At 51.7% G+C, this 57,671-nt stretch carries 31 protein-coding genes (1 of these 31 cut by a window edge); 28 read left to right on the forward strand and 3 right to left on the reverse strand.

From position 1 onward, the window contains the following. The 15 genes from HFP08_RS09585 to HFP08_RS09655 form a co-directional block, all read left to right on the forward strand. Nucleotides 1-1,051, forward strand: partial view of a glycoside hydrolase family 53 protein gene (locus tag HFP08_RS09585; RefSeq protein ID WP_168120369.1) — the 3' portion only. The gene continues 605 nt to the left of window position 1, outside the view; 1,051 of the gene's 1,656 nt are visible here — the last part of the coding sequence; the start codon falls outside the window, past its left edge; it ends in the stop codon at nucleotides 1,049-1,051. Between the two features lie 563 nt (nucleotides 1,052-1,614). Further along, nucleotides 1,615-2,193: a TetR/AcrR family transcriptional regulator gene (locus HFP08_RS09590; RefSeq protein WP_168120370.1), complete on the forward strand. Its 579-nt coding sequence runs from the start codon at nucleotides 1,615-1,617 to the stop codon at nucleotides 2,191-2,193. 61 nt (nucleotides 2,194-2,254) lie between these two features. Beyond that, the gene (locus tag HFP08_RS09595) at nucleotides 2,255-2,896 is read left to right on the forward strand and encodes a peroxiredoxin-like family protein (RefSeq protein WP_168120371.1); all 642 of its coding nucleotides are present in this window, start codon (nucleotides 2,255-2,257) and stop codon (nucleotides 2,894-2,896) included. 391 nt (nucleotides 2,897-3,287) lie between these two features. Then, nucleotides 3,288-4,073: a response regulator transcription factor gene (locus tag HFP08_RS09600; RefSeq protein ID WP_168120372.1), complete on the forward strand. Its 786-nt coding sequence runs from the start codon at nucleotides 3,288-3,290 to the stop codon at nucleotides 4,071-4,073. Between the two features lie 29 nt (nucleotides 4,074-4,102). Further along, a complete protein-coding gene (locus HFP08_RS09605; protein ID WP_168120373.1) occupies nucleotides 4,103-5,797 on the forward strand; it encodes a sensor histidine kinase in 1,695 nt (564 codons plus the stop codon). Between the two features lie 168 nt (nucleotides 5,798-5,965). Beyond that, on the forward strand, nucleotides 5,966-7,216 hold the full coding sequence (locus HFP08_RS09610) for an alpha-L-fucosidase (protein WP_168120374.1): 1,251 nt from the start codon (nucleotides 5,966-5,968) through the stop codon (nucleotides 7,214-7,216). A 191-nt stretch (nucleotides 7,217-7,407) separates the two neighbouring features. Continuing rightward, nucleotides 7,408-8,367: an ABC transporter permease gene (locus HFP08_RS09615; RefSeq protein ID WP_168120375.1), complete on the forward strand. Its 960-nt coding sequence runs from the start codon at nucleotides 7,408-7,410 to the stop codon at nucleotides 8,365-8,367. A gap of 19 nt (nucleotides 8,368-8,386) precedes the next feature. After that, nucleotides 8,387-9,286, forward strand: a complete 900-nt coding sequence (locus tag HFP08_RS09620; protein WP_168120376.1) for a carbohydrate ABC transporter permease — start codon at nucleotides 8,387-8,389, stop codon at nucleotides 9,284-9,286. A gap of 77 nt (nucleotides 9,287-9,363) precedes the next feature. Beyond that, nucleotides 9,364-11,304 (forward strand): type 2 periplasmic-binding domain-containing protein, encoded by a 1,941-nt coding sequence (locus HFP08_RS09625; RefSeq protein ID WP_168120377.1) that lies wholly within the window; start codon nucleotides 9,364-9,366, stop codon nucleotides 11,302-11,304. Between the two features lie 70 nt (nucleotides 11,305-11,374). Then, on the forward strand, nucleotides 11,375-12,745 hold the full coding sequence (locus HFP08_RS09630; RefSeq protein ID WP_168120378.1) for a 3-keto-alpha-glucoside-1,2-lyase-like domain-containing protein: 1,371 nt from the start codon (nucleotides 11,375-11,377) through the stop codon (nucleotides 12,743-12,745). Nucleotides 12,746-12,765: 20 nt separating this feature from the next. Beyond that, complete coding sequence (locus HFP08_RS09635) at nucleotides 12,766-16,824, forward strand: carbohydrate-binding protein (protein ID WP_168120379.1); 4,059 nt, start codon at nucleotides 12,766-12,768, stop codon at nucleotides 16,822-16,824. 105 nt (nucleotides 16,825-16,929) lie between these two features. Beyond that, on the forward strand, nucleotides 16,930-18,879 hold the full coding sequence (locus HFP08_RS09640) for a DUF8034 domain-containing protein (RefSeq protein WP_168120380.1): 1,950 nt from the start codon (nucleotides 16,930-16,932) through the stop codon (nucleotides 18,877-18,879). Nucleotides 18,880-18,987: 108 nt separating this feature from the next. Then, nucleotides 18,988-20,190, forward strand: a complete 1,203-nt coding sequence (locus HFP08_RS09645; protein ID WP_168120381.1) for a Gfo/Idh/MocA family protein — start codon at nucleotides 18,988-18,990, stop codon at nucleotides 20,188-20,190. After that, on the forward strand, nucleotides 20,187-21,176 hold the full coding sequence (locus HFP08_RS09650) for an aldo/keto reductase (protein WP_168120382.1): 990 nt from the start codon (nucleotides 20,187-20,189) through the stop codon (nucleotides 21,174-21,176). Before HFP08_RS09645 ends, HFP08_RS09650 begins: the two co-directional genes overlap by 4 nt. A 477-nt stretch (nucleotides 21,177-21,653) precedes the next feature. Then, on the forward strand, nucleotides 21,654-22,040 hold the full coding sequence (locus HFP08_RS09655; RefSeq protein ID WP_277345840.1) for a VOC family protein: 387 nt from the start codon (nucleotides 21,654-21,656) through the stop codon (nucleotides 22,038-22,040). A gap of 22 nt (nucleotides 22,041-22,062) precedes the next feature. Here the strand turns inward: HFP08_RS09655 and HFP08_RS09660 are convergent, their stop codons facing one another. Further along, nucleotides 22,063-22,893 (reverse strand): helix-turn-helix domain-containing protein, encoded by an 831-nt coding sequence (locus HFP08_RS09660; RefSeq protein WP_168120383.1) that lies wholly within the window; start codon nucleotides 22,891-22,893, stop codon nucleotides 22,063-22,065. Between the two features lie 159 nt (nucleotides 22,894-23,052). Here HFP08_RS09660 and HFP08_RS09665 point away from each other — a divergent pair, with 159 nt between their 5' ends. The 8 genes from HFP08_RS09665 to HFP08_RS09700 all read left to right on the forward strand — a co-directional run bounded on the left by HFP08_RS09665 (nucleotide 23,053) and on the right by HFP08_RS09700 (nucleotide 42,222). Continuing rightward, nucleotides 23,053-23,769: a hypothetical protein gene (locus tag HFP08_RS09665; protein ID WP_168120384.1), complete on the forward strand. Its 717-nt coding sequence runs from the start codon at nucleotides 23,053-23,055 to the stop codon at nucleotides 23,767-23,769. Continuing rightward, a complete protein-coding gene (locus tag HFP08_RS09670; protein ID WP_168120385.1) occupies nucleotides 23,763-25,616 on the forward strand; it encodes an FAD-dependent oxidoreductase in 1,854 nt (617 codons plus the stop codon). Before HFP08_RS09665 ends, HFP08_RS09670 begins: the two co-directional genes overlap by 7 nt. A gap of 256 nt (nucleotides 25,617-25,872) precedes the next feature. Then, nucleotides 25,873-33,315, forward strand: coding sequence for an S-layer homology domain-containing protein (locus HFP08_RS09675; RefSeq protein ID WP_168120386.1), 7,443 nt, complete (start codon nucleotides 25,873-25,875; stop codon nucleotides 33,313-33,315). A 53-nt stretch (nucleotides 33,316-33,368) separates the two neighbouring features. Then, nucleotides 33,369-33,827: a DUF2269 family protein gene (locus HFP08_RS09680; RefSeq protein ID WP_168120387.1), complete on the forward strand. Its 459-nt coding sequence runs from the start codon at nucleotides 33,369-33,371 to the stop codon at nucleotides 33,825-33,827. Between the two features lie 51 nt (nucleotides 33,828-33,878). Then, entirely contained in the window at nucleotides 33,879-34,628 is a 750-nt protein-coding gene (locus HFP08_RS09685; RefSeq protein WP_206109216.1) for an SDR family NAD(P)-dependent oxidoreductase, read from the forward strand. Nucleotides 34,629-34,662: 34 nt separating this feature from the next. Continuing rightward, on the forward strand, nucleotides 34,663-38,289 hold the full coding sequence (locus tag HFP08_RS09690; RefSeq protein ID WP_168120389.1) for a glycoside hydrolase family 9 protein: 3,627 nt from the start codon (nucleotides 34,663-34,665) through the stop codon (nucleotides 38,287-38,289). Nucleotides 38,290-38,329: 40 nt separating this feature from the next. Beyond that, nucleotides 38,330-38,995, forward strand: a complete 666-nt coding sequence (locus HFP08_RS09695; RefSeq protein ID WP_168120390.1) for a response regulator transcription factor — start codon at nucleotides 38,330-38,332, stop codon at nucleotides 38,993-38,995. Between the two features lie 68 nt (nucleotides 38,996-39,063). After that, the gene (locus tag HFP08_RS09700; protein ID WP_168120391.1) at nucleotides 39,064-42,222 is read left to right on the forward strand and encodes an ATP-binding protein; all 3,159 of its coding nucleotides are present in this window, start codon (nucleotides 39,064-39,066) and stop codon (nucleotides 42,220-42,222) included. Between the two features lie 393 nt (nucleotides 42,223-42,615). Here HFP08_RS09700 and HFP08_RS09705 read toward each other — a convergent pair whose 3' ends face one another. Further along, entirely contained in the window at nucleotides 42,616-44,511 is a 1,896-nt protein-coding gene (locus tag HFP08_RS09705) for a chitobiase/beta-hexosaminidase C-terminal domain-containing protein (RefSeq protein WP_168120392.1), read from the reverse strand. Nucleotides 44,512-44,843: 332 nt separating this feature from the next. On the opposite strand from HFP08_RS09705, the gene HFP08_RS09710 reads away from it, so the two are divergent. The 5 genes from HFP08_RS09710 to HFP08_RS09730 all read left to right on the forward strand — a co-directional run bounded on the left by HFP08_RS09710 (nucleotide 44,844) and on the right by HFP08_RS09730 (nucleotide 55,033). Continuing rightward, a complete protein-coding gene (locus tag HFP08_RS09710) occupies nucleotides 44,844-45,872 on the forward strand; it encodes an ABC transporter ATP-binding protein (RefSeq protein WP_168120393.1) in 1,029 nt (342 codons plus the stop codon). Next, nucleotides 45,865-46,656, forward strand: coding sequence for an ABC transporter permease (locus HFP08_RS09715; RefSeq protein WP_240941244.1), 792 nt, complete (start codon nucleotides 45,865-45,867; stop codon nucleotides 46,654-46,656). Before HFP08_RS09710 ends, HFP08_RS09715 begins: the two co-directional genes overlap by 8 nt. Before the next feature lie 4 nt (nucleotides 46,657-46,660). Continuing rightward, nucleotides 46,661-47,467: an ABC transporter permease gene (locus HFP08_RS09720; RefSeq protein ID WP_240941250.1), complete on the forward strand. Its 807-nt coding sequence runs from the start codon at nucleotides 46,661-46,663 to the stop codon at nucleotides 47,465-47,467. 212 nt (nucleotides 47,468-47,679) lie between these two features. Continuing rightward, complete coding sequence (locus tag HFP08_RS09725; protein WP_168120395.1) at nucleotides 47,680-48,618, forward strand: hypothetical protein; 939 nt, start codon at nucleotides 47,680-47,682, stop codon at nucleotides 48,616-48,618. A gap of 112 nt (nucleotides 48,619-48,730) precedes the next feature. Then, nucleotides 48,731-55,033, forward strand: a complete 6,303-nt coding sequence (locus tag HFP08_RS09730; protein WP_168120396.1) for an S-layer homology domain-containing protein — start codon at nucleotides 48,731-48,733, stop codon at nucleotides 55,031-55,033. 67 nt (nucleotides 55,034-55,100) lie between these two features. Here the strand turns inward: HFP08_RS09730 and HFP08_RS09735 are convergent, their stop codons facing one another. Then, the gene (locus tag HFP08_RS09735) at nucleotides 55,101-57,596 is read right to left on the reverse strand and encodes a winged helix-turn-helix domain-containing protein (RefSeq protein WP_168120397.1); all 2,496 of its coding nucleotides are present in this window, start codon (nucleotides 57,594-57,596) and stop codon (nucleotides 55,101-55,103) included. Nucleotides 57,597-57,671 lie beyond the last annotated feature (75 nt).

The raw sequence follows: 57,671 nt of genomic DNA on the forward strand, positions 1-57,671 counted from the left end.
CGAATTGCTCGAGAGTGCCATCGACGGCGTGAGGGATTCGGCGGCGTCAAGCACCCGGGTTATTCTTCATCTTGATCATGGCGGCGATAACGCGCTCTATCTGTGGTGGTTCGGCAATCTGCTTGCCGCCGATCCGAATTTGGACTTTGATATTATTGGTCTCTCCTTCTACCCGATGTGGCATGGAACGATGGATGAATTGCAATACAATCTGAATGATATCAGCAAGAGGTACGACAAGGACGTCATGATCGTGGAGACCGCTTATGCTTATACCCTGAGCGACGGCGATGGAGCGGGCAACGTATTCATAAGCGGCGACGAGAACATCGCGGGATATCCCGCGACACCGCAAGGGCAATTCGACTTCATGAACGATCTGGAGTCCATTATCCTCAATGTCCCCGACAGTCGCGGCCTCGGTTATTTCTACTGGGAGCCAACATGGCTGCCGGTGGAGGATGCCGTGTGGGGGACGGCGGCAGGTGTGGCGTATGCCAATGATTCCGTCACTCCGACCAATACATGGGATAATCTGACCTTGTTCGATTTCGACGGGGACGCTCTCTCCTCGATGAATCTGCTGAACGAGCCTGCGTCGAATCTCCTGACTAATTCCAGTTTCGAGTCAGACGGTTACACGAATACCCCGTCCGGCTGGAGCGTGTGGCTTCCAAGCGGCATTTCCGCGACAACGATTAAGACGGAGAGCAGCAACGCCTTCGACGGCGATTACAAGCTGACATTCTGGAATTCGTCGAGCTACAGCGCCTCGATCTACAAGACCTTCACGGGCCTTGAGAACGGCACTTATTCGTTCAGCGTATGGGCCATGACCAACGGGGATCAGACGACGCTGCAGCTCTATGCGAAGAATTACGGAGGCTCGGAGCTCGATACGACGATCGAAACGAGCGATGTGAACTGGAATCTGTTCACCATTGACAATATCGAGGTCACCAACGGCACTTGCGAGATCGGCATCTATACAGTTGCCGGGGCGAATGACTGGCTCAATCTCGATAAGGCGATGTTCAGAAAAGTGGAATAACGCTTCTTGGGAGAAAGGTCCATGTCGCAACTATTGCGATTATGGGCCTTTTTTCAACCATATAGCGTACTATGTCAACTAATTTTTGACCGACTATAGAGCAACCCAAACACACCTAACCGATTATTTTTACAAAATATGGTTACAAACTGATGAAAAGCTGCAGGTCGAACATCACATGAAGACCTCGAAATGCTGAAATGTCTAGAAAAGTGGCTTTGATGGAGACAGGCGGAACGCTAACGAAGATTGATAACGTTAAGAGCATAAAAAGGCATCTTATTCAAATCTAACGAAGATCTATCATCTTATTTCAAGGTTTCGGGCTGCGATCATGCTCGCTATTGATGAAATAACGATACCAATTTTCGTTAGATTCACGCAGGCCTGAGATTCAGGCGTTTAGCGTTATGAGTCTTCGTTAGGATCCCATGGTCGGAGAGAACCAAATGCCATTAAGGAAACGGAATGAACGACAGGCTACTTCGCTTACGACTCTGTCAAGTCAGATTTCTATGAATTTGTGCGTTGACAAGCTACCTACCAGATGGTAGATTCATATTATGAAAAATTCAACGACTACGTATGATGACATTCTGGCTTGCGCTCGTAATTTAATCGTGACCGGCGGTTATAACGGCTTCAGCTATGCCGACATCGCGGAGGTGGTCGGGATTCGCAAGGCGAGCATTCATCACCATTTTCCAACCAAGGTCGATTTGGTCCGAACGCTGGTTGCCCGGTATCGGAAAGAAGGAGAAGTTGGATTGGCGAATCTCAACCTTCAGGTACACGATTCGCTGGAATTGCTTCGTGCCTACGTTGGTTATTGGGAAGCCTGCATTGCGGACGCGAGCGATCCGTTCTGCATCTGCGCTCTGTTGGCAAGCGAACTACCCGTTTTGCCCGAGAAAGTTGGCCTGGAGGTCCGTGCACATTTTCGCTCCCTGTCGGCATGGTTAACATCTGTATTGGAGCAAGGCGTTAGCCGAGGTCAACTCCGGCTGACGAGCTCCGCTCATGCCGAGGCCGAATCGTTCATGGCAACGGTTCACGGAGCGATGCTTTCGGCGCGGGCTTACGGCGATCCGAAGATGTTCGGCTTCGTGACAGAACCGCTTTTGCAGCGACTGGCTTTATGATTCTCTTGTAAGGAGAGCAGCGTCGGCAATGGGTGCATTTTATTTCAAGGAGGAGCAAACGATGTCATTAGCTCAAGAACTAACGAAAAACAAACAGGAATTTACAGCGCATACCCCTATGGAAATTCAAATGGCCATGTTCCGTCAAATCCGGGAGCAGCAGGAAGCAGGAATGGTGTACGGCCGACAGGAGGGGCAGAAGGCAAAGGATTTTACACTCAAGAATGCTCTGGGAGAAACGGTCAACCTTTATGATGAGCTGTCCAAAGGGCCTGTTGTCCTGACCTTCTACCGTGGAGGCTGGTGCCCGTTCTGCAACAGTCAGTTGAAGGCCTATCAGCGGCTTCTGCCTGATATTCAAGCTCTCGGGGGTCAGCTGATTGCGGTCAGCCCGCAAAGCCCGGACAACACGCTTTCCCATCAAGAAAAAGCGGAGTTGACGTTCCAGGTACTTAGCGACAGCCATGGTCTCGTGGCCGCTATCTATAACATTCTTTACGATGTCCCTGACTACATACAAGATATTATGAAACCAATGGGAATGGACCTGGCAGAATACAATGCCACTGATCGCTGGATTCTACCGATTCCATCTACCTTTATGATTGACGAATCCGGCATCATCCGTTCCGCTTATGTGAATCCGGACTTTATGCAGCGTTTGGATCCGGAGAGCATCCTGCATGAATTGAGAAAGCTATAAATATTGCATCGAGAAATAAACAAGCGGACATAGAGAACGCTATTCGTGAATAAAAAGGATCTCAGTCCACTATAAGTGCGTGTTCAAAAAGTTCGGTTTTCAGCATCGAGAAGATTGGATGAAGGTAGAAACTGAGGAGCGGAGCGTAGTTGAAGCTACGTGAGCACCGGAAGTTTCGTCTGAATTCAATATTCGATGTCGAATATGCTCCTTGGCATACTTCGTGATGGAAAGTGGACTTTTTGAACAACCTCTATAAGTGGGAAATGAGATCCTTTTGTATGTGAATAGAGATATTCTTTGGATGCAAAGACAACGCGCCCTCCTTGTCAGCCTCTGCAAAATCTGCTATGAATGTAAGAAGAAACGTTCGGACGGAGGGAATAAGCGGATGCATAAGCTGATTATTGTCGATGATAATTTACGCGATCGCAAAGGAATTGCCGGTTTGTTGCCGTGGAAGTCATTAGGATGCGAGGTAGCGGGCATTTTCTCGAATGGAATGGAGGCGCTTTCAGCGACGAAGGCTTTGCGGCCCGACATTGTATTGACCGATGTGCAAATGCCGCTCATGGACGGGATCGAATTGGGACAAAGAGTGAAGAAGGAATTCCCGGCTGTGCAATTGATCTTTATGAGCAATTATGACGATTTCACGTTTACCCGCGGCGCTTTGCAGCTCGAGGCGGCGGATTATGTGTTAAAGCCGATTCGCAAGGATGAGCTGAATGAGGTTGTGGCCAAGGTAATCGGCAAGCTCGTCCGCGAGCAAACCTTGCGCCGGGAGAGAGAGTCCTTGCTGATGCAATACCGGGAATCCCGGGCCCTGGAGCAAGCAGGCGAGGAGAGCACCTATCATGAAGACATCGTCGACCGGATCAAAGAAATTGTGGAATCGCGCTATGCCGAGACGATTACGGTACAGGAAATTGCCGAAGCCGTGTATCTAAGCGTCAGTCATGTGAACAAGCTGTTCAAAGAAAAGACCGGGAGCAACATATTCGAATATTTGACGGAATACCGAATGGAGAAAGCGAAGGAAATGCTGCGCAAGCCGGATAGTCTGATCTATCGGGTTGCCGAAGAGTCGGGCTATGTGAACAAATCGCATTTTTGTCTGGTGTTCAAGAAGCATACCGGCTTCTCGCCATCCCAGTACAAAAGGCTATTCCACTAATCCTGGCAGGCGCAAGGGGGGCAAGGGTCATGAAACGACTGTTCGCTCGAATAAGCGGGCTCTATAGCGGGCTATATTATCGACAGAAGCTGTTCGCGGCGATACTCGTGCTCATGCTCCCGCCATTGCTATTGCTCTCCATGATTTCTTTGGGCATCTACATGTTTGAGAAGAAACAGGCGCTGTTAGCGTCGTACAACGAACAATTTGGCAATGAAGCGTCGCTCTTGGATCAGAAGTTCTACTCCAGCATTGAAAAATCGATTTACGTGACGAACAATCTGCAAATTTTGTTGCTGCTGAAGCAGAATTACAGCTCCGATCTGCTCGCCTATATGGATAATCTCGATAATGTGCGCCCGCTGCTTGATGCGCTTCGCTCGGATGACACGCACAATCAGATTCATCTGTACAGCTTCAATCAGACGATTTACAGCACGGACGGCATCAGGAAAATCGACGATTTGGATCCGGCTGTACGCCGGCTAGTGCTGAATGCAAGCAACGACTATCCCGTGCGGATGTTAAAGTCCTCGCAAGAGACCGGTCATCTGGAGGTTCGCATTTACGGGACAATTATGGACATCAACAAACCGCTTGCCATTACCGAGGTCGTCTTCCCGGTGGAGGAAACGTTCAGTTCCTTAAGGGAGATGCTGCCCTCGGACAGCCGAATAGTCTATCGCATGAAGGACGGGACGAGCTATACGATCGGAAGCAAAGGGGATTTCGGCGATGCCTATCTCGTGGAGCTGCCGTTAAAGTCCGCGCAGGACGAGCTGCTGCTCTATGTCGGCAAAACCTCAGTTTGGCTTCATCTTGCGCCGATTGTACTCCTTCCCTTCATCATGCTGGCCGGATTATTGCTGACCATCTTCGTCTCCATTCGACTTGTGTCCACCTTGCTGACCAAACGGCTTGTACGCTTGACGGGCATGATTCGCGGGGAAGTGGACAGCCTCGGTTCGGACGATCAGCTTAAGCAGGTGCTGGGTCATGATGAGCTTGGCCAGCTTGATCGCAGCTTTCATCGATTGGTTGTCCATATTCGACGTCATTACGAAGAATCTGCACAGAAGGAAGTGGAACGCCGGCTGCTGGAGGCCGAGTTGCTGCAAAATCATATTAATCCGCATGTGCTGTACAACACGCTTTCGGGAATCAAGTGGGTTTACCAGGACGAGAGGCTTCACCAGCTTATCGACGATATGGTGGAATTCTATCGCTTGTTCCTGAGTCGCGGCGAAGTGGAAGTGACGCTTGCGCAGGAGCTTGCGATGCTAGAGAAATATATGAAGATGCATCAATTCTCCTATGCGCTGGATTTCAACTATGCGATCACGACGGAGCCGGAATTGAACGAGGCGTACCTGTTGCGCAACCTGTTGCAGCCGATTGTAGAAAACGCTCTCCTACATGGCATTCATCAGCTTGATTCAGGAGGAAGAGTGACGATCGCGGCGAGGAGAGAGGCTGCGCAAGTCATGATCGAAATTTGCGACAATGGGGGAGGAATCGATCCGTCAGGGAAGCCTGTGCCCTCAACTTCCGTCTCTGAGCTGACGTTGAAATCCAAGCCGTCCGGCAGCGGATACGCGCTGTCGAATATCGAGCGCCGCATCAAGCTGTATTACGGCGAGCCGTTCGGCCTCTATTTGGAAAGCTCCCCGCCTACGGGAACCAAGGCGACAATGATTTTGCCTTTTCGTCGACAAATCGACTAGCTGTTGTGTGCAATATAGCTTCATGCTCCGTTTCAAAAAACAAAATTCCGTTAGGCAATCCTTCAATTCGACTCTTGTCAGGGTCAACGCAACCTATGAAAATAGGGTAAGCGTCCAAGCTGCCGCTTGTGCGGCGGACAGAAAAGACGCAAGGAAGGGATGAAGAGGATGTCTAAAGAGGGGATTGCGAAACCAACCGCCGACCAATTGGCATGGCAAGACCTGGAGCTCGGCATGTTTTGTCATTTCGGCATGAACACCTTTACCGGCAAGGAATGGGGCGACGGCGGCGAATCGCCGCAAGCGTTCGCGCCGTCGCAGTTTGATGCGCGGCAATGGGTCCGCGTCGCGAAGCGTGCGGGATTCCGTTATTTGATTTTGACCGCCAAGCATCATGACGGATTCTGTCTGTGGCCGACCAAAACAACGGATCACTCCGTGGCTTCCAGCTCTTGGCGCAACGGCAAGGGAGATGTCGTTGGGGAGGTTGCGGAGGCCTGCCGGGAAGAGGGAATTCTGTTCGGGCTATATTTGTCCCCATGGGATCGGCATGAGCCGAAATACGCGGATAAAGCGGCTTATGACGATTTGTATGCCGAGCAATTAACCGAGCTGCTGACGTCTTACGGTCCGCTGGTCGAGGTTTGGTTCGACGGAGCCGGCTCCGAGGGACGGGAGTATGATTGGAGGCGCATCATCGGGCTGGTCGAGAAATATCAGCCTCATGCGATGCGCTTCAATATGGGCGTTCCGACGATTCGCTGGGTGGGCAATGAGGATGGAATTGCCCCGTATCCATGCTGGAATCGCGCGGAATCGGCAAGAGCAAGCATGTTCACGCCGGATATGCTGACCTGGCTGCCCGAGACGCCGCTCTGGGTTCCCGCGGAGTGCGATGTTCCGATTCGGCCGAAAAGCTGGTTCTGGCGCGAGGGAGAGGAATCGATCATCTTCTCGCGGGAGGAGCTCTTGCATATTTATTACAGCTCGGTCGGCCATGGCTGTAATTTGCTGATGAATTTGGCCCCGGATAACAGGGGGCTCATTCCTGATGCGGACGCGGATGCGGCGATTGGTTTCCTCGACGAGGTTCGCCGGCGATTCGCCAAGCCGCTCGCGACGGTTTCGGGAGAGGGGCAACTGCATGAGATTCAATTCGCCAAGGAGACAGCCGTCGATCATATCGTGCTCATGGAGCGGATTGAGCATGGGGAGCTTGTGCGGTCGTACACGCTGGAGGCTGTGCTTGAGGATGGATCCCTGAGCATGCTTGTGGAGGGCAGCGCGATCGGGCATAAGAAAATCGACCGCTTCCCGGCTGTGAAGGCCGCAGCGCTGCGGCTTCGTATTACGGATTGCGTCGGGAATCCCGACCTTCGCGAGATGTCGGCTTATTTTGCGGGAATCGATAACAATTAATTGCATAGCTTATTGCGGAAGAGGCTGTTTCCGGGACTGTGATCAGGTCCCCGTTACAGCCTCATTTTTGTATAAAAAACAAAATACCGTTAGGCCATCCTCAATATCGTCTCTTGTTTATGCAAGCGCATACAACGAAAATGGAAGGAGAGATTGAACGACATGATAAGCAAGGAAGCGGGGAAATATCTATGAAAACGATTGCAGAAAAGAAAAGGCCGCTCGGACAATCGGCTGCCGGAGCTGGCCGGCATTGGCGCTGGCGACAAATCAAGCAGGATAAATATACGTATCTATTGCTCAGTCCGGCGATTGTCATCGTGCTGATCTTCTCGTACTTCACCTTGCCGGGATTGATCGTGGCCTTCAAGGATTATGACGTGTTCAAGGGCTTCTTCGGCAGTCCGTGGGCGGGGCTCAAGTATATCCGCGAGGTGTTCGAGCTGCCGATGATGACAAGCGCGATCGGCAATACGCTGCTGATTAGCGTATTGATGATTCTAATCAGCTTCCCGGCGCCCATCCTGCTGGCGCTGCTGCTGAATGAATTGCGGCAGCAATTGTTCAAGCGGTTTGTGCAGACGCTGCTTTATTTGCCGCATTTTCTGAGCTGGATATCCGTAGTCGGCATCGCATACGCCTTCTATGCCGTGTACGGTCCGCTAAACGACATTCTCCTCTGGACGGGTCTGCAGGCGAAGCGGGAGCTGTTTCTGTCTAATCCGCATTTCTTTATCCCGAATATTCTGCTTTTATCCTTGTGGAAGGAAACGGGATGGAGTACGATCATTTTTCTCGCGGCAATTTCCTCCGTCGATCCGCAGCTTTACGAAGCCGCCCATCTGGATGGAGCGGGCAAGCTGAAGCAGGCTATTCATGTGACGCTGCCCACGATACTGCCGGTCATTATGATTATGCTTATCTTTCAACTTGGTCATCTGTTCCAAAGCAATTTTGAATTGATCTACGGTCTGCAAAATCCATATGTGAATACCGAGGTCATTTCAACTGTCATTTACAAGCAGGGGATTCAACAAGGCGCATATGCGTTAACCACCGCGCTCGGATTTATCGAAGGACTTGTCGCATTGCTGCTGACCATCGGAACGAATGCCGTCTCGAAGCGATTGACGGACAGCGGGATATGGTAAGGCCTGGAGGGAGACGAACATGAAGAATCAACACGCAGGATATCGTATTTTCACCATTTGCAATTATCTATTTATCGGTTTGCTCGCCTTGGCGGCGTTGTATCCCTACTTGAATACGCTCGCCGTTGCGCTGAATGACGGCAACGACAGCATGCTTGGCGGCATTACCGTCTATCCGCGAATGCCGACGCTTGGCAATTTCGCGACGCTGCTGAAGGATTCCACGATCATTCAGGCGATGATTGTATCTGTCTCGCAAACGGTATTGGGCACGTTGTTCGCGCTGATTGTCCAATTCTCCGCCGGGTATGCGCTGACCAAGCGCAGACTTGTGGGGCGCAACGCCATTTTGCTTTTTTTCATCGTCCCGATGTTTTTGAACGGGGGGTTGATTCCCACCTATTTGTTATATTCGAAGCTTCATTTGCTGAACAACTTTTTAGTGTACATTTTGCCGAGCGCCTTTTCCTTCTTCAATGTCATTATTATTCGAACCTACCTGTATACGATACCGGCAAGTCTGGAGGAATCGGCCAAGATTGACGGAGCCAGCGAGCTTTCTATTCTTTGGCGAATTATTCTGCCTTTGTCGCGTCCGATTCTGGCCACGATTGCGTTGTGGACTGCCGTTACACACTGGAATGATTGGACGTCCACCTTGTATTTCGTTACTTCGGGCGACCTGCAGACGTTGCAGTTCAAGCTGATGCAGATGATCAAGGAGAGCCAGATGATCGCACAGCTGATTCAGGAAGCGCAGCAGCGGGGGGAAACGAATCTGAACCATATCGTACATGTTACGCCGGAAGCGATTCGCGCGGCTCAGGTTGTTATTACGACGATTCCGATTATCCTCGTGTATCCGTTTCTGCAGAAGCATTTTATTAAAGGCGTGATGATCGGCTCGGTGAAAGAATAAGAGCGGGTACAGATTCCCAAGTTGGAATTTTGCCATAAATGATTTCTCTACATTCAAAAGGGAGGTTCAACAAGCGTATGGGAAAAGCGAAAGGAATTTGGAATGTTCTCCTCGTTGTATCGCTGGTTCTGGTCCTGTTCACGGGCTGTACCAAGAACAACAATGCGGAGAACGTGAACGCGGATGATCCGCAGGGAACGCAGCAGACGACCAAGCAGCCGGAAACAGATTCAACGACTCCGGACGGCTTCAGCCCGATTCCGGAAGATGTGCAGGACAGCTCGGAATTGCCCGACTGGACCGGCAAAACATTAAGCTTGAAGGTGTGGTTCGACCATGGGACGGGAGGAACTTACGCCGGAGCCCGCAAGTACAAGGATGATGTTGTAACCAAGGAAATTGAACGGGTAACCGGCGTCCATATCGATCTCGAGCATTCGTATGACAACGGCGGCAACACTACCGGCGCAGTCAAGCTGGGAATGATTGCGGCTACGAATGATTGGCCGGATCTGATTATTAACGGCAATGAAATGAAAACGCTTGTAGAAAATGACAAAATTTATGATCTGACGGATCTTATTCCGCAGTACATGCCGAATGTGATGAACAAAATTCCGCAGTCGCTCGACTCTGTGTGGAGCAAGCCGTACATCAGTATGGACGGAAAAGCTTATGCGGTTCCCGCAGGCATATACAATAATGCTCTGCCCGTACTTTATCCGGATATTGATGCGAGCAAATACCCGCAGCCAAGCCCTTATGGAAACATTTGGGTGCGCGACGACGTTCTGAAGATGCTCTATCCCGACGCCAAATCCCAGCAAGAGATTCAGGATTTGTACGTCACGAATGGCAAGTTCACGGAGGACGACATTCTCGATGTTCCAATCCAATCCGAGGAGGATTTCATTCAGTTCCTCTACAATGTTCAAGAGCTTCATCTCAAGGAAGGCAATCAGGAAATAGCGCCGATCTATACCTTCTCGGGGCAGGACAACTGGAGTCTCATGACCGGGCTGTTCACCATGCTGAACGGCAGCTACTCGAGCGGCGGCAACAATAACTATTTCACCTATTGGGACAAACAAACGAAGCAGGTGGAATGGATGTTCAAGCAGCCTGAGTTCAAGGATTTGGTCAAGGAGATGAATGTGCTGCTTCGCGACGGCGTAGCCTCCAAGGAAGCGATGGTCGATCCGTACAACGTATTCCAGCAAAAGCTGAACAACGGGCTCTACGCCGTTTCTTACATTCAACCGGACAATACGGCTCTGGAGAAAGCGGGAAAAGCTTACCGCTACCGCAAGGTTTATCTGGACATACCGTTCAACAAAGACCGCTTCATATTGCCGACAGCATTCCCGGATACCGGAACCCGAATTCAAATTGTCAAAGGTTCTGTCAGCGAAGAGGATCTGCCTCAGGTGCTTCGTTGGATTGACTTCCTGGAATCCGACGCCGGCGAGAAGCTGTGGTACTGGGGACCGAAGAGCGCGGGACTGTTCACCGAGCAAGACGGTATGCGGGTCTATAAGGACAAAGCGTTGGAAGACCAGATGGTCTATTTGAAGCCGGGAACGGCGGCGCAGCAATATGGCCTGGAAATCGGGGACAAGTCTAACGATGACCGGTCGAAAAGCGATTTCATTACGTTTATGGGCCAAGGTCGGTTCGATCCGATTAATTGGTATCCCGACAAGCAATTAAGCGCCAAGGATGCCGACACCTATTTCGATATGAGTCGAACTGGCATTTATCCAACCGACGATACGACAGCGCCCAAAATTTATTCGTATGTGACTCAGGTGCCGGAGGCCGACGAGGCCTGGAAGAAGCGGGCGGATTTCGAGAATGCGCTGACCAAAACGCTGGTTGCCAAGGATGATGCTGAATTCGAAAAGCTGTGGAACGACTTCCTGTCCACCGCAGAGAAGGACGGTTATACCGACGGCTTGAAGGATAAAATCGACGCGGCTTTCCGCGAAACGAACGCACAGTATATGGACAATATCTAAACTCTGAGAAGAACCGGTGCGCTCCTCGCGCCGGTTCCCTCTAACTCTATTACGAAGGGAAGGGAAATTAATGAAAAAACCAGCTCTGCCCATGAAGCTGTCGAGGTTGGGCATGATTCTGCTTGCGAGTCTGATGGCGATGTTGGCTGGAGTGAACGGCCTCCCGGCTGCATACGCTTCGTTTACGCCGCAAAACTGGACCGTGACGACTTACGATGCTCAGGGGATTGAAACAGAGGGCGGCGTCACGCAGAACGGCAGCACAACTACGCTGACTACGAACGGTTGGAATGTGTGGGGAGCAGCCGACGGCTTCACGCTGGTGTCGCAGCCGGTAGAATCGCTGTATGGGGAATGCAGCACCGTGACAATTTCGGCAACGCTCAACTCGGTAGACGATATAGAGAATGTGAATGCGGCCGCCGGTTTAATGTTTCGCGGCAGCCAAGCGGCGGATTCGAAAAACGTGATGCTGCGGATGCAAAACGGCTCTTTATTGCTGACGTACCGAACGGAAGATGGCGGGAGCACGGCCTATAAGCGCGGCGCTAGCTTGAGCTTCCCCGTCGAAATGAAGCTGGTGCGTCAAGGCAATGCCTTTACCGGTTATTACAAGAAGGATGGCGCTTGGGTATTGTCCAATTACGTCAACATCGACATGGGGACGACGATAGAGGCGGGAATCGCCGGATATTCCGCAGTCGCAAATCCAATTACTGCCGAATTTCAGGACATTGTTATCGACGGAGAGAGCAACTACACACCGCCCGATGGCGACTACACGGATACGGAGCCGGTAGCTGCGGATACCTTGCTGCGCGAGAGGTTCGAGGACGGTTCGGTGAGCAATGAGCCCGAGGCTGTGAACAATCCGGTATGGCGAGGCGTTACAAGCGCATGCATCAATCAGGATGCGGACGGCAATCGCTCCTGGCAGCGCAACGGGGCGAACGGATTGGCCTTCGCCGGCGACAAGACGTGGACGGACTACGAAGTGAGCATGGATGTGCAATTCGATCCATCGGGAAGCGGCGGGAATCTCGCCGAATTGCTGGTTCGCGCGCGGGATACGAAGCTGTACGGCAACTTCTATTACGCTGTCGGCTGTATGAACGGGACAGAGCTGGTGCTTGAGAAGTCGTTCGCCGGTTCCGCCAGTACGTTGAAAAAAGTAAGTATAGACAATGTGCTGGACGGCGAGTGGCATACCATCAAGGCCAAGGTTCTGGACAATACAATTGAGGTGTATCTGGACGGTCAATTGATGATTCAGGCGACGGACAGCACTCTGCCGAATCTCGTAGGTTCTGTGGGCATCCGCACCGAGGACAGCAAGGTGAAGCTGGACAATCTCATTGTGACGAAGCTGGACGATCCGCTCGGCGGCGATTATGACAATGAAGCTGGCGGCGATTTCGATCAGCCCGCTCCGATGGAATGAGGATGAAAGGGGAGAGGAAGATGACGGGTTTCGGTAAATGGGGTCAGCCGGTGTGGCGATTCATGATATTGCTGCTTATTGTCGCCAGCGCCAATGGTTACGAATTCGGAACAGCGCCTGCCGCCTATGCGGACACTTCCGCAAGAGATGCATACAGCGTCATTAACGGGGGTTCGGCGGATCAACTCAGCGGCGGGAAGATCAAGGCGAGCGGCACGTCTCTGACGAGTATTAATGCAGGAGATTGGGCGAAATACGAAGCGGTCGATTTCGGCGCTTCCGGCGCGCTCGATGCCGTGTTCAGCGTAGCGGTGCCGAATGTTGCTGAAGGCAATTTCATCGAAATTCGCACAGACAGCCCGGCTGGAGCCTTAATCGGCAAATTGCGGTTAATGGGCACGGCCGACAATTATAGTCATGCGGAGCAGGAGGCAGCGGCGCTTTCGTCCACGGTCAACGGCGTTCACGATGTATATTTGGTGTTTGTTGCCGACCCGGCCAGCGGCTCTCTGCAATTCTGCAATTTGCAGTGGTTTCAATTTCATACTTCCTATACGGTTACGGATACGACTGCTCCGGTGACGGAGGCTTCGCTGGACGGACTGTACAACGGAGCTTATTATACGTCGGAAGTCACGGTCACTTTATCGGCGCATGACGATTATCGCGGCGTCGCCTCAACTGTATACAGCATTGACGGGGGAACAAGCTGGCAAGCTTACAGCGATCCTGTCGTGTTCGATGAACAAGGCAGCTACACGCTGGAATACCGCTCGACCGATAATGCCGGCAATGTAGAAACGGCGCATAGCTTGACGCTCGAGCTGCAAAATCTCGGTACAAGATCGGCGTTCGCCACCATTGAAGCCGAGACGGCGGATTACTTGTCGGGCAGTAAAATCCGTGTGCTTAATGAAGCGGTAGGCTCGATCTACGTCGGGGACTATGCGGAATACAAAGGCGTCGACTTCGAAGATGAGGGCGCGAAGGATGTTGTCTTTCGCATAGCCGTTCCGTATGAAGCGGAAGGAAATCGAATTGATGTGCATTTGGACAGTCCGGACGGTGAACTGATCGGATCGCTGCGCCTTCAACCGACAGCAGCGGACTACAGCACGTATGCCGAAGAAGCGGTGACGGTGGAATCGGTCGCCGGGGTGCATGATGTGTATCTGGTATTCGAAGGAACGCAGTACGGACATATCGGCAATCTCGACTGGCTGATATTCAACAGGACATACAGCCGTACAGATACAACGCCGCCAGTGACGCAGGCCGCTGTAGACGGCAGCTTCAACGGAAGCTACTATACCTCCGCGGTGACGGTAACGCTCTCGGTATACGATGATTATCGAGGCGTGCAGGGAACGGAATACAGTCTGGACGACGGAGCAACCTGGCATTCGTACAGTGAGCCTCTGTCCTTCCGCCAAGAAGGAAGCTACGCGCTGCAATACCGTTCGACGGATCAAGCGGGCAACGTAGAGGCAACGCATCAGCTTGCGTTCGAGCTGGGAGACTTGCCGCTGCCGACCTTCTTCTGGACCTCTTCGGAGATGCAGCCTGGCGAGATTGCGATGTTGATTGGCGAGCATTTGGACACGGTGACGGCGATTAAGCTATACCGCTTGCCGGACAGCTTGGCCAATCCACAGGCGCCTGCCTATATCCTGCATCCGCAGCCCGATGAGCTGACGGATGCCGACGACAATCCGCGCGTGACCGCAGCGCAGTGGGATGAAGAAGAGGCTGTCTCAATCACGCCGCTGCAGCAGTCGGATCAATCGCTGAAATTCCTGATTCCGTCAGGAGAGGAAGGGGGCGTCTATGCGATAAAGCCGGTGATGCCGGGCAGGGAAACGGACGTCGTGTATTTGAATGCGCCGGATATCGTTTGGGCTCAGGGCGATCAAGGTACGTTCGGAAGCCCGGGCGGCTGGGTCCGTCTTACGGGGCATAATCTGGATGACGGAGCCGCAAAGCCGCAGATTGCTTTGGAATCGGCAAGCACCGGGCAGGTGCTTGCGCTTGACGAAGCTGCGATTCGGATGATCGACGCTTACTCTGTCGAGGCCGATCTGCCTGGCAATTTGCCCCCAGGCGACTACAAGGTGTATGTGCATAACGGCAAGGGCGGGGCGACTGCGTGGAGCAAGGGCGCAACGCTTGCCATAGGGCAGAAGCCGGATTGGCCGCAGACGGAATTTAACGTGAAGGATTACGGCGCCAAGGGAGACGGCATCGCCGACGATACAGCGGCTGTACGCAAAGCGCTGCGGGCAGCGGGAGCAGCGGGAGGCGGCGTCGTTATGTTCCCAAGCGGACGCTATCACCTCACCAACACGATCGAGATTCCGACTCATACGACGGTTCGCGGAGCGTCGCAGGCATTAACCCAAGTGTTCTGGTCGCCGTATCGCTGGGATGCGGGCGAGTTGCCCGAGTCGCTTGTGAAGGGAACGCATGATTTTGCGATTGAGGACATTAGTCTGAAAGCGACGAGAGTCGGCAATTTCATTGTAGGCGATACGGATACGGGGGATGCCGGCAATGTGTTTATCCGCCGGGTTCGCATCATCGCCGACCCATTCGCCGGTCATCTCATCGAAAATACGGAGCAAGCTATCGATCACGAGATATGGACCCGGCTGAATGGCCGAATGGATGTGCTGAAGCTCGGCGGCAGGAATATCCAGGTGGTGGACAGTGTGCTGTACGGTCCCAATCGCTCTCTCGTATTGGTTAATCCCGAAGGGGCATTGGTGCGCGGGAACACCATTTATAACGGAGAATACGGCTGGTATTCGATTAGCGGTCCCGATGGTCTGCTGTTCGAGGATAACATCATTACAAGTGCGGATTTGACGGCAACGGGCGGCGGCATCAGCAAGCCGATTGATCATTTTACGCAAAATGTGTATTTCGGTCGGAATTCCTTCAAAAATACGGTCGGCAATGACCGTGAGGCGATGACCAACGACGGCGGCAGCGGCGCTTATATCGGTCCGGTCGGAGCTGTCGAAGGGACTACGCTGACACTACCCGACGGCGGCGCGGCTGCTACATGGACCGCGCATTCCTGGGGCGGAGGCGGAGGGGTATTCATTCTCTCCGGTACGGGCGCCGGTCAAATGCGCGCCATCGTCGACCATACCAAGGATGTGATTGAATTGGACAGTCCGTTCAAGGTTGCGCCCGACGAGACTTCGACTCTCTCTATTACATCGCTGCAGCGGGACGGCTTCTATATTGACAACAGCTTCGACAATAACGGAGCGTTCCAGTTCTATGGCGAGGCCGTCAATATGACGGTTGCCGGCAACAACTTCAAGCAAGCCAAGGGCTTCGAGGCTTGGGGACGGCTTGTATACGGCGGCAACCAGCCGGATTGGTACATTGATGTGACGGGCAATACCATTGAGGACGGAAATTATATGCATATGTACGGGGTAAACGATCAGTGGTCCGGCAACTCCGCGATTCGCATTACGAGTCAGGGCAATTATACGCTGCAGATCGGGGCGATGGTCAGGAATAATAGTTTGAAGGAAAACAGCATCATCAAGATCACCGGCGGCTCGCCGGCCGGCAGTCTGCGCGACGCGGTCGTAAGCGGGAATACGTTCACGGATTCGCAGAACGGTATTACAGTGAGCGGCGGCGTAACCGGCGTGATCCTCTATGACAACTCGTTTACCCGGGTGGAGAATGAGTTGAACATCTCTGCGGCGCTGATTGACAGCGGCAAGGTTATGCTGCTGGAGAATGATGGCGCCGGAACGGAGCCGCCCGAGACGGAACCACTGCAAACTGTTGCGGCTATGGGGCAAGCGGTGGACGAATGGGCTGCGGTCGACGATATCCATGAAGCGATCGCGGCTAATCTAAGCGTTCGATTGAGCATGATTCAGGCTTGTCTTGATCAGGACGATCAGACTGCAGCCTTAGCGTACATGGCTGATCTGTTAACCTACATTCAAGCTCCGTCCGTTCAACTGGCCGGATTGATTTCGGAGGCGGCGACAGATGCGCTTGCGCAGGCTGCAAGTGCTTTGATCCTGCTGTGGGGCGGAGAATGAGAGTGAGAGATAGATTGAGAGTCAGGTTGAGAGACAGCTTGAGAGACAGGAAGCAGGGACAGGGTGCGACTAATCATTGAGCAAGAAACCGGGAGGATCTGACACTTGAATATACATGGAAACATTTCTTTTCCAGCGCCGCCGCTATGGGCGGTGCTGGAACGCAAGCTGATCGATTTGATGAACGATGCCATTGAACCGCTGATGGAGCGATACGTGCGCGAGGATGGTACGATCCTCTGGCCGACAACTGAGGATCATACCGGCATCGACGCGCTGGACGACGCTTACGAAAGCTTCCATAACTGGCCGTTATTCTACGCGCTTGGCGGTCATGAGAAGTTTAAGAGGATCTCGTTCCGAGAGTTCGACGCCATTACGAAGCAATTCGCCGGCTATGACACCGGCTTCGGCCATGCGATGGTCGTGAAGGAATATGAGCAGGGATATGACTGGTTTCATCAAGGAGAAGGGTACTTGTTCTTCTACATGCTTGGGCTCGCCGATCCGAACGATGAGGCAACACGCGAGCGGGCTGTACGGTTCGCCGGCTTCTATAATAACGAGGATCCGGACGCTCCTAATTTCGATGCAGAGCTGAAGCTGATTCGCGCGCCGCATCCCGGCAGCATGGGACCGCGTTATGACAATTTCGATACGTATATTCCTTGGGGCTATAAGCGCTGGAAGCAGTTCTATGGACTTCCCTTCCAGGATGTGCCTGGATTTACGAAGGTTCAGGATGCCCATGACGAGCAGCTTGCTGTGCGGATGGGCGAGACGATGAAGGAGCGGATGTCTCGGGGCGATGCGGTGGTTAATCTCGCGGCGACCAGTATGATGACGAATGCTTATTTGTACACCGGCGAGGAGAAATATCGCATCTGGGTGAGAGAGTATGTCGAGGCCTGGATGAAGCGAGCGGCAGGCAACGACGGCATCGTGCCGGACAATGTCGGGCTGACAGGCGAGATCGGCGAGTACATGAATGGCAAGTGGTACGGCAGCTACTACGGATGGACATGGCCGCATGGCTGGCTGTGCGTCGGCAATGCCGTCACGATTGCGTCCGAGAATTTGACGCTGCTGGAGGGAAATCCGAATTATATGGACTTTCTGCGATCCCAGATTGATATGCTGGCGGAGCAAGCGATTGAGATGGACGGCACGCTCCACGCTCCGTACAAGCACGGAGATCCGGGGAATTACACGTACATGCTTTGGGATAAGGATGTGCTCGTTCAGGATCGGGGAGCAGGCGAAGATCAGATTCGACGAAGCGAAGGACAGCAGGAGGATACGCTGTTGTGGAAGGACGGCTGGTTCGAGTTCCGGCCGCTGGGCGCAATGGAGCTTGCGCATCTGTGCATGATGACAATGGAGAAGCAGGATTTCGAGCGGGCCAAGCGATTGCGAAACAACCATACCGACGAATGGCATCGTATAGTGGAGATTCCGGCGAAAGATCAAGGCGGGCACGAGGCTCCTTGGCTGGCTTATCAGCAAGGTGAATTCGAGCAATATCCCGAGCGGCTGCTGATGTACAATCTGGAGCAGGTCTATGGGAGGCTGGCCTATATGCGGGAGGACACGCAGGATCCGGCAACCTACACGGACGGTTACTTGCAGCGGCGTAATCCCGTTACGGTCGAAGGCTTGGTGCAGCTGACGATGGGCGGTCCGCTGCCGGTCTATAACGGCGGCATGCTGATGGTCAGGGTACGGTACTTCGATAAGCAGCAGAAGCGTCCGGGCCTGCCCAAGGATGTCGGCGCATTGATTGGCAAGATGAAGGATGACGGCCTTGAGCTCCAATTGGCTAATTTGAGTGCAACCGAAACGCGCGAAATGATCATTGGAGCCGGCGCGTACGGCGAGCATCAGTTCACAACGGTTGCGTATGAGCGCATGGAAGACGGCGAACTGAAGCGGATCGAAGCTTCAGTCGATCGCCCGCATCTAACCGTTCGATTGGAGCCTGGCGCACTAGTGAAGCTTGAACTGGGCATGCGCAGATTTGCGAATCAACCGTCTTACGCTTTCCCGGAGATGTGACAGGGAGACAAAAAGGCTGGCCGGTTGGCTAGGGTAGGGATCAACAATGGGGAAGAACGGAAGCATTGTGGAAGAACGGAAACTTCAGTCATTCAGGAGGGGCAAGCGTTGAAGATAGAAATCAGTAAGGAAGGGAATCAGGCTTCGGAAAACCTGATATTGGAAGAGTCGCGATCAGAAGAGCCGACTTCGAAAGAGGCGAACTTGGAAAACCTGACATCTGAGGAGCCGCTGTTAAAGGTGCTGTGTCTGGGAATCAGCGGAGGGAAGCTGTGGGCGGAGCGCACCGACGCTAGGGTGGCAGGCTTGGTCGATCTGTACGGGGAGTCAGCGTCAGCGGAGCAAAAGGTTCGCGAAGGCGAACGGGAAGTTGGATCGGGGATTGCGAAGGAGTCTGAATCGAGCGCAGACAACATCGGGGCTCTCGCGTTGTTCGCCGATGTGAGCGCAGCGCTCAAGGCGGTTCAGCCCGATTTGGTTTATATGACGATTCCGCCTTGGGCCAAGACGGATATGACGGCTGTACGCGAGACGATTGAAGCGGGATACGATCTGTATCTGGATAAGCTGCGGCCGGGAGATTGGCGGGAAGCCCATACGCTGCTGCAATGGGCGGAGCAGAGCGGCAGGCAAATCGGAATCGGCGAGGCGTATCGGTTCGACGGCCGCATCGCGCGCGTGAAGCAATTGATTGCCGAGGGAGGGCTGGGCAGGCTGGCAACCGTTGTCTGGCAATGCTATCGTACACCAATCAACGCCTTCTGGATGAAGGACTTCCATCATGTCATGCTCGAGGATCTGTCCTATCATCACTTTGGCGTGATGCATTATCTATTTGGATTGGAGCAGTTGGGTCGACTGTATGCGCAGTCTGTTCGGGCGGAATGGGCGCCCGAGCAGCCGCCTTGCGTCGTCTCCATTCAAGCGGGAGGCGATGAAGGCGGAAGCGACGGCGGCATGCTGCTCCAGTACTATGCAACCTGGGCTGCAAAGGGAAGAAGCGGTTCATTGCTGGGACACTTCCGGATAGAAGGCAGCGAAGGGATGATTGATTTTACAGACGATGGAATCATCTATGTGGATCAAGCAGGGGCAGTAACGGAATTGCAGCCGCTTGCGCCGTCCCCCTATGAACTGCGCAACGGAATTATAAACGAATATGTATGCGCCGTCAGAGAGAATCGAATGACAACGCTGGATATTCGCAAGGTTCATCCTTATCTTCAATTCATTCGCGCCGCGCTTGACTCAGTTGAACGGCAGCAAGCGGTAACGATAGCGGATTCACAATTAGGAATGGAAGGGAGATGACGGACATCGAGCATAGGGGAGCAAAGCAGGAACGTCCGTCCAATGACTTCAAACAGACCGTACGTCAATATAGGCTGCAAACGCCGGAGGGGACAATTCCCTACGGCGTAGGCTGCGCCTGGGTTCGCAGCTATGCGGATAAGCGCGGCCTGCGAGAGGGAGTTGCCGCTCTGCAAGGCGCATACAGCAGCGGCGCGCGTTATTTTGATACCTCCGAGGCGTATGGGGAAAGCGAGCAAGTGGTCGGCGAATTCGTTCGAACCATTCCAAGGCAGACGATCTTTCTGGCAACGAAATCGAGACTGCCCGATTTGAAGCCGGCGGAGGCTGCGGCGCATATTCGCCTTCAATTGGAGAGAAGCATAAGGCATCTGCAGACGGACTATCTGGACTTGTTCCAACTGCATGATGCTGCATCATGCTATGAAGCGGATGGCGTGTGGCCGGAGGTGCTGGATGTTCTGACGGATGCGCGCAAGCGGGGACTCATTCGTTATTTCGGCATGGCGATTCGCTCGCATGGCATGCTGGAGATGGCGATTCGGCACGGCGCCTACGCTTCGATCCTGACGTACGGCGATTTCACGCCGGTCAATCAGAGCGCGGGTCCGCTGATTCGCATGGCAGCGGACGCCGAAGTGGGCGCGGTCAATGGAAGCCCGCTCGGCAACGCTTGGCTGAACGGCCGCGATCCGCGGCAGCGTGATCCGGGGCGCGACTCCAAACAAATCAGAATGCAGCGCGAAGCAATCGCTTTTTATGATTTTTGCCAGAGTCAGGGGGTTCCCGTGCTGGCGGCGGTGCTGCAATACCCGCTGCGTAACCGGGATATCGATATGAATCTGACCGGTCCCGCCTCGGCGGCGCAGTGGCAAGAATCGATGGAGGCGCTGCGAATCAAGCTCCCGGCCTCGTTCTGGACGGATTGGAGCAGCCTTGGACGGCATTGGGCGGCGATGACGAAGCATACGGATGGCGAAGACTGAAGCGCAACGCGGAGCTTGATTCGTATAACGATGTGCTGTGCTTGCGCTTAGGAGGATTGACGGGTACAGCAATGGATTCCAGGGGGGCTTTCGAGCTCCTCTTTTTTTATTGTCTATCCGGCATTGCTTTGGATTAATGTATGCAACTCTCAAGGTAGCGCAGGAAGAAACCGGGCAGAACCTAACGAAAACGCATAGCGTTAATCTCATCCAACCGTCTGTTGTGTATTTCTAACGAATCCTAACGTTATTGCATCGCAGAAAGCAGTTTATTCACTAATATAGCAGCAAATAAGCATATAGATATTCGTTAGAGTTCCAATCATGCAGAAAATAGGCATATAACGATATGAGGATTCGTTAGAGATTCAGAATGTGAAGTCTGAGCTAACGGAATACCCATGTTATTGTATACAAACGGTGATACCGAATTTTTTGGATGAATGATTGACAAAGCCATTAATACAAGCTAATCTTTTGATTCCATTCTTAATGTTTCAAGACGGCAAGGCGGAAGAAGCGATGAACTTCTACACTTCGCTCATCGAGGATTCCGAAATCACAAGCATTATCCGGTATGGAGCGAATGAAGCCGGGAATGAAGGGACAGTGATGCAGGCTACTTTTCATTTGAAAGGACAAGAATTCATGTGCATCGACAGTCATGTCAAACATCAATTTACCTTCACACCATCATTCTCTATCTATGTCGCTTGTCAAACGGAGGAAGAAATCGGTGAGCTCTACGAGAAGCTTTTGGAGGACAGACAAGCTTTGATGCCACTGGGTAATTATGGGTTTAGCAGAAAGTTTGGATGGTTGAATGACCGCTATGGAGTTTCATGGCAGCTTAATCTGATTTAAATAATGGTTGTTTAGGAGATTGTCACTTCAACTTTGGGGACAATCTCTTTTTATCTTCGACCGGACGGTAATCGCCCGGTGTTTGCCGCGTCAAGCTATGAAAGGCTTTGTAGAAGTTGGCCATATTCGTAAAACCGCTGTCCATGGCGATATCGGTCACAGTCCGATCTGTCTCTTCCAGCAGTCGGATGGCGTGGCCGATTCGTTTGCGTTTCATATATTGCGCAGGTCCGATACCGTTCGACTTGGTGAATGCTTTGGAAAAGGCGGTGGGGCTCATATAGGCGATAGCTGCCAACTCCTTCAAACTGATCCGCCGAGTGAAATGTTCGTCAATGTGGGCCAGCGCCGCCTTCATCTGCGGATTGATCGCGAAGCGCGGTTCGATGACCAGGCCGAGCGCGCGAGCGGTTTCGGCAAGCAATTGCATCCCGCAAGCGGCAATGATAATCGAGCTGTAACCGTCCCGTTTGCGGTCTTCATGCTCGATTCTCTCCAGCATGCGAAGCAGATTTTCATCCGCCGGAATGATCCGGGAGGCACTTTGGCTTTGGAAAGGCCCCATGAATAGCGGCAGCAGCCCGGAATCATAAAGAAACGGAGGCTCCAGCTCCAATGTGAAAAACTCCAGATCTTCGCGGGACAAGATTCGTTCGAGTTGCCGCTCTTCCTCGTTGTTCAACAGTACAATATTATTCCGGTATACGGTGTGCAATTCCCCGGCAATTTTCCACTCGGCTGCGCCTTGCCTGATCCAGACCGCCTTGAAGCAATGCGAGACATGCGGCCTGTTCGATTTGTTCGAGTTATTGAACGATTGGCGTCGAATTTGGATGGCTCGATCGGCATTCATATAGGACATCTTCCCTTTTGGCAAAAAAGTAGAGGTTTAGGGCAAAATGAAGGAGGTCGAAATGACCTATTTCATTATACTTAAATTATAGCTTTACTATAGCACCGCCAAAATCAGTTTGCAAAAAAACAGACAGTTAAAAACAGGGAGGAAACTCGGATGTCTTACGATCTGGTCATAATTGGAGCGACAACGACCGCTCTGGCGCTGGCGCAAACCGTACAGGGAAGTCTAAAGACGCTTATAGTCAATGCTACAGAAATGGTGGCTTTCGATTTTGTGGGCAACTATAAGCAACCAGAGGTATACACGCAAGGAGCAGCCTATAACAAAAAGTTTCGCGATTTAGAGGCGGATGTGCTGCTGGGGACCGATGTGGTGTCCGTGACGAAGCGGGAGAACGGCAACGGTTATACGCTGGAGCTCTTGAGCGCAGGAGGTTTCTACACGATCGAAACAAAACGGGTGGTGGATACAACATTGGAACGGGAGGAGGGGCTGTCGGGGAAATCGCTGAATGCAATCATTATTCAGCAGAAGGGAGAACCGATGCCTTCTCTGCAGTGGCCGGGATTTGCGATCGTGACCGAACACCATGAACACAAGTACAGCACTGCAATTCTGAAGTTCGACTGCGCGCCGGACTGGACGGTGGCCGAGGCGCGGCATCGACTGATTGATGCATGGCTTGAACGTCCTGAACCGCTTCAGAGCTGGAAGATGGCCGCTATCGCCTTCTTCTTCGAGGAACGGACGACGCTCGGACAGCGGACGCGGGATGAGGGGTATATGGCATTGCCGGCAGCCAGCTTCGCCGAGCCGGAGGAGAGCCTCGCTGCGGGGATTGTACTTGGAAGGAGTCTGGTCGCATGTTGAACTATCGTCGAATACAGGATGGCGGACTGACGGAAACTCGGGTTAATCATGTGCAGTTTGAGGAGCAAGTCGATGTACTGATTATTGGATTAGGTACAGCGGGCGCAATCGCCGCCATAGCGGCCGCCGCTCAAGGAGCGAATGTGCTGGGGGTGGACCGACTGCCGGGTATTGGCGGAATGGGGACGATGGGGTATGTCTCCGGCTACTATTACGGGCTGCCAGGCGGGCTGCATGTTGATATTGACGAGGAAGCGCAGCGTATGGGCAGAGAGCATTTTCTGGATCGGGTCGAAGCGAAAAAATATATGATGGAAAACCGGATCACGGAGCATGGGGCGCGATTGTCGCTGGATACCAAGATAACAGGAGTGTTTATGGAGCAGGACAAAGTCACGGGGGTGTCGCTGTTCTCGCAGGGACGTCAGTGGAATGTGGCCTGCCATATGCTCATCGACGCAACTGCCGATTCGGTTGTTTGTATGCTGGCAGGCTGTGACACCAGTCTGGGTCGGGAATCCGACGGCAAAACGCGGCCGTTCACCAGCGTCAAGGTATGGCTGCACCCTAACGGAACGATTACGCGAACCAATCATGACAGCGGTTATGTCAATCAGTACGATCCCTTCGAGCTGTCTCAGGGCATTCTGCAGGCACATGCCAGCCAGCTCTTGGAGGAGTTCAGCGACGAGTCGAAACGCGTCATGTTTTTTGCCCCGTTCATCGGTATTCGCGAGGGGCGTATTATTGAAGCGGAGCAGATGATTACGATGCAGGATGTGGTCGCAGGCCGGCGGGAAGCCGAGACGTTGTTCTACGGTTACTGTGATTTCGACAAACACGGCAAAGACAATGTGCTGGAGACGGAGGAACTGCAGGATCTGTATGTGGCGGCCAATCTCAGCACGGCGTGTTTCTCGGTGCCTGTCACGCTGCGTTCCCTTACGCCGAAAGGCATCAAAGGAATGCTTGCAGCCGGCCGGCATATCGGGATGGATCACGATGTGGCGAGTTTGCTTCGCATGCAGCGGGATATGCAGAAATGCGGCGAAAGCGCGGGCGTCATCGCGGCATTGGCGGCAAAGCGGGGGGCAGAAGCCAGCGAAGTGCCGTACGGCGAGGCGCAGGCCATCCTGACAGCAAGCGGTTGTCTGACGGAGGAGCATGATCGCGGCATCATGTTCGACGATTCGTTCCGTCGCGAGTCGATTGAGTGGATGAGCGATCCGGCCGACATCCGAGCAGCGCTTGGCACAGATATGCCGGGTGTGGCCATCTACTCCTGCAAGCTGCTCGGAGAGCGCATCGCGCCGCAGTTGAAGGAGTGGCTGACCGAGCCGGAGGGGATGCTTCGTTACGGCGCGGCTATCGGCCTCGGCATTGCCGGCAATCCGGCGGGCGCGCCGACGCTGCGGGAGATGGTTGCAGAGCGGGACGCCTATTATTTCAAAGACTGCCGCCGCACGAACCAGTTCCGCAGCGCGATTGCGATCTATTTGCTGGGCAAGCTTGGCGATGCAGACAGCCTGGAGCTGCTGACGTCAATTGTGTGCGACAAGCAGGAATACGACCGGGAGCTGTATCACGAGATTAAGGAGACCAGCTACAAGCTGAATACAAGCAAAAATTTCAACGAGCTGTATTTCCAGATCGTGTCGCATGCGGCGGTCGCTTTAATCCGAATTGCCGAGGCGCATCCGGAGCTCGCGGTCGAAATCAAGCGTAGTCTGCGGGCCGCATTCGCCGATGAGCGTCATCTGCTGAACACGACGACTCTGCCGAAATTGACGTACGAATACGAAACCGTAGAAAATGTCCGCAAGTACGTTTTGCATTTCTGCGGGTAAAGAAGCGGTAAATATAAAGGTCCATGTCGCAGCAACGCGATGATGGACCTTTTTGGCATGCGCACTTCCAATACAGCATTCTATTGGTTCGGTGATACTGCTCCTCAATTGTCATGAAAGTCATAAAGACAATTCATGACGGAGTCACGACATGATTGGGTAGCAGGGTCCTGATGCGAAAGTCTTATGCATGAGAAAATGTGGAAAGTGTTGAGAAACGATCGGCACAGAATGAGAAGGTGAAGGAGGTAAGAGAATGGGCAAAAGCAAACCATTCAGATTTGTCGCTGTCTTCTTATTATTGGCTCTCTTGTTGAATAGCAATGTCGGTCCTTCGTTCATCGCAGCCGCGGAATCACTTGACGACAAGTCGTCACCTGTAAGCGACGAAAATCTCGAAGAGGCTCCGATAAAGCAAGTGCAGAGTGCAGCATCCATTCAATTGGACGGCGAAGTTGGGCTGCGCTGGGCTCGCCCAGCTTACAATGAGATCGAGGTTAAATGGAGCGCGCTGCAAATTTATGATGAGGAAACGAGGCAGTACGTTCCCGCCCCGGATATTGATCATTATTCACTGGAATGGAAAACGGGGGACACTTGGACGGTGCTGAAGGAAACAAGTGATGATTTTTATTACTTGCACACCGGTCTTCCCGAAGCGAGTTTCTCGTATTACAGACTATTTGTGTACGACAAGGATGGGAATAAATCTGATCCGTATCCGTTAAGGACGGCAACCGATCATAAGGAAACGAAGATTCTATTCTCGCTGGATCATGAAGATTTCAATGATTTTGCAATCAGCGAGGATGGGGAAGTTCTTGTATTCATGACGGAAGCGCAAGAGCTGCCAGGTGCAGTGGAAGGAGAGACTGGTCTCTATGCCTATCAATTATCTGATGGAAATCTTGTGCGAATCGATCAGGCTGTTCCCCCGACAGCAGACAGTACGGAATCAACGCTGGCTGTCAGTGGAAACGGTCGCTATATTCTCTACGAGAGAATGAATCAGGATGGTCAGTATGAGTTGTGCCGTTATGATGCGGTTGCGCATTTGAGGGATATTCTTACAACTCAGAGCAAAAAAAATGAAAATGTAGCAATCAGCCGTGACGGCAGCAAGATTGTGTTTGATTCAAACTTTGCTTATAGCACTGAAGATACCAACGAAGTTAAAGACGTTTATCTGTACGATGCTGCGCTTCCGGAGGCGAACAGGCTGAAACGAATCAGCGTAGCTTGGAATGGAGAGCAAGGAAGCGAGCAAAGCAAGCATGGCGCAATCAGCGCAGATGGTCATTATATCGCATTCGTCACGACTTCAACGGAGCTGATTCCTCCGGAGGTTGAGGACAACTCCATGAGCAATCTCTACCTCTATGATACGAATAGCGGCGCAATGCAATATATTCCTGTTGAGGAAGTCTGGAATAACGAACGATATCCGATCGATGTGACCTGGCCTAACTTATCCGAGGATGGCCGCTATATCTCTTACCGCATGTTCGTAAATGCGCGAGGTCTTCGAGCAGGCTTGCTAGACCTCAGTTCCGGTCAAGTGGAGCAAGTGTGGCAGACGAGGGGAAGCTCCCTTATTAGCTTGGATGTGCCGAAGCTAACGACGAACGGTCGTTACGTATACTTGGGCTTCTATAATTACGATCCCGGCACTTCACAAGAGCCCTATCGAACAAGAGGAGAACTGCTGTTTGATACGACACAGACCAATCAATATCGCTATTTGGGGAAGCTGCTTGATGCAAGTGAAGCTAGACTAACAGGCGATGGCAGCCGGGGTGTATATGAATTCTGGAACGCCCCGTACGAGGAGTATGAGGGCGATCCCGGCAGACCGGAAGGCGCTCAATTGGTCTATGTCTGCCTGGAGCGCTGTCAGGAGCAAGAGCCTCCTCCGAAAGATAAGATCACGAAAGCAAGTCTGGAGCTTCCAAGTCAAGTAAATGGCGATGTTCCTATAGGCGGGAACATAATCATCCGCTCGCTTGCCGAGCAAGGTCTTGAACTCAAGGCGGACATTGTATATGAAAGTGTTGGTCAGACGGGTACGCAATCGGCATCTGTTTCGCTCATTGCTGATGCTGCCGAACCGCGAGCGTATCGCGCGGATTGGACAGTGCCGGAAGACGCCGTTCGAATTGTATCGGCTCGAGTAGAATTGGCAGGTCAGCCCACTGAGGGGAAGGAAGCAATCATTGCTCCAATCGAAGTTGCGGGAGCTTTGAAGGTAAGCTTGACAACAGCAGCTCCCGAGCTGCTTCAAGGCGCGAAGGTGCATCTGTGGAGCGGCGGGCAGCGAGCCGGCAATGCCGCCGTATTCCCGGAATCTCTTGAAGCGGTTATTCCAGTTGCCGGCGCGGAGGACTACCAGATCCGTATTACGGACGCCTCGGGAAATCTGTTGTCGGAGAGAGGGGGCATTGTCGTAAAGCCCGGGGAACAAAGCGAGCTGCCTATCGCTGTCAATCCTTCGGCGAAGCTTGGGGTATCTGTCGTTGATGAGGGCGGCACAGCATTAGCCAATATTCGGCTCGAAATTCGCAAGAGGGAAGGCGAGCTAATCTACAGCGGGAAAACCTTGCCGGGAGGAAGTCTGGACATTCCATTCCAATTCTCGATGGGGGACGAAATTGAAGTGCGCGCCGTCGTATCTTCGCCTTACCAATCGCCGCCACCTGCAATCTATACGCTGGCAGCGGGCTATCAGCAGAAAGAGATCAAGCTCGTCAATCTGGATTACGCCATCGTTGGCGGCATCGCTTCCTTACAGGATAAACCTGTAACCGGAGTGATCGTTCAAGCATTGACAAAGTATGGCAAAGTAGCTGCTCAAAGCGTCACCGATTCGGAAGGGCGCTATCAGCTTCGCGTTCCGGCGGGGGATTACGACCTGTTCGCGGACCGGAAGGCGCAGCCCTTGTATGCCCTGCCCAAGCTTATTCCAATAACGCTGCAGGAATCGGAAACCAAGTCTATCCATTTGGCGCTTACTGCACAAGGCTTCGGAATGATAGATTTGGATGTCCAGATGAAGAACATCGATGGAAGCTTGACACCCATCGCCATCACGGACTGGAGAAGCGCCATTCACTATGGCCTTACTGTCAAAATTCTGAATGAATCCGGGGGAGCCCGGGCGAACAGCGTCAACGAAAAAGGAATTCCCGTGTATGGGACGCCTGGCGATGCTTTCGAAATTTGCGCCAACGGCATTGAAGCGGGGCTCGCCTCTTCTTGCGACACGGTCGTGCTTGATACCAAGAGAGAAGCGACGGCAGCGCTTAGATTGGAAGAGGTCGCGCAGATCACCGGCTCTATTTCCGGGACGGAGACCGTTCAATCAATGCAGATCATGTGGCGCGGCGACAGCAGCGAGCATTGGTCCGCGATGCGTAATCAAACCCTTCCTAAGTCAGGGGCATTCACTGAGTCCCTCTCGAAAGCGGGTTTTTACCAGCTTAAATTTTATAATCAGCATTTCATTGAAATATACAGAACAGAATTCGAGGTCTCGCAAGGTCAGCGAATCACTCTGCCTCCAATCCATCTATCAGGGAATACGCGATTGTTCGCGGGACAGCCAGGCAACGGATATTCGTTAGGAGATTTGAGAGCATCGCTTGGCGAAGCCGTTACTTTAAGAGCGGAGTATCAGTTGAATGGATCGCAGGCCATTACGAATACGCAGCTTGTCATTGAAGTTGCAGCCGGTTCTTCATTGTTGACCAACAGCGTCACCTTGAACAAAGCTCCTGTAGAAGTGACGGAGGAAGGCGGGGGCAGCTATGCCATTATGCTTGGCGACTTGGCTCCCGGTGCAAAGGGCATTGTATCCTACCGCGTAACCATCGATAACCATATGGAGGAACAATCGCTGCAGCAGCTTTCCGCTCGCTATCAGGTAGATGAAGACTCGGATGTCGTAGAGGAAACGATCGGAGCAGCCTATATCCATGCAGGCGATGTGACGCTGGAAGCGCCTAAGTTGGTGAAGCAGAAGACATTGACGGTGAGCGGCCGAGCCCCGGCGGGCAAGCAGGTATTGATCTATGCGAGCATGTCGCTTATTGGCAGCGCTCAAGCTACCCAAGGCGGGCTATGGACAGCGAAGGTTACATTGCCGGATAAACCGGAAGGCTTGATTTGGGAGGAACTGCCGAGCTATCGCTTGACGGCGAAGGTACAGACTGCATCCGGCTACGCAGAATCACGATCCCAGCTGGTTGAGATCGATTCGGAAGCGCCGGCCATTACGAACATGTCAATTGAACAAGATGGCGGACGGGCGGCTGTCTTCCATCCTGAAGAGGGAGTTTCCCGGTTCCCCTTTGTTGTTGTTCCCGGCCAATCCATCTTTGTCAAACTTAGCATGTCGAATTCGAATCGAATATCCAATCCCGTTGTCTCATTCGGACAATTATCTGCTCCATTGACAGAGGAATCTCCAGGTCAATTCGAAGCGGTGATTCCGGCGAGCTATGAGATGGGATCAGGCATATTCGTCAGCTACGACACGACTCCGACCTCGATGCCGATAAGCGTTGAAGCGCCTGCTTCCGAAGAGTGGGAAGCGCAGCAATCGCATCTTGCCGCCAACTGGGGAGAGATCAAGGAGAGCGTTGCAGATGCCGGTACGGAAGGGCCTGATCCGCAAGCCGCGTACACACCGACATTCAGTGTTGTATATCCCGACGAGGATGCAATTGAAGCGAACGTGCGGATGAGCGTCAAATATGAGAAGCGGTCGGAATATTCAGGCCCCTATGTGGGCTTCGAGCCGACCTGGGATTATAACACGGGGACGCTCGTCGTGAAGGGCAGCATCGCACGAAGCGCTTTAACGCCGCAACTGCTCAAGGAATGGAAGGTTCTTGCTCTGCAAGCCGACCCCGAGCCGGGACCGGGACCTGAGCTGTCTACGGATTATCTGGGCATTACCTTCTCCGTCGCGTTCCCGAAAGCGGAGTCGTTCAACAAAGCGTTCGGCTACTTCGGCACCTTGAAGAGCTATGTATCGGATACGATGGATTTCCTGGATTATGCCGATCAGCTCCTGCAGTTTCAGGATTACGTCATTCAGAATGAATGCTATGCGCCCAATGTCAATTATTACGTGAAGCAGACGGAGAGTTTATTCGATATGGCCAGCGCGGGTTTGGTGGTCAAAAATACGATTACCGGCATTGGACTGGTGGCGGGAGTCGCTTTATCCAAGCTGCCGACATGGGCTACAGCCTCCGCAGCTGCCTATATGACCGCGATTAATGATGCTGTGATGAGTAATTGGAAATCGAACCTGGACGACTTGAAGAAGGAGTTCGAGGCAGACAAGAAGTGGCGGGATGATATGGCCGCCGCGGGCGCTATTGACCGCTGCAAGAAGAGGAAAGACAAGGAAGAAGATGAGCCGCAGAATAAGGTTGCTGACCCGGTATGGATTTGGGATCCAAGCGGATATGTCTACGAGGCGCTGCCAAGCAATCGGCTTGAAGGGGTTAAGGCGACATTGCTGCAAGAGAATCTGGGCGATCAGGCGGTTTGGAGCGAGTGGGATGCGGATTGGTTCGGACAGCAAAATCCTTTGATCACCGATTCATTAGGCAAATACGGCTGGGATGTGCCGGAGGGTCGCTGGCGAGTTCTCTATACGAAGGAAGGCTACCAGACCGCGCAAAGCGCTGATCTGGAGGTGCTGCCTCCGCATTTCGATGTGAATATCGGGATGATCTCCTTGCAGCCGCCGATACCGACAATCGGGCGTGCGGTTGAAGGTCGAGCAATTGGAATGGTATTCAGCAAATACATGCTTGCGAATTCCGTTACGGCCTCGGGAATCATCGTTGAGAACGCCAAAGGGGATGCGGTCGGCGGAAGGGTCGAGGCTGTGGATGCGCAGACGGATGAACATGGACAACTGCTCGCAAGAAGCTTCCGTTTCATTCCGGATCAAGCATTCCGTGCCGGTGAGATATACCGCATGCGAATATTGTCACATGTGCAGAGCTATGCCCATGTCGGTATGGGGCAGGAAGCGGCAATGGACATGACCGTGCTTCCCGCAGGCACAATGCTTGATCAGGCGGCAGCCGATCTCCGCTTAACGTCAGGGTCTAGTCAATTGCTTGCGAAATGGACGCCTCGGGCTACGGGAGATGGCCGCATGTACCGGTTGACGGCTTCGCCTCAAGGAATTTCAACATGCGGGTCAATTGAAATTGAGGTTGGCATTGACCGAAGCAGCGCGTCCTTCGAGGGACTTTGTCCGGGAACTTCTTATCATTTGACTCTCACAACCGTGGACGGAAACGGGAATGAATCTGCGGGAATAACGGAGGCGTTCGCTACCAAAGCAGTCGCAACGCCGATAGTAGACTTGACGCCGCCTGGCGAGGTCAACAAACCAAGGGCTGCGTGGGAGGGAGATCAACTCCTTATCCGTTGGACGGATCCAATCGATGATGATTTCCACCATGTTCAGCTGGCCTATCGCGTGAAAGGCGCTTCCGAATATAGCGAAGGGCTCTTGGTGGCGAAAGGCAAACAGGAAGCCCGTTTGCTCCAGCTTAATGCATCCAAAGAGTATGAAATCAAATTGCGAACCTTCGATATTCGACTTAACGGCTCGCAAGGCCTCTCATTTATGGATCAGGCAGAGGATAATGGCGGCGGCAAGGGTGGAGGCGGGAATACAAATTCAGATCCACAATTGGCGGAGATTACATTGACCTCCGCGGCGAAGGAGTCAGCTTTGTTCAATCAAGCTCTCACCCTGAAATGGCCTGCCAATACATTCAAGGCTTCTGGAGAACTCCAAGTGAAGCGGTATGATCTTGGCGCGGCAATGATTCCCCCCGGTATGACACCGATGAGCGAGGCATTCACTCTTCAATCCGAGCTAACGCCGCTGAAGCGAATCTCCTTGAAAGCGATAGTGGATGGGAGCTTGTTGAAGAAGGCAGATCTTCGCAAGGCAGGTCTCTACCGGCAGAATGAGGATAACCCTGGCAAGTGGGTCTATGTAGGCGGAATTGTTAACCCATCGAAGTTAACGGTTCGTGCGGACATATCCGAGTGGGGGACGTATGCCTTATTCCTGAGAGAGTCTGACTTCTCCGATATGGTGAACCATTGGAGTCGCCAAGAGGTGGAGGTGCTTGCGAGCAGGGGACTCTTGCAGGGAACTTCGCCCCGTCGATTCGAACCCGAACGCGAACTGACAAGAGCGGAAGCTGTAACGCTTATCTTGTCTATCCTTCGCGCTGCTGGGAAGCTATCGGAAGCGGACGCGCATGAAAGCATGGGGAGCGGGACTTTCGCGGATGTGAAGAGCGGATCCTGGTATGAGGAAGCAGTCGAGCTCGCGGCAAGTCTCAGGATTGTTCAGGGCTCGCAGGGGCGTTTCCGGCCGGGCGAACCAGTCACTCGGGAAGAGCTTGCATTGATTCTGTATCGAACCTTCCCAAGTGCCGGAACAATCGCTTCTTCCAAAGCATTGGAATCCTTTCAAGATGCGGATTCTGTGTCCGAATGGGCAATATCCGCGATGCAGGCTGCCGTCGAGGAAGGCTTGCTGAAGGGATTGTCGCCGACGATGCTTGCCCCTAGAGCGAAGCTGAAGCGAGGTGAGGCCGCAGTTATTCTGTACCGAATGCTTGATCGCATGGGGCTCATCACAGAGTGAAGCCATGCAAACAAATGTTGAACCATGATTATGAAACAAGGGAGTGTTAGGGAATGGAATGGCTTGTTGTGATTCATGTGGTTTCTGCTTTTCTGGGTATCGGTCCGACCTATTTCGGCCATGTGTTGTTCAGGAGAAGCGCGCAGACGAATCAGCTTAAGCAGTCGCTCGCGCTTATGCAGACTTTGAATTATTTCCCGAAAATCGGGGGATCGATTGCCGTTGTCTCAGGTGTGTTGCTGGTCGCGCTTATGGAGTGGAGATTCGTGGATCCGTGGATCCTGCTGTCGCTTATTCTGTATGTGATCATTCAGATTATCGTAGTAGGCATGCTTAGTCCTGAGGCGGCGAAGCTAGATCAGCTTCTGAAGCAAGAGGAAACGGGGGGATCAGATCCTGCACGAACCGTAACCAGGACAAAGATGCTAGCTCGTATCAATCGCTTGTATGAAGCAGCTTCGTTATTAGGCATTGTGCTCCTAATTCTAATGGTAATGAAACCCTACTTTTAAATGTTGGGGACTTTCTCAACTCTCAATTTTAATTTAATGGAGGAATGGCAAATGAATTTATTAGGAAAAGTAGCTTTTATATCGGGGGGTGCTCGAGGAATCGGGGCATCCACAGCATTGAAGTTAGCCGAGCAAGGCGCAAAAATTGCAGTGAATTATGTTCAGCAAAGCGAAAAGGCAGAGGAAATCGTCGAACGAATTCGTCGCGGGGGAGGCGAGGCGGAGCTTGTAAGAGCGGATGTCCGGGATTCCGAACAGGTAGCTGCTGCCGTCGCTCATGTTGAAGCGACACTTGGCGAAATCGATATTCTTGTTTGCAATGCGAATATGCCCTTTGTTATGAAGCCTCTTAGCGAAATGAGCTGGGAGGAGTTTGCGGAGAAGCTGAATAGCGAAATGAAGGCTTCCTTCACGTTGACGCAAGCGGTGCTTCCTGCGATGATCGCTCGGAAATATGGAAGAATGATTTATATATCGAGTAATGCTGCGGACTCTCCAATGCCTTATATGGCTGCGCATGGCTCAGCCAAGTCCGCCCTCAATGCGTATGCGAAGTATGTAGCGCTGGAATATGCTCCTCTTGGCATTACAGCGAATGTGGTATCGCCGGGACTGGTCCAGACCGAGGCATCTGCTCATACCCCTGAATCGATTAAGCAGCAGGTTGCGGCAATGACACCTCTCCAGCGTGTAGCTGTGCCGGATGATATATCAGGTATGATTGCCTTCCTTGCAAGTGAAGAAAGCCGGTTCCTAACGGGCACGTACACAAGGGTAAATGGCGGATTGGCCATGAATTAAGCTGAATTAAGGTGATGTAAAGGGGAGTTATACGTTGAATAAGAAAAGTCTGCAAGTCTTTCTTCCACTGCTGTTGCTAATTAATCTATTCCTTGGAGCTGTTCCCGCTGCACAGGCTCAGACATCTGGTCCTCCTGTCAGTTTGCAAAAATATATGATGATCGATCAGTTCGGCTATAGACCGGAAGACGACAAAGTTGCCGTGTTGGTAGATCCGCAATCGGGCTATAACAGTGCAGATGCATATATGCCTGGTCCGACTCTTGAAGTAAGAAGAGTTGGCGATGATGATACTGTGTTTACAGGAGAGCCAGTCCTATGGAATAACGGCTCCACACAGTCCTCCTCGGGGGATCGCGGCTGGTGGTTCGACTTCTCTTCTGTAACAGCAGAAGGAGAATATTATCTCTGGGATCCACAGAACAATTCCAAGTCCTTCGATTTCGCAATTAACAAGAATGTGTATAAGGACGTATTAAAGGCTGCGATCAAGACGTTCTATTATCAGAGAATTGGGACACCGCATTTGCCGGAGCATGCAGGCGCTGCCTATGCGGATGGAGCAGCTTTCCTCGGCCCTCATCAAGATTCGGAGGCTAGAAATGTATTCGATCGGAACAACCCCGCTACGGAAAGAGATCTATCCGGCGGCTGGATGGATGCAGGCGATTTCAATAAATATGTGACCTACACAGCGCAGCCCGTCAATGAGCTTCTATCCGCATATGAGCAGAACCCGGATATCTTCACGGATGATTACGATATCCCGGAATCCGGAAACGGCATTCCGGATGTATTGGATGAAGTGAAGTGGGAACTCGATTGGCTAATAAAGATGCAGGAGAACGATGGGGGCGTTCTCTTAAAAGTAGGGGTGCCGAGCAGCGGCCAAATAGGTGAATTCGCGAATCCGCCGAGCGCCATTACGAGCTATCGCTATTACTTGCCCAAGGCGTCTTCTTCGACGATTGTAACGGCTCTTAATTTTGCTCATGCAGCACTTGTTTACAGGGAGTTTCCTTCCTTAAAGAGCTATGCCGATGATTTGCAGCAACGGGCTGTTCAGGCATGGGACTGGTACCAGGCGAATCCTAAATCCGATGATGCAGACAAAGGAGAGATTGAAGCCGGAGACGCGGATATGTCGCTGCAGAGCCAAGCGCAGATCGCAACGATTGCTTCTGTGTACTTATATGCCTTAACAGGCGAGGACAGATTTCATTCCGAATTCAAAAATAATTACAAATCGACATGGCCGCTAAGTGATGGTTACTGGGGTATGTATTATGGGGAACAAGCGGATGGTGTCATGTTCTATACGACGCTTCCGAATGCTGATCCGGCAGTGAGATCCTATATATTGGAAAGACGGGATGTGCAGGATTTCGACGAGGCTTTCCATGACGATGATGATTTGTATCGAGCCTTCGTGCCTGATTTCTCCTATCATTGGGGCAGTCTCCAGGTTCGAGCCCGTCTGGGCGCAACTGCTTATGACTTCGTTCAATATGAGATTAATCCGAGCAAGAAGGAGAACTACGACAAACGCGCTAAGAACATCCTGCATTACTTTCATGGCGTAAATCCGAATGGCTTCACGTATCTGACGAATATGAGCGAGTATGGAGCAGAGCATTCCATTTCTCAAATCTACCATAGCTGGTTTGCGGATGGCTCGCAGTGGGATCTCGCGCCTCCCGGCTTCGTGCCAGGCGGGCCGAGCACACAATATAGCGGAACTTCAGCTCCTCCATTGGGTCAACCCATGCAGAAGATGTATAAGGATTGGAATGGCATCTCATGGGAGTGGCCGAATAACGTCGACGCGTCATGGGAGATTACAGAGAATGGCATCTATTATCAAGCCGCTTATGCGAAGCTCCTAGCCAAGTTTGTGACGGCTCCGCCTCTGCCGACGGAGGCGCCGTCCGCACCGGCTAATGTGTCAGCACAAGCAACAGGCACAACCTCGATTGCTCTGCAATGGAGCAAGTCAGACTTTGCTTCCAGCTATGATATTGAAGTGGATGGTGTCGTCCAGAATAACGGCCCAAGCATTGCCTATACTCACGAAGGGCTGGAGCAAGGTTCAACCCATGTCTATCGTGTCCGGGCGAAGAATAATGTTGGCATGAGCTCTTGGAGCAATCCTGTCAGCGCGGTTACCGATGTGCCGCCGCCGCCGCCGCAGACGCCTGAGCAAATCTCCGCAGACGCAACGAGCAGTTTTGCTGTGCTTGTGAGCTGGGAAACTTCCGCTGGCGCAACGAAATATGAGCTTGAGGTTGATGGCGTGGTTCTGGATAATGGCAGCCTTACTTCCTATGAGCATAACGGATTGGCTTCTCAATCAACCCATAGTTATAGAGTAAGAGCGATCAACAGCGGCGGTAGAAGTGAATGGAGTAATCGAACAACTGTAAAGACGCCGCAAGCTCCACCGACCAGCATCATTGATCTTTCCCATAACGGAAATAGCGGCTACACATTCGGGCAGGCAGCCGATCAGGTCAAGCGCTATCAGACGTTTATTGCAGATTCTTATCCCGTTCTAACAAGGATAGAGATTATGCTTAGAAAAGCAGGTTTGCCGGGACAGGTGACGGTAGAGCTCTATGCGACAGAGGATAACAAACCTTCCGGCTCTGTGCTAGCCTCTTCAACAATTGCTTCGAGCGAGGTAACGGAGGATTATGCCGCAGTGAGCGCTCCTCTCTCCTATGACGGATTGATTGCTGGAGTCAAGTATGCCATTGTGCTGGGACAATCAACTCCGGGGCACGGCGGAATCTATGAATGGCTTGCCGGTTATGATGTGTTCGGCGGTTATGATTACGGCAAACAAACCGTTACGGAATGGGTGGATGAATCTCATATAGGCGATGGATGGATGAAGCTGCATGTCGCGCAAAGCGTTGAGCCGCAGCAACAAATTCCTGCTGTTCCTGCAGGTGCGACGGTTGTTGCAGCAAGTACGGATTCTGCTCTGTTAAGCTGGCAATCAGTGCAGGGAGCTCAGTCTTACGAGATAGAGATTGATGGAGAAGGCCCTTACATCTCGACTGCAGAGTTATCCTACATTCATAGCGGCCTTGCGCCGGGTTCTACCCATTCTTATCGAATCAGAGCCGTCAATAATCATGGGGATGCAAGTGACTGGACGAACCCGGTTGCAATCGCGATGCAACAATCTTCATCTTCTGTTATTGATATTTCCCATAACGGAACATTCGGCTATACCTTCGGAGAAAGTCGCGATCAGTTGAAGAGATGGCAGATGTTCGTTGCGAATGCGAAGCAGACGATAGAGAAGATTCAAGTGAATGTGAGAAAATTCGGCAATACCAGCAACATGACGGTAAGTCTGTATGCGACTAAGAATAATAAGCCAAGCGGATCGGCACTGAAAACCATCACCGTACCGGCAAGCTCTATCAGCGAGGATTTCGCAGTCATAGATGTTCCGCTAACCTATACGGGTTTAATAAATGGCGCTTCTTATGCAATCGTGCTTGGTCAAGTGAGAAACTCTGACTATTCCACTTACGAATGGTTGACCTCAGCAGTCAACGACAGCTTAACATCCGGCAAGTACAGTGGAGGCAAGTGGATGGATGAATCTGCAATTGGTGATGGCTGGCTGAAAATATTCGTCGTATAATTGTTCATATGCAGGTTCAATTTGGAAGGAGCACAATGATGTGATCTCAATTGTATTGGCGGATGATCAGACGTTAATGAGAGACGGTCTGGACACGATCTTAAGCTTGCAGCCGGATATGCAGGTCGTCGGAATGGCACGCGATGGCGAAGAAGCATTGGCTATGACGCTCGAGCTTAAGCCGGATATCGTCTTGATGGATATACGCATGCCGGGCATGGACGGCATAGAGTGCACCAAGCAGATTAAGGCCTCTCAGCCCGGCTCTGTCATTCTCATTCTGACCACTTTTGCAGATGACGGTTACATTATTGATGCTCTGGCAGGCGGCGCAACGGGCTTCTTGCTGAAGGATATTCCAGGCGAAAAGCTGGCTCAAGCAATTAGGGACGCTGTTAAGGGAGATCTGCTTCTCCCTTCTTCCGTTGCTTCAAGACTTGCTGCCAGAATCACCTCTTCTGATGTCTCGGCTCAAGCTCTGGTGGGGGCAAGCCGGCTGAAAGCGAAAGGTGTTAAGCTTTCCGAAAAGGAGAAGGAGATCGGAAGAGCCATGATGGAAGGAAAGACGAACAAAGAGATTGCAAGCTTGCTCTTCATGAGTGAAGGGACAGTGAAAAATTATGTAAGCAGTGTTTACGCCAAGCTTGGAACTCGAGATCGAACCGTTGCCATGATGACACTGCGCGAAATGTTTGAACATCCATGACGAGTGGGTCTGTGAGGAATTATATGCCCCGCTCTCGCTGGATCATTGGCCTTATTGGAGTTTCTTTGATGATTATGATCTTAACCGCCCTCCTGAATCCTTTTCAGAAGGCGACGGAAGTATCGAACTCGATTCAACTATACTCTCTATTCGCTCCGGACAAATGGGAAGCGGTATGGTCAAGTCTTCCGGCTGAGAATGGAATGCAGGATAAGGAAGGAGCTATGTGGCGACCGCTTTCTGAAGTATTGAAGGAAGCGGCTTCTCATAGGGATAGGGCAGGAGAGGTTTTATGGGTGAGAAGACCTCTGCCTCCCCAGATTGATCAAATTACTGGACCTTCCGAATTGAAGTTTCGCGGACTCTCACATTATGAGGTGTATTTGGACGATAAGCTTGTCCTGGATCGATCGATGAGCCATGAGTCTCGGCAAAGCTTGATGCTAACCTGGAATGAGGTTGCTCTTCCTGAGCATGCAGAAGGACTCATGCTGCAATTGCGAATATGGCCGAGCGACGATGATTTGGAGCCGATCGGCCATATCTACGCAGGAACGCAGGAGGATTTGCTGGGAACCTTCCTTAGGATCGATGCGATACGTTTGATTCTATCCATTTGTTTTTTGTTCATGATGGTTCTCGCAGCAGGAGCATGGTTGTTCTATGAACGAAATCGCATGTATGTCTATTTCGCAATCCTTACTTTTGCAGCGGGCTATTCTTCCTTGTGTAATACATCGCTCTTCTCGATTTACTTGGAAATGCCCGGATTAGCATTCTATGGCGGCATAGGCAATCCTGTTGTGGCCTGGGCTTCAAGCGGGATAATGGAAAGATTGGCGGAAGAGAGGAAGAGCGGCGGCTTTCGGAATCTGCGCAAGCTGTTTCTAGCTCTATCTCTCTGGTCTGCGATTAGCTCAATCTTTGCGCCTCGGCTTTATGAGCAATCAATGGTGTATTTATTTGGCGTTATTCTGCTTGCCGCGCCGTATGTGCTGTTCACCATCTTGCGCGCCTTTGAGCATCGTCGCAATGAATGGAAGCGGTTAACGACAGGAATGCTCCTTGTGCTTCTTTGCGTTTCGTTCGATCGTCTTGTATTCACATTTCCAAAATTCAATGATCTCGCTTTTCGCTACCTCCCGGCTCCAATCTATCAATTGTTGAATCATATTGTGCTGCTCTCGTTATTCCTATTGATCTTCATTATAGGAATCGTGCTTGTCATACGAGCAAGATCTCAATTACATGATTATACTTCCCGTCTGGAAGAGCAGAATGATCAATTACAAGAGGTTGATCGATTGAAGAGCGAGTTTCTTGCCAATACCTCTCATGAATTAAGAACGCCTCTTCATGGCATCATTGGATTAACAGAGTCGCTTCTTGATGGCCAGACCGTCACGATGGACGAGAAAGCGCGGGAGCACCTGAGTCTTGTCGTATCCAGCGGCAGGCGTCTCGCTCGTTTGATCGATGATCTTCTGGACCTCTCGAAGCTGAATCATCGAGATATCAATCTGGAATTAGCGTCTGTTTCCATGGAACATGCCGTTAACAGCGTGCTCGCTGTGTTCCAGATCATTGCTGCGAAGAAGGATATTACGCTTCATAGTGAAGTAGATCCGGATTTGCCGCATGCCTGGGCGGATGCGAATCGATTGCAGCAAATCTTGTATAACTTGATTGGCAATGCCGTCAAATACACAGATCAAGGCAGCATTACCGTTCGCGCCCAAGTAACGGGACGCTGGATAGCGGTGTCTATTATTGACACGGGCATAGGCATTGCCGAGGAAGTCCTTGCAAGATTAGGTCAGCCCTTTGAACAAGATGGATCCGTCAATCGGGGAGGCACTGGCCTCGGTCTCTCTATTACACGCAAGCTGACAGAACTGCATGGCGGGCATCTGGCACTGCGATCAACGCAGGGGCAAGGGACAACTTGCATCTTTACCCTGCCTGTGGCAACAGAGGATGTCTCAAATGAAGAGGCAACAATGACAAATCGTCCAGTGATTGACCCGCCAGCGTATGTGCCGGCTAATTTGGATTGGAATCGTTCATTGGAAATTGGTGCATCAATAGTTGCCGAGGGGAATCATCCTGCAGCAAATTACTCAGAAGATGCGGAATTGGCGAAACTGACCGTCCTTATCGTGGATGATGAGCCCGTCAATCTTCAGGTGCTGGAAAGCTACTTGTCCGCGTTGCCTATTCGTATAAGGAAGGCTTCCACGGGAGCGACGGCGTTGGCAGATATCGAGGCATCGCCGCCCGATTTGATTCTTCTGGATATTATGCTCCCGGATTTGAATGGGTATGAAGTATGTCGATTGATTCGCCAGCGGCATGATGTTCATGAGCTGCCGATTGTCTTATTAACTGCGCGAGATCGGTTGACAGATTTACTGGAGGGCTTCGAGGTTGGCGCGAACGACTATCTCACAAAGCCAACGGCAAGGCATGAGCTGCTAGCGCGCGTTCGCTTGCAATTAAGACTGATAGGGCTGACGACTAGACTTGAATTGCTTGTGCAGGAACGCACCCGTGAGCTGGAGCAGACGACGGATCGGTTAAGAGCTTCCGTTCGGGAACGTGCAGAGGCTTTGGCGGAGGTATCTGTCATGATGGAGCGAACGCGCATCTCTCAGGATATCCATGACCATGTTGGACATACGTTAACGGCATCAATCGTGCAATTGGAAGCATCCATCATGTTGCTGGACAGAGGGAAGGAGCTTGGCATTGAGAAAGCGAAGCTCGCTCAGTCTCTCGTTCGCAAAGGGCTCGATGAAATCCGCGAATCCGTTCGTATGATCCGACATGAGGACAGAGCTTTTCCAATGGAGGCGGCGATGGAGCAGTTGCTTGAAGAGACGATGGAGACGACAGGGGTTTCCGTCACCTATTCGATTAATTCGATACCAGATCTTACGTCTGCTCAGCAAAGATCGCTTTATCAGTCTCTCAAGGAAGGGCTTACGAACGGCATTCGGCATGGGCAGGGTACTCAGTTTCAATTTAAATTGTACACAGCTGAAGGGTATGTTACGTTCGAGCTGTGGAATGACGGTCATCCCTACACGGACAGTAAGGTTGGCTTTGGTTTGCGGGCTATGGTGGAGAGAGTGCAGGAGTTGGAAGGGCAGTTGTGGCTCAGATCCGATGAAGAAGAGCAGGGATGCTTGCTGACCATTCATTTGCCTCTTCTGGCACTGGAATAGATTCTGAGTATTAGATGTACCGGAGATAAGCTATCTTATAAAGCTTGTAAAAAATAGATCATGAAGGCAAATCCAATAAAAACCCAGGCCCCAATGAAGGGGCCTGGGTTCCAGTTACCGTCACAAATTAAAAAATTCTAGGGGCATGAATGCTTGCTGCTGTAACGGACTTTTTCGACCCTTAGAAGCTCATTTCAGCCAGCCCGGATTTTTAACGGACCTTTTCGCCTCTTAGCTGGTTAATCCCGTTGTTTTTTCGCTCGAACGGTTGTCTAAGAGGACAAAAAGTCCGTTAGAGCAAGCGGGAATTGAAAAACGCTGGCTAAGAGGACAGAAAGTCCGTTAGAACAAGTCGCTGTTTTCAAAGTACGCCGTCAGGCGTTTTTTCTTCTATTAAGGTATTACAGGAATATCAGGAATATCAGGTGGAATATAGCCGCCTCCGGAGTCCGGAACCTTCATTAATTCTTCTGTATTTCCTGTAATCGGTTGACCGCCGGTGCTTTGCACATTGGTCACGGTCAGGTAAATGGTATCGCCTTCTGATAGAGTTGCATACCAATCTCCCGCATCCAGTTCTACTTCAGTTCCGCTAGAAAGCAAGGTTGCTGTGATGGACGCTGGTGCAAGTCCACTTCCATCCTCCATCGTATTCAGCGAATAGTTGCCGGAGGTCTCTGCGGTTGCTTCAGATACTGCTTTGTTAAACTGCACAATAAACTTGCCGTCTTCGTAACGGAAATCATCAATTCTCAATTCATCCGGAATCGTAAACATGAGAATAAGCGTATCGCTGACGGCCATTCCGTCCTTCACAGCGATTACTTTGTAAGTGACTGGCCCGCCAATGGAAAATCCACCTTCATGATAAACAAAGGTCAGCATGTCTGTACCAGATTCACTTGGATCAGACCCATCAATTGTATAGCGAATTTCCGCATCAGGAGTGTCCGTGCTTAGTGTCACCAATGTGCCCATAGCAACCTCACCACTGCCAATACTAGCATACGGAGTCGCAACCTTCTCGATTACGGTATAGCTCTCGCTCATGATATCGCTGTTTGCCATTCCGTCCTTCACAGCAATCGCCTTAATCGTCATATCGCTGTCAATGCTTATCTCTTCCGTGTACAGTGTGCTGGAGATGGTTGGCGTGCTGCCGTCGGTTGTATAGTAGACCGACGCGGTCACGGTTGCCGAGCTCAGAGCCACTTTCGTTCCGACAATGACCTCGCCGCCCGCAATACTCGCGGTCGGAGTCTCCGCCGCTGCCGGCTGGGTAACGGTGTAGCTCTCGCTCATAACATTGCTCGCACTCGATCCGCTATAGGCGATCGCTTTAATCGTCATATCAACGCTAACGGGAATCGCGGTACTGTAGAGCGCGCTGCTCTTGGTTGGCGTGCTGCCGTCCGTTGTATAGCGGATTTCCGCGCTATTTGCCGCCGTGCTGAGCGTGACTGTTGTGCCCGCAGCAACCTCGCCGCCAGCCGGACTTGCTGTCGGCTTATTGCGCTGAGCGGCTGCCGCTCTCGCAGCGGCTTCCTCTGCGGCTCTCTGCTGCGCCTCGAGCGCTGCTTTCTCCGCAGCCTCTTTTGCTGCTGCTTCCTCTTTTTCCTTCTCTTCGTTCTGTTTAATCTCTACGAATTGCTCCTTGGCTTCGTATGCTCCGGTGACTAGCAGATCGCGCGTCGCGTTCGCTTGCCCGCCGAATTTGCCATCGTCGCCATTCGTCAACAATTTCTGGTCGAGGGCAAGCGCCACATAGCCTTTCGCCCAGTCGGAAACCGTGTCGTCGTTAACGCCGGGAGTCTCTTCCGCTTCCTCGCGCTGACCTAAGCCTCGAACGAGGAAGGTTGCCAGCTGCTCCTTGGTCACTTTTCCTGCCGGATTGTAGGTGCCTTCTCCATAGCCGTCCGTAATGCCCGCAGTCTTCACCGCTTCAATATAAGGCAAAGCATAACCGTTAGCAGGATCATCGCTGTTCACGTCACTAAAGCTGGATGTCTGCAGGTCGTTGTTCACTTCGAGTCCGAAGATCAGTGCAGCGACCTTGGCGAACTGGGCGCGGTTCATCTCTTCCTTTAATCCGAAGCTGGTGTCGCTGACACCGTCAAAAACCCCTGCCGAGATGAGGGCGTCGAACTTGGCCTTCGTAGCCGCATCCAAATCCTTCAAGTCGGAGAAGTCCTGCGACGTCTTCGTCGCGGCACCCGATTCCGCGTTCGCGACGGCATAAGGCAAGCACAGCATCAGTGCCAGCATTATGCAAAGTAGTCTTCTTCTCATCTGCTGATGTTCCTCCTTATAAAATAGTAAAACTTGGGACTATTGAACCGGACGCTCCAGAAAGTGAACATCGATGCAGAAGGACCCCGAGTTTTGTCGATTAATACTTCGACATGCCATGTCAAATTACCTACCGTTAATCAACCCTGTTTCGACATTTTTTTCGTCGCTCCTCCGTTTTCCTCTAACTTCCAATTGTGTGGGATAACACCAGAAATAATCGGATTGTCGGCTATTGATCCCTGCTATTTTCTCTTACAATGGAGAGATGAAGATATCTACGTTGTACCATTGGTTAAGTGAATATATACAAAATAACGGCGGAGGTTAGCATGAGTCAGATTATCGTGGACAGGCTGAACAAGACATACCGGCAAGCGATTAGAGAGCCGGGTTTGAAGGGGGCAATCAAGCATTTATATACGCAGAGATATGTAGATAAATGCGCTGTAAGCGATATCAGCTTCACGATTAACAAAGGAGATTCGATTGCTTTTCTCGGGCCGAATGGCGCGGGGAAATCGACCACGATCAAAATGCTGTCGGGAATATTGGTTCCGACCTCGGGTTCGGTTCGCATAAATGGGAAGATTCCGCATCAGAATCGGATGACGAATGCCTACAACATCGGCGTTGTTTTCGGTCAGAGGACGCAGCTATGGCTGGACCTACCTATTAGGGAGTCATTTTCGCTGCTGAAGGATATCTATTCCATTCCCCGGGAAATGTTCGATAGGAATATGGAGCGTTTCATCGAGCTATTGGATCTCGATCAATTTCTGCATTTGCCTGCCCGCAAGCTCTCGCTTGGACAGCGAATGAGGGCGGATTTGGCCGCTGCGCTGTTGCATAATCCTCCTATTATATTTCTGGATGAACCGACAATCGGTCTCGACATCTCCGTGAAGACCAAGATTCGCAGCTTCATCAAGCAGATCAACAAGGAGCAGGGCACAACCGTGCTGCTAACGACGCATGATCTCGAAGACATTGAAGATATATGCCGTCGCCTAATTGTCATCGACAAAGGCATCATTATTTATGACGGGGCTCTGGATGAGCTAAGAAGGCTGTATGGAGGCAAAGAACGAACCATTCATCTTCAGTTGAAGGACGCGAATGAGCTTCACGCATTAATGGCTAACATCAGGAGCAAGTTCCAAGTGAATCATATCCATAACAACGGGAATATGCTGTCGATCGGGTTCGACGGCAATCGAATCGCAGCTGGTGAAATCGTAGGTTATGTCATGCTGCATACTGAGGTAATCGACTTCAAATTCGACGAAACCAGGATTGACGGCATGATCAGGAATATCTATGAAGGCAATCTGAAGCTGACAGGTGATCATCGTGTATAAGTATGTATCGCTAGCCAAGCTTTCCATGCAAAATACAGTTGCCTACAGAGGCACGTTCATCATTAGCATCTTGGGCAATTTCATCTATCTTCTTTCCATTTTTTATTTGTGGAATGTGGTCTTCACGGCCAAGGAGCAGCTTGGCGGATTATCCTGGGATCAAATGAAGGGCTATCTGATCATCAGTTTTTTTATGAACGGATTAATTTCCTTCTACTCGGAAGGGACGATTTCCGGCAAGATCGTCGACGGTTCGGTAGCGCTCGATATGCTGAAGCCTGTCGATTTTCAGAAGGCAAGACTTTCCGAGGTGCTGGGAGCCGGCGTATTTGAGAGCTTTGTCAGTATTGTCATGATTTTCATTATGGCTCCGACTATTTTCTCAGGCGTGTATAATCCGCACTGGTACACGTGGCTTCTATTATTGGTCAGCGTTGGCGCCGCTCTGCTGATCAAATTCGGCATCATTTATCTCACATGCTTGCTGTGCTTCTACACGACGAGCCGATATGGTCTTTCGCTTGCTCGGACCGCCATTATGAATCTATTATCGGGCGCGTTGATCCCGCTTATTTTCTTCCCGAAGTGGCTGGAAGTCATCTGTACATACCTGCCGTTTCAAGGCATCGTCTTCATTCCCGCTTCGATTTATCTCGAGAGAGTGGATGGGGCGGAGGCGATAGGCCTCATCGGACTGCAGCTCGTTTGGGTTGTGATTTTGTGGTGGGCGGGCAAGCTGCTTTGGAATTGGGCGATCAAACAAGTGACCATCCATGGAGGATAGAGAGATGCATACTTCTATTAAGCGATCATTCTATTTGTTCTACCGATATATGCTTCAAAATATTAAGGCTATCCTGGAGTATCAGTCCGATTTTTTCATTCTCATGTCGGCGGCTGTGTTAACCCAAGTGCTGGGGTTCATCTTTATCTGGGTCGTATTTCGGCAAATACCCGACATACATGGATGGACGTTTTGGGAAGTCGTGCTGATGTATGCCATGCTTTTTTTTGCGACGGGCTGTTCTACCTTCTTCTTCGAAGGGACATGGCGATTAAGCAGCTATATCTTGCGCGGCGGGATGGACATCTATCTGATTCGGCCCGTGTCGCCGATTCTGCAGGTTCTTAGCTCGGCCGTAGGCATGAACGGATTGGGTAATTTGACTGTTGGCGCGTTCCTGATTGTGAGTTCGCTTATTCATGTAGATGTGGAGTGGACGATTTTCAAAATGGTGCTGTTCCTCCTGTTCGTGGTTTCCGGCGTTGTTATTCGCACGGCGATCAATCTTGCAGCGAATTGCATTGCCTTCTGGCTGCTTGGCTCGGGCAATCCGTTCTCGATGATGGTAAGCACGCTCGGCGATTTTGCCAAATTTCCGATCAGTATTTATTCGATTGGCATTAAGGTATTGATTTCCGTAATCATCCCATTCTCGTTTATCGGCTATGTTCCGGCTTCCTTCCTGTTCGGCAAAGAGGATTCTTCGGTGCTGTGGGGATTGCTCTGTCCCCTGGCTGCCCTCTATTGCATGGGAATGGCGGTGCTGATCTTTCATAGAGGGCTGAAGAAGTATGAGAGCGTGGGGAATTAGGGCATTAAGGTCAAGAGGACGCGGTTAAATTGCGTTCTCTTTTATTTTTGCGTGATAGAAAATCGATGTCGAAAAACGGCCCAATTTGTCGCAAAATGCTAACTTTGGTTAATATTCATCGAATGATGGGTTTGATAGAATTTGGAAGATGCGGAATCAAACCAGGCGGTGATGATCTATCAGTTGCTTCAACGATAAGAGAGGGGTTTTCAATGTTTACGACAAGACATTACTCTTATGCATTAGTCGGTATGGGATTAATCCTTTGCATGATCGAAACAGGATGCGCAGAACAGCAAATGGATGCATCCAATGAGGTTCCTGCGCACGGCGATGTTTACGAAAGCGAAAAAATCGAATGCGGCAATGCGGATGCCTGCGCCGCATGGGGGGATCAAATCGCGGAGGAACTGGAAACGCGATATGGATCCTTTGTTGACATGAGACCGCTTGAGCTGAGTGAAGAAGAAGAGGAGCTGTCTGATGCAGAGGAAGATATCTTGGCAGTCTACAAGATTGATGGCGATCGTTTCCTTGCCAATAAGACATCGACGGATACAGCCAGGCATGAACAATTGTGGAACGATTTTACGCGGCTGATTCCAAGCGAAGAAAGACAGGAGGTTACCGCGTTTGAGATTTTCTCGCATGTCGATACGGTTGCTTATGCCGTGCAGGATGAGGACGATCGAAGGGAATGGACAGTGGGTATAAACATAGATCCCGAGATCATGACGCCGCAAGAGAAGGTGGCCACTCTCTTTCATGAATTCGGCCACTTGTTGACGCTCAACTCTTCACAAGTAAACCCGTCCGCCAAGGAGAGAGGCTGCTCGACTCTTTATTTGGATGAAGGATGCGCAGATGAGGATGCCTATGTCTTGGCGTTTCACTCGCAATTTTGGCCGGAAGCGGAGTATGAATATAGCGATAAGCAATTCGTGAGTGAGTATGCGGCTGTGGATTTCGTGGAAGATCTTGCGGAATCGTGGATGAACTTTGTACTCACGGACAAGCCCGCAGGGAAGACGGTTGCGGAGAGAAAGATATTGTTCTTCTACGATTATGACGAGCTGGTCATGCTTCGGGCCGAGCTGCTTGCAAGAGCTTCTTCGTGGATGGGCCGGTATGGAGCGAATAATCTTGAGTGATAAAGGGGAGAAGATTATTACGCAAAATGCTAACTTTAGTTAGACTTTTTTTCTCTCAAACTTTGATAGAATTTTGTCAGTATTTGACGAAAGATTATTGGAGGGGAAACCAATGAGAGACAAATGGAAAATAATAGGTTTGCTAACATGCGTTTTGGCGTTAGTGATAAACTTGGCGGTCGCAGTGCCAAGCGCGCATAACATCGTGTATGCGGCTTCCGAGTTTGCTGGAGGCACCGGCACGCCAACCGATCCTTATCAGATTACGACGGCGGCGGAGCTTGATGCGGTGCGCAATCATTTGGACGCAAGCTACTTGTTGATGAACGATATCGATTTGAGCGATTATTTAAGCGCATCGGGTGCGGGATATAACAACGGCAACGGATGGGTGCCGATTGATAATGGCTCGCAATATGATGACAAATACTTTAAGGGGACGTTCGATGGCGGAGGTCATACCATCTCTCACTTATCCATAGACACTGCTGCTGCTGGGTATAACGGCTTATTCTCCCGAAGCAGCGGTACGATTGTCAATGTAGCTCTATCGGACATTCTTATGACATTCTCTTCCACGCCCATTGATCCTCAGATCTATATAGGCGCCCTGGTTGGCTATAATCAAGGGACGGTTCGGAATGCAGTTGCCGAAGGGAGCATCACGGTCACCGAATCCCAAAAAACATATACGATCGGCGGGCTGCTTGGCTTTTCGAGCGGGATGAGCGATAACATTTCGGCTGATGTGGATACCACGGCATTAATGAATGCCAATATAGCGACAAGGGATACCATTGGAGGATTGGTCGGAACGCAATCCGGGGCGTCCATCTCGAAAGCATACGCAACCGGATCTGTAAGCGGCGGATATGGCGCCTATGTCGGCGGACTGGTTGGATACGTGGATACCAGAGAACAGGAACCCGTTGCTGCCATGTCCGAAGTTTACGCCACTGGAGATGTCAGCGGAGGAGATAGCTCCTATATAGGCGCATTAGTCGGTAAATTCGGGCTGGCAACACTCTCGCATGCCTATGCTGCCGGTGCAGCTAGCGGCGGGAGCAGTGCGAGTGTTGGCGGGTTATTCGGCATGTTCTTTAGCAGCGGTTCAGTCACAGGAAGCTATACAACGCAAAATCCATTAGTTGGGATGGATCTCGGGGGCAGCGTTAACACAACATCCGTACAATCGGTATCGGCCATGCAGCAGAGCTCGACTTTCCTGGAATGGGATTTCACGAATACTTGGGGAATTGATGAAGGCGAGACCATTCCTTACTTGCTGCCGATCGTGACGGCAGAGTTGAAATCGGCGGATGTCGGGGACTCGCTTGTGATGCAAGGGACTGTGTGGAGCGGAAGCCTGGAGGGGCCGTTCTCGATAGACTATACGATTAAGGATGAAGAGCTTGCGACTGTCGCATCTCAATCGGATGTTACCGCGCAGGGTGCGCTCGCAGGGTTGTCTTGGCAGATCGATACGTCATCTTGGGATGAGGGGAATTACACGATTGAAGCAAGAGCAAGCGAATCGGTGCGTAACACGTCAGTCGGCAGCATCGGTTCCTTCTCCGTCGATCACACCGCGCCAACGATTCAATTCGGGGCGAACGGGAATGACGACTATGCGAAGACGGCAGCAACGACTGTAATCGTGAGCGATAGCGGAAGCGGCGTGGGTGCGTTGAAGTATGTATGGACACAAAGCTCGGAAGTACCGGATGCCAATGCGTCATGGACGACGTTTGCAAGCGGCGATGAGCTGAGCATGAACAATGTCAACGGGGAATGGTATTTGCATATTGAAGCGTATGACAAAGCTGGCAACTCCACCGCCTCTGCGACAAGTGCGTTCCTGCTGGATATCGACTCACCCTTGGTTACTTTTAATCCATTCAGCGAATCGGGCTACTTGCATTCGATATCTACGCAAGTTACCGTTAGCGATGCTCTGAGCGGTGTCGATGAAGCCTCTTTAAAGTATGTATGGACAAACAGCTCGTCCGAGCCTTCTGCCAGCGAGGAGTGGACGGCGTTCACAAGCGGCGACACACTAACCAAGAGCAGCCCGGATGGGGAATGGTATTTGCACATTACTTCCAGTGACCAGATAGGCAATACGCACTTCACCGTTTCAAGCGGTTTTAAACTGAATAATAATCCGCCGGTCATTTCGTTTGGTACGAACGGAAGCGCTACCCCGCAACCGTCAGTATCGACGACAATACAGGTGAAGATGATACCAGATATGAGCGGCGTAGACGGGAGCTCTCTCAAGTATGTATGGACGCAGAGCGAGAGCGCACCGGGAGACGAAGCTTCCTGGAGCAATTTCCACAATGGCGACACCATCACGCTGGCTGGCGAGGATGGAGACTGGTATTTGCATGTTCGCGCTTCGAGCAATAACGGCAATGCCGCAGAGGCATCCTCGCAGCGCTTTGTTTTGAATACCAGTGAGATTGCCAGTGTGTTCTCGGAAGGCAGCGGCACGCCGCAAGATCCCTATCGCATTGCAACAGCCGAGCAGCTTGATGCTGTACGATCGCTGCTATTTGCAAGCTATATGCTCCAGAATGATATTGATCTGACTTCCTATCTCAGCGAAGATGGGGATGGCTACAACGGAGGAGCCGGCTGGGAGCCGATTGGCGATATGGACAGCCCGTTCACCGGAGAGTTCGATGGCGCCGGACATCTCATAAGCCATTTGACAATGGTAAGCTCGGCGAGCTTGAACGGATTGTTCGGCGCTTCTGCCGGATCCATTGCGAATATTAGTCTCACAAGTGTGAATATGCAAATGAACGGCGCAAATTCGGTGTCGGGATCGCTGGTTGGCATGAACAGCGGCAGAATTGTTAATGCATATGCTGAGGGGAGCTTAATGGATAGGGGAGTAGACAGTACGGACGGCGGGTTGGTTGGTGGAAACGTTGGCAAAGAAGCAATCATAGAGAACGCTGGCGCTGATGTTGATCTGAGCGTCGGGGATGCTAGCGGAAGTCTAACTGCCGGATTTGCCGGAGGGTTGATCGGAGCGAATATACAGGAAGCCTTTGTTCAATATGCTTATTCAACAGGTGATATCATTGGCGGTGAAAATATTAAAGCAGGGGGATTCGCCGGAGCGAATTATAACGCCAAGATGCGCGATGTCTATGCATCCGGAGATGTGGAAGGCGGAGATGGAAGCTTAGTCGGCGGATTGACAGGACTGAATTATCAAGCGCTAATCGAGCAAGCCCATGCGTCGGGGGATGTCTATGGAGATGAAGAAGCCTATATCGGCGGTCTGGTCGGTGTGAACTCAATAGGCGGTATTCAGAACGTCTATGCATCCGGAGATGTAGAAGGTTGGGAAGATAGCTATGCAGGAGGGCTGGTTGGAGGAAGTTACGGCGAAATCGCATACAGCTATGCGACGGGGACCGTTAGCGGCGACGATGCGTATCCAGGCGGCAGTATTGGCTTAAACGAAGGCACCTTATATAAGAGCATTGCCTTGCAAGAGCCTTTGATTGCTGATAATGCCGAGGATGAGAGTGTGATCGATTCCGCTGTTGTCACGGCTGCGGAGCTGAAGGAAGCCGCGACATATGCGGATTGGGAAAACTTCGCCGACGTATGGGGTATCGATGAAGGGGTGGCTGCTCCTCATTTGCTGCCAGCCATCATTAAGACTGAACTGGGAGAGGCGCTTGTTAAGGATACACTTCCTGTTCAAGGTTCTATATGGAGCGGCCTGGAGGGGGAACCTCTGTCGGTGGATTATGCGATTATCGATGCATCGAATGAGACGATAACGCATGCCGTCTATAACGAAAGCACTGCTGCGCCAATTGCGTCGATCAATCGCTTGGTTGCGTTAGGTGCTATTCCTGACGGAGCCTACACCTTGCAAGTGACGGTCGCAGAAGGGGCAGGAGGCTCAGTGTCAAGCGATCCGCTGACGTTTACCGTCGATCAGAGCGAGCCAGCGGTTAGCTTCGCTGTGAACGGAGGCGAAGCCTATGTCCATTCGGCAGCGACGACTGTAACGGTGAACGATGACAGCAGCGGGGTCGAATCGGATTCCTTGCAATATGTGTGGACGCAGCAGGAGGAGGCGCCGGTCGCAGAAGCGGCATGGTCGGATTTCGCAAGTGGCGATTCACTTATGAAGGAGGGTGTGAGCGGAGATTGGGTTCTGCATATCCGAGCGGCGGATGTGGTCGGCAATAAGGCGAATGTATCCTCGAACCGGTTCAGGCTGGACAACATGGCTCCGACCGTGACGTTGAAGCTGCAAGCTCAAGATCAAACGATTCTGACGAGCGGAGATTGGACGAATCAGAACGTAACCGCAAGCGTGTATTCGACTGACGATGAGAGCGGCGTGGATCTGGTGGAGATCTCATTGGATAACGGGGAGAGTTGGCAGAACTACAGTGATCCCTTAACACTGACATCCGAAGGGATGCATTCGATCCTGGCGAGGGCGACGGATGAGTTGGGCAATCAAAGCGCTGATGTTGAAGCAACGACAGGAATTAGCCGCAGCGGCCTGTCTCTCAAAGTTAGCTTGTCGCATGGGGACAGCTCGCCGTACGCTAGCGGCGACTGGACGAGCGAGAGCGTAACGGCGAGCGTGTATGCGCATCAGAGCACGCCTGACGTCGAAGTGACGTCTACGAATTACTCTCTGGATAACGGAGCATTGTGGCATAGCTATAGCGAGCCCCTTCTGTTCAACAGCGAAGGCGTATATTCTTTAATGGTCAAAACGGAGGATAGCGCAGGGAATGTACTGACATCGGACAAGTCGATCAGGATCGATCAGTCCGGGCCGACGGTGAATCTCAGTGTGAATGGCAATGCGTCCAAATCGGCGAGCGTCTGGACGGTCGTTACCGTAACGGATGGCAGCGGCAGCGGCGTCGATGCAAGCTCGCTCCAATACGTGTGGACACAGACAGCGGACACGCCGACGGCAGAAGCGTCCTGGATCGAATTGGCAAGCGGAGATACATTAAGCAAAAGGGGGGCGGAAGGAGATTGGTACTTGCTTATCCGGGCGACGGATCTGATAGGGAATCGAACAGATTTCGTTTCTAACGTCTATCATGTAGGAACTTCTTCATCGGGAGCCGGTTCAAACCCGTTGCCGCAAATCCCTTCAACGAAGCCGCCTGTGAATGACACAGGTGAGCTCGGCGGGTACGGCGAGGCGACGACAACGGTCGAAAACGGGGAAACGGTTGTAACTGCGAAGGTGGATGCCGACAAACTGAAGTCGACGCTGGACGGCGCCGAAGAGACGGACGAAACGAGCGTCGTTACGATACCAGTCACTGGTGAAGCCGATCGCGTGCGCCTTGAGCTGGATGCGAACGGACTTCAAACGCTGCAAAGCCGGCGGACGCTCTTGCAGCTTGCAACCCCGAACGGCAATTACAGTCTGCCGTCATCCCAGATCAATCTGGAGGGGCTTGCCGCACAATTTGACGGAACAACCAAGGGGGTGAATTTGACCGTTTACGTAGACATTGCCAAGAGCGACGATAAGCTAGTGGAATTGGCCAAGCAAACGGGCGAGAAGGAGGGCTTCACCCTCGTCGTGCCGCCGGTCGAATTCACTATAACGGTCTCGGATGGCAGCAGAACGATAACGGTCGATCGCTTCAGCGCGTACGTCGAACGGGAAATCCCGTTGCCGAACAACGTGGATCCGTCGCAAATTACGACGGCCGTTGTCTTAAATCCCGACGGGACGACGCGGACCGTGCCGACGAAGTTCATCTCGAAGGACGGCCAATATTACGCGGTCATTAACAGCATGACCAACAGCGCTTATATGCTAATTGCGCATCCTGTGAATTTCACTGATGTGGATGCCGCATGGGCGCAAGGCCCCGTCAGCGACTTGGCCTCACGTATAATTATTAACGGAGTGGACGCAGACCATTTTAATCCGAATGCTGCCATCACCCGAGCGGAATTCGCCGCAATCGTTGTCCGGGCGCTGGGATTGGCGGAAGAAGGCGAGCCGGCTGCGTTCTCGGATGTGAAACCAGGCGACTGGTATGCGGGAGCCGTCACCCAAGCGAAGAGCTATGGCATCGTCCATGGCTACGCAGACGGAACTTTCCGACCGAACGCTAAGGTCACCCGCGAGGAAGCGATGGCGATGATAGCGAATGCCATGAAGGTGGCGGGCCTGCCTGAGGTCGACGCGGCGCAAGACACGGCCTTGTCTGCTTTTACAGATCAACAGGATGTCTCGTCGTGGGCGAAGGCGGCTATGGCGGCAGCCGTGCAAGCCGATCTGGTTCACGGTAATGGAGGCAAGCTGCTGCCGGGGAGCAACATTACCCGAGCGGAGACAGCCGTAATTGTGCAACGCTTGCTGGTGAAAGCTGGATTGATCTAGCTCTTGCACAGGAATGAATAAAGACTCCCCCTGCGTTCCGAATTTCGGAAACACAGGGGGAGTCTTCTCATATCAGCAGAATGGCTTGTGTGCGGTTGGACACCTGAAGCTTGGAGTAGATGCGATGGCTGTATACCTTCACGCTGCCCAAGGAGAGGTTCAAGTGATCGGCAATATCTTGGTTGGTAAGGCCCTCTGCCATCAACGTCAACAGCTCGTATTCCCGATTGGTCAGCAATTGACGAACATCGAAGTCTTTCAAGGGGGAAGCCATTTTCCTCGAATAAATTTGAATATGTTCATCAATCGAACGAATGTATTCCAGCAGCGATGGCTCCAGTTCAGATTGCAGCAACTGGGCAAGTATGGGCAAGATCTCCTCGCCTTCATAGACAAAGGTCATGAAGCAGCCTTTTTCCTTGCCCATTTGCAATGCGCCCAGCAATATCTCTCGAGCTTCTAGCGGGCGTTTTTGTTTCAGTAAGGCTACGGATTTGATCAGATTAAGATCAATTAACGCTCCATGCAGCCGCTCATTGGCGGCAATAATGGACAATCGGTCAATCAGCGAAACGGCTTGCGGAAGTTGACCCAAGGCAATCTTAACTCGGCACAGGACTAAATATTCGTATTCTCGTTGCAGCGTAATTGCACCGTCTGTGGAAAGTTTAGATCGATTAAGCCAATCCTCCACATGATCCATACATCCTTGTCTCAGATCAAGATAGATTTGGAATGCCTCTAGCGGCAATTGCCAGTAAGGGACATCATTCTCCCGAATGGAAACCGCCAGCTCCTGCAGCATGGGTTCCGGGTCATACATTGGATCCTTGAAGGTTTTTAGTTGCAGAAAGGTGAAGACGGCCGGCAAAAAAATGCCCAGCATGCCCGTTTCTTGGCCAATCTGCATCGCTTCCAATAGATAAGCCTCGGACTGCGCGTGTTCATGACGCTCTGTGAAGCATTCGCCGATCAAGCCGCAAATGAACCCCCACACCGGACGTTCGACCTGAACCTCTTGTTTCGCTTGCTCGGTATTGGCCATATACGCCATCATCCGCGTGACTAGCGTTCCCGTTGCGTTATAATCGCCGAAATTGCCGAGGGCGCTTCGCAGCAAGGAGGCATGCCCTGGATTAAACTCCACACTTTTGATCATCTCGCTCTCGTAGGGCAAATAGTCGGTAATTCGCATCCGATAAGCCATCATGCCCTCGAAATCATGCTGCAGTGAGCAGAAATGACTGTGCAATAAGGACAGCTCGGGGATTAACGAATGCCTGCCGTCGGGGTCCAATTGGCGCGATATTTGCTCTTCCAGATCGTGAATGATGCCCCGGGCTTCTTCGATTTGTCTGCGGAGAACCAGCGCCCAGCAATAATAGATCAGCACTTCCGGAACCGAACGCACAAGCTGGAGGTCTACGCTTCGTATACGCTCGATAAGCTGCTCGGCTTGTCCTTGCTTCAGCATGCTCGGAGCGAGCTTCGCCAGCAGCGCGCAGATGCGTTCGACGTTGCCTGCGGCGGTCGCATGCTCAAGCGCTTCCGCATACTGTTGCTGCGATTCATACCAATTGCTTGCGCGCGCATGGCAGGTTAGGAGCTCATCCGGCTGCTGCGCAGCCATGTAGTTCCGTAGAAACTCGGAAAATAAATGATGGTAACGAAAGGTGGTTCGTTCTTGATCCAGGGCAATTATGAACAGGTTGCTTCGAATCAACCGATCGAGCACCCGCCAGTTATTCGGCTTTTCGCTTACAGCATGGCAGAGGCTTTCGTTCCATTCATCGAGGCAGGCCGTGGAGAGTAGAAATTCTCGTACCTCTTCGTCGAGCCCGTGGAACACTTCCTCGAACAAATACGTATGAATGTGAGGATTGGATGCGCGAGAAAGGAAGGCTTGACTCCCGATTTCCGCTTGTTGCCGGAAGAGCATAATCAGTTGGATGCCGGCTGCCCAACCCTCGGTTTGCCGATAGACCGCCTTCATTTGTTCGACATTCATGCTTGACGTTTGCATTTTTAAGAATTGAATCGTTTCTTCCATCGTTAATGCCAAGTCGCTCGTGCCGATTTCTATCCAATCGTTTGCAAGCCGCAGCTTCGTCAAAGGGAATGGCAGGGATGATCGGCTGCTAATAATGAGAGTAAGATTATCAGGCAGATACTGAAGCAGATAGGCGAGCTTCTCATGAATCTGTCGATTTTCTATGAAATGATAGTCATCAAGAATGAGATAGAAATCTTCCTCCAAAGCGGATAGTTGTTGAAGGAATAGAACGAGAAGAGCTTCAATTGAAGGCTGAGAGGTGTTTAGCATTTTCTGCAGAGATTGACCGAATTCCGGGAACAAGTTCTGAATGCTGTCTATCATATAATTCAGAAATGAGATGAGATCATTATCGCTTATATGCAGAGAGTACCAACAAGCCCTTAAGCCCGAATTGCGCGCCCAATCGCTAAGAAAAGCGGATTTCCCGCAGCCTGCCGGGGCAATTACGGTAATCAGCTTCACCTTTCTCTGTTGAATATTGGACCACAGACGCGGTCTGGCAATCATCGTCGGAGCTGGCGGTGGTATATTTGTTTTTTGAGACAAAAGAGGGTATGGCGTCATATCTTCACCTTTGTTGAA

Origin of the sequence: Paenibacillus sp. HB172176, from assembly GCF_011947265.1 — a bacterium.
In the GTDB taxonomy this organism is placed as follows: Bacteria; Bacillota; Bacilli; order Paenibacillales; family Paenibacillaceae; genus Pristimantibacillus.

Excerpts from the sequence above, each read along its gene's own strand:
- HFP08_RS09590 (WP_168120370.1), top strand. The coding sequence starts at position 1,615 with ATGAAAAATTCAACGACTACGTATGATGACATTCTGGCTTGCGCTCGT.
- HFP08_RS09595 (WP_168120371.1), top strand. The coding sequence starts at position 2,255 with ATGTCATTAGCTCAAGAACTAACGAAAAACAAACAGGAATTTACAGCG.
- HFP08_RS09600 (WP_168120372.1), top strand. The coding sequence starts at position 3,288 with ATGCATAAGCTGATTATTGTCGATGATAATTTACGCGATCGCAAAGGA.
- HFP08_RS09605 (WP_168120373.1), top strand. The coding sequence starts at position 4,103 with ATGAAACGACTGTTCGCTCGAATAAGCGGGCTCTATAGCGGGCTATAT.
- HFP08_RS09610 (WP_168120374.1), top strand. The coding sequence starts at position 5,966 with ATGTCTAAAGAGGGGATTGCGAAACCAACCGCCGACCAATTGGCATGG.
- HFP08_RS09615 (WP_168120375.1), top strand. The coding sequence starts at position 7,408 with ATGAAAACGATTGCAGAAAAGAAAAGGCCGCTCGGACAATCGGCTGCC.
- HFP08_RS09620 (WP_168120376.1), top strand. The coding sequence starts at position 8,387 with ATGAAGAATCAACACGCAGGATATCGTATTTTCACCATTTGCAATTAT.
- HFP08_RS09625 (WP_168120377.1), top strand. The coding sequence starts at position 9,364 with ATGGGAAAAGCGAAAGGAATTTGGAATGTTCTCCTCGTTGTATCGCTG.
- HFP08_RS09630 (WP_168120378.1), top strand. The coding sequence starts at position 11,375 with ATGAAAAAACCAGCTCTGCCCATGAAGCTGTCGAGGTTGGGCATGATT.
- HFP08_RS09635 (WP_168120379.1), top strand. The coding sequence starts at position 12,766 with ATGACGGGTTTCGGTAAATGGGGTCAGCCGGTGTGGCGATTCATGATA.
- HFP08_RS09650 (WP_168120382.1), top strand. The coding sequence starts at position 20,187 with ATGACGGACATCGAGCATAGGGGAGCAAAGCAGGAACGTCCGTCCAAT.
- HFP08_RS09660 (WP_168120383.1), bottom strand. The coding sequence starts at position 22,893 with ATGAATGCCGATCGAGCCATCCAAATTCGACGCCAATCGTTCAATAAC.
- HFP08_RS09665 (WP_168120384.1), top strand. The coding sequence starts at position 23,053 with ATGTCTTACGATCTGGTCATAATTGGAGCGACAACGACCGCTCTGGCG.
- HFP08_RS09670 (WP_168120385.1), top strand. The coding sequence starts at position 23,763 with ATGTTGAACTATCGTCGAATACAGGATGGCGGACTGACGGAAACTCGG.
- HFP08_RS09675 (WP_168120386.1), top strand. The coding sequence starts at position 25,873 with ATGGGCAAAAGCAAACCATTCAGATTTGTCGCTGTCTTCTTATTATTG.
- HFP08_RS09680 (WP_168120387.1), top strand. The coding sequence starts at position 33,369 with ATGGAATGGCTTGTTGTGATTCATGTGGTTTCTGCTTTTCTGGGTATC.
- HFP08_RS09685 (WP_206109216.1), top strand. The coding sequence starts at position 33,879 with ATGAATTTATTAGGAAAAGTAGCTTTTATATCGGGGGGTGCTCGAGGA.
- HFP08_RS09700 (WP_168120391.1), top strand. The coding sequence starts at position 39,064 with ATGATTATGATCTTAACCGCCCTCCTGAATCCTTTTCAGAAGGCGACG.
- HFP08_RS09705 (WP_168120392.1), bottom strand. The coding sequence starts at position 44,511 with ATGAGAAGAAGACTACTTTGCATAATGCTGGCACTGATGCTGTGCTTG.
- HFP08_RS09710 (WP_168120393.1), top strand. The coding sequence starts at position 44,844 with ATGAGTCAGATTATCGTGGACAGGCTGAACAAGACATACCGGCAAGCG.
- HFP08_RS09720 (WP_240941250.1), top strand. The coding sequence starts at position 46,661 with ATGCATACTTCTATTAAGCGATCATTCTATTTGTTCTACCGATATATG.
- HFP08_RS09725 (WP_168120395.1), top strand. The coding sequence starts at position 47,680 with ATGTTTACGACAAGACATTACTCTTATGCATTAGTCGGTATGGGATTA.
- HFP08_RS09730 (WP_168120396.1), top strand. The coding sequence starts at position 48,731 with ATGAGAGACAAATGGAAAATAATAGGTTTGCTAACATGCGTTTTGGCG.
- HFP08_RS09735 (WP_168120397.1), bottom strand. The coding sequence starts at position 57,596 with ATGATTGCCAGACCGCGTCTGTGGTCCAATATTCAACAGAGAAAGGTG.